Origin of the sequence: Photorhabdus sp. P32 (genome assembly GCF_038085095.1) — a bacterium.
Taxonomy (GTDB): domain Bacteria; phylum Pseudomonadota; class Gammaproteobacteria; order Enterobacterales; family Enterobacteriaceae; genus Photorhabdus; species Photorhabdus luminescens.
Genome location: NZ_JAZGJN010000264.1, coordinates 1 through 47,409, shown reverse-complemented (window position 1 = coordinate 47,409; position 47,409 = coordinate 1). Strand labels below are relative to the sequence as shown.

Here is a 47,409-nt window from a genome sequence, read left to right as displayed (position 1 = left end):
GTTCTTTTCATTGTGAAAAATATTCAGACCTATTTTCCCCACCAGGCCAATTTGATCATTCACAAATGAGATATTTTTAACATGTCTATAAGCTCTGTCTGGTGAGCGAAACTTAATTTAGAACAACATATCAGATAGAAAACCAGCACTTTGTCAATAATCTGTCGGCAATTGTGCCACAGCCTGTGGCAAAATTGCCGTGAGGTCACAATATTCAGATGATCAAAGGCAATGCCTATCCCGGCAGAACTCGGCTGTCAGCAACTTCAAGAACAGTTACCCGTACCTCAATCGGAACTGGTACAGCAAACCCTGAATGTTGAGGGGTATAAGGTTTATTCGTAGGTTGAACTATCACAGCCATCAACATAGGAGCATCAACACTATACCCAATGGATTTCAAGATGCATCGCGACGGCAAGGGAGCGAATCCCCGGGAGCATAGATAACTATGTGACCGGGGTGAGTGAGTGCAGCCAACAAAGAGGCAACTTGAAAGATGACGGGTATATAATCAATCCCTTAAATCTTGATACATTCATGCTATCTGCCTTTTATATTCCTTTAGGAAAATAATATGAAAACCAATCTCAGCAACATGATAACCGAAAGCCGCAATCCAGCCAGTGCCAACATTGATACTTTGCCAACCCTTGAAATGCTAAAATTGATTAACGATGAAGATAAAAAAGTCGCACTGGCGGTAGAACAAACTTTGCCGAAAATCGCTGAAACGGTAGACAAAATTACCGAAGCATTTCGTCAGGGAGGCCGTTTAATTTATATCGGCGCCGGTACATCGGGCCGGTTAGGGATTTTGGATGCCAGTGAATGCCCTCCAACTTATGGCGCCAAACCGGAACAAGTGGTTGGGTTAATTGCCGGAGGGCATCAGGCCATTCTACATGCAGTTGAGAATGCAGAAGATAACCAACAACTAGGCGCCAATGATCTTCAAGCGCTAAACTTTAACTCAAAAGATGTATTGGTTGGCATTGCCGCCAGCGGCCGCACACCTTATGTCTTGGGTGCAATGGCGTATGCGAAATCCGTTGGCGCCGCCGTTGCCTGCATTAGCTGTAACCCGGAAAGCCCGATGATACAAGCAGCCGATATCGCCATTACACCGATAGTTGGGCCGGAAATCGTCACAGGTTCATCACGAATGAAAGCAGGTACAGCACAAAAGCTAATTCTGAATATGCTGACCACCGGCGCCATGATCCGTACAGGTAAAGTTTATGGCAACCTGATGGTGGACATAGAAGCGACGAATGCCAAGCTGGTTGAAAGGCAGAAAAATATCGTTATGGCCGCCACAGAATGCAATCGTGAACAAGCTGAACAGGCCCTGGCAGAATGTAATGGACATTGTAAAACCGCCATTGTGATGATTCTGGCTGGAGTCAGTGTTCAACAAGCAAAGGTTTTACTGGAAAAACACCACGGTTTTATTCGACCGACGATCTCAGCCATTCGGTAACGACTGCCCTGCTGAGAAGGAGTAAGAAAATGGCTAAAATTAATCAGACAGTCATTGCCCAGATCCTTAAAGCTATCGGCAATGCAGATAATGTAGCACAATGTGGCAACTGTATGACCCGTCTGCGGCTAACGCTACGTGATAATACAAAAGTGGATCAAGTCGCGTTAAAACAGATCCCCAATGTGTTAGGTATTATCGAAAGCGCCGATCAGTTTCAGATTGTGCTTGGGCCGGGAAAAGCCCAAGCGGCGGCTGAAATAATGAATGAATTGCTAACTTCTTCTCCCCATACAGAACAATCAAAACCAAGCGACACTGATTTAACCAATATTGCTTCTGCTAATAAAAAGCAGCTTAAACAGAAGCAGGTGAGTGCAGTACACAAATTCCTGACCAAATTCGCTACCATTTTTACTCCACTGATCCCCGGTTTTATTGCCGTTGGTCTGCTTCTCGGCTTTGCTACTTTATTTGAACAAATAGCCATTCAGGGTGTTGAGCACCCTAATACTGTTTTGGTTGAAATCATCGGCTATATGAAAGTTTTCAGTAAAGGCATGTTCAGCTTTCTGAGTATTCTGATCGGTTATAACGCGCAAAAAGCATTTGGTGGATCAGGAATAAATGGCGCCATTATCGCTTCGCTGTTCGTCCTCAGTTATAACCCAGACGCCACCAGCGGTTTCTATTCCGGTATTTCTACTTTCTTTGGTTACAGTATCGATCCACGCGGCAATATTATCGGCGTTCTTATCGCCGCTATTCTGGGAGCATGGGTAGAACGACAAGTTCGTAAAATCATTCCAGATAACCTGGATATGATCCTCACTTCGGCTATTACTCTGCTAATCATGGGAGCCATTGCCTTTATTTTTATCATGCCACTAGGAAGTTATCTGTTTAGCGGTATGTCATGGTTGTTTCTTCATCTCAACGGCAATCCTTTTGGTACAGCAATATTAGCGGGGCTATTTTTACTCGCTGTCATGTTTGGTGTTCACCAAGGATTTGTGCCGGTCTATTTCGCTCTCATGGACGCACAAGGCTTTAATTCTCTGTTCCCAATCCTGGCAATGGCAGGCGGCGGACAAGTTGGCGCCGCGCTGGCGCTGTATGCCAAAGCGAAAAAAGATTCTCTGCTACGCACGCAGATAAAAGGCGCCATTATTCCAGGTTTCCTCGGCATTGGTGAACCCTTGATTTACGGTGTTACACTTCCACGGATTAAACCCTTTATCACCGCCTGTTTGGGCGGTGCCGCCGGAGGTTTCTTTATCGGTTTGGTGGCTTATTTGGGATTACCTGTTGGGCTGAATACAGTTTTTGGTCCATCTGGATTGGTAGCACTGCCACTGATGACCTCAAAAAGTGGTATTTTTGTCGGAATGGCAGTGTATGCCGCCGGGCTAGTGGTTGCTTATATCAGCGGCTTTGTAATGACTCTGCTATTTGGCAGTAAAAATGTCGATTTAACCTGATGATAGCGAATGACTCCCTTCATTCGCTATCAACTCACTTTTTCATTGACCTCACAAAAATAACGCGGTTTGTCACCCAGAATCGTTGCTCGGTGCATAATCCTGCGCTGAGGCAGATAATCCGCATTAGCATAGTGTTGAGTCACCCGGTTATCCCAAATAGCAATGTCATCCTCCTGCCAGCGCCAACGTACCTGAAACTCAGGTTTAGTAACATGAGCAAATAGAAAGTTCAAAATCGCTTCACTCTCTTTATCACTGAGACCAACAATCCGGGTGGTGAAGCCTTCATTAACAAACAGCGCTAAACGACCAGAAACAGGATGTGTTCTGACAACCGGATGTGACAAAGGCGGGTTCTTCTCTTTACCCGCTAACCAGCGCTGATGTAGCTCTTGAGAACTGCGATGCCGATGTTCAGGAAAAGATTTAGTGAAATCATGCTCCGCCTCAAGTCCTATCAACAATGTTTTGAAAGGCTCTGACAATGCTTCGAACGCAGCGATACCACTACACCACAGTGTATCTCCACCAAACGGCGGAACTTTTTTAGCAGCGAGAATCGCGCCCATCGGTGGTGTTTCAATGAAAGTCACATCCGTATGCCAGTTATCATTATCAGGCGGATTGTTGTCATGGGTATCTAAAACAATAATCTCCTCACTTTCTGGTGTATGAGGGTAAACCGGGTGAATATGTAAATCACCAAATTGACCGGCCAAATCACGTTGCTGTATTGGCGTAATAGGTTGATTACGAAAGAATAATACCTGATGCTTTAATAGCGCGTGATACAGTTGTTCAAACTGAATATCTGTCATCGGTTTAGTGAGATTGGTCTGTTCCACAAGTGCGCCAATATAAGGTCCTAATGGGATAATTTTCAGACGTTCATTCATGACGGTTTACTCCATGCCACGGCATTAAGTGACGTTGAATGGCCCGCAATCCTAACTCTAAGCCACATGCAATCAATGCAATAACAATGATACCCGCCACCACCATATCGGTTGCCAAAAACTCACCCGCCGATTGCACCATAAAGCCTAGCCCTTGTGTGGCGGCAATCAGTTCTGCGGCGACTAAAGTCGACCAACCAACACCAAGGCCGATACGCAGACCTGTCAATAGCTCCGGCAAAGCATTAGGAAAGATAACGTGTTTCAGCAATTGCCAGCGACTGGCGCCCAACGCCTGTGCTGCTCTTATTCGCACTTGCTCAACATTCTGTACTCCCATCACGGTAGACAAGGTAACCGGCGCGAAAATTGCTAGCCAGATCAGTAAAACCTTTGAGGTTTCTCCGATGCCAAACCAGATAACAATCAAGGGTAAATAAGCTAACGGTGGAACAGGTCGGTATAGTTCAATCAAAGGATCTATCACTGCCCGAATTTTTTCATTCAGCCCCATTGCTATTCCTACCGGAATAGCAATGGCTACCGCGGCTAATAAAGCCAGCAACATTCTGCTCAAACTAGCTGCCAAATGTTGCCATAACGTCGCCCCCATAAACCCTTGTTCACTCGCCGCAATCATTAGTTGATGTACCACCTGACCCGGCGCCGGTAATAATACGGATTCAATCAAGCCAAATGTTGTCACCAGCCACCAGATAAATAATAAAGTAACAACGGTAGCTAATCGCCATAGCACCCCAACAGGAATCGGTTTAAAACGTCTTTTACTATTTTTCAGCAGGGTCACTACTCCGATTTCCCGCTCTTGATAAAGGTTCATACCAAAACCCTCCGGTATCTGAACACGCGTTCCAGCACATATTCACGGCAGATAATAAAATTGGGATCAGATTTAATGCTGCGGCTACATTCCCCATCAGCAAATCGTTGACCAAAATCGAGGGTAATCCGTTCAACAATTCTTCCCGGCGAAGATTCCATTAAATACAGATCATTTGCCATAAATATGGCTTCCTCAATATCGTGAGTAATCAACAGACACTGTTTTTTACTGTCACGCCAGATAGTCAGCAGCAGCTCCTGCATCTGTTCTCTGGTATAAGCATCAAGCGCTGCAAACGGCTCATCCAGCAGTAATAGTTGAGGCTCCACCGCCAATGCACGCGCAATACCCACCCGCTGCCGCTGGCCGCCAGACAGTTGCCAAATATATTTATCTTCATGATCACTCAAACCAACCTGATGAATGATCTGCCGAGCGGTTTGCAATCGCTGTTTTTTAGGCACCCCGGCAAATTTCAGCCCTAAAGCCACGTTATCCCGCACATTCAACCACGGCATCAATCCTTCATGTTGAAACACCACACCACGTTCTACACCGGGGCCAGTTACTGGTTCACCGTTCAGCCAAATATCACCGGAGGAAGGCGTGAGAAAACCCGCAATCAGATTCAATAAGGTTGTTTTGCCACAACCGGATGGCCCAAGGATCACCACAAATTGCCCGGCTGTAATATCAAAACTAATATCACGAAGCACTTCTTTGTCCTGATATTTAGCCGTTAATCCACTAATCTGTAACATCGTTCCCTCCTGTCATGGTTGACGCAACAATCTCCCTGACAAATTTATCTGTTACATAATCCTGATAATTATCAGCAGCCTGTGAAACTTTACCTTGCTGTTGCAGAAATTTAGCCGTATCTCGAATCACTTTCGCCATTTCTGACCTTAATAAACTCAACTGTTGATCAGCGTTCAGATAACGATTGGTGAGTATCCATTGACTGATTTTGTCCTCCGATAAACCACTCAATCTCGACACCGCAGTAATATTCTCTTTACTTGCCAGCCATTTTTCAGGAGAAGTCAGATAGCGCTGATTTTCATCCAGTACACTTTTCACGAACATCGTGACCAATTCAGGATATTGTTCAGCAAAATCATTACGAACAACCCATACGTCCAGCGTTGGCGATCCCCATTGGGCAATTTGCGCTGCATCAGTCAGTACACGGCCTGTTGCCGCTAATTCATTCACGGCAGGTAACCAGACAAAAGCGCCATCAATATCACCACGCTTCCACGCGGCAACAATTGCTGGTGGTTGTAAGTTAATAATCTTGATTAGCTTTGGATCTATCTGCCAGTGATGCAATGCGGCTAACAGGCTGTAATGGGCAGTAGAAATGAAAGGAACAGCAATTCGCTTGCCGATAAGCTGAGAAGGTTCAGTGATTTTTTGATTAACAATTAGTGCTTCTGATTGCCCTAACCGGGAAGCAATGAGAAAAATTTTCACCGGCAATTTTTGGCTGGCGCCAACCGCTAACGGACTAGAACCCATATTGCCTATCTGCACATCACCAGAAGCTAACGCTCGTAGCACAGCAGAACCGCTGTCAAATTTCCGCCATTGAACATCAACCCCAGATTGCCGGGCAAAATCGCCGTTATACTGAGCAACTTTTGCCGGCTCTGGTGAAGTTTGATAAGCAATCGTTACTTGCTGGCTACTCGCCTGAACAGCAGGAACCAGCAGCAAAAGCACCAGAAAAAAAAGATAAACCACAAGAGCGGATCTACCCACTTAAACACCTCCAATGTCATAAAAAGACGAGGTACGTCAGAATAAGTGTTGTAGATATTTGCCAAAGTAAAAAAGAATAAAATAATATTTTCTATAACTAAAAACGCAATTAGCTGACTAAATTACCCAAGCCAAATCAGTGGCACACAAGTTGCCGTCAATATGCCCATTATAATATTGAAAATAAACCAAGCATTGCGACTACGGAGCAACGTCCCTATCAACGAACCAAAACCCGCCCACACCATGCCGCACAAGAAATTAATAAACATCACCGCAATACTGATCACGATGATGGAATAGAGGTAGTGATCACCGGCAATACTGTAGCTGCCAACAGCCCCCAACCCCATCAGCCAAGCTTTCGGATTCAAAAACTGCAATAACCAACCTTGATACCAGCGCACCGGCTTGATAATCGCGCTATCTTTGGTATCCAGACGCCGGTAACTGGCTGTTGCCGTTTTCCATGCTAACCACAGCAAATAGAGACTACCTGCGATTTTCATAACCGTGTGAATAGCAGGATAGATCAACAGCAATGTCGCTATTCCGAAAGCAGCCAGATATAAAATCGTCTGCATGCCCAGAACAACGCCAAAGAGCAATCCCAAAGAGCGGATAAAGCCGAAGTTAGCGCCTGATGAAGTCAGTAACATGTTGTTTGGACCCGGCGTAATGGCAGAAATAAACAAAAAAGTTGTTAATGAAAAAATCAGGCTTGCTGTCATGAAGAGTTACCTTTCATCCTGAATAATGGCGTTTCCCTTTCACAGAAAATATCAGTATGTTATTCACCATACAAGATAACTAATCAATTTAACTCGAAACCATTATGACTGATATCTTTCGTCCTCTAACCGGAGCCAGTAATCCGCATTTGCAGACACTACTCCCGCGTCTGGTGCGGCGGTATCCTGAACTGCAACCATATTGGCAACGACTTAATTTACCAGACAACGATTTTGTTGATCTGGCGTGGAGTGAAGATCCCGCCACCGCAGCACACAAGCCACGACTGATCCTGTTTCATGGTCTGGAAGGCAGTTTCCACAGCCCTTATGCCCACGGTTTGCTTCATATCTGCCAGGAAAAAGGCTGGCTTGGCGTTGTCATGCATTTTCGCGGATGCAGTGGTGAACCGAACCGCCAAAAACGTCTCTATCATTCTGGCGAAACCAGCGATGCCCGCTATTTTCTGAGCTGGTTAAAACAGACCTACGGTGATGCACCCACCTCAGCCGTAGGTTATTCAGTCGGCGGTAATATGCTGGCCTGCTATCTGGCAGAAGAAAAAACCAACGCCCAGATCAATGCTGCCGTCATTGTTTCCGCCCCTTTGATGCTGGAAGCCTGTTCCCTGCGGATAGAAAAAGGATTTTCTCAGGTTTATGAACGCTATTTACTGAATAGCTTGAAACGTAATGCCACCCGTAAATTGTTACGTTACCCCGATTCACTCCCTATCAATCTGTCTCAGGTAAAAAGATTGAAACATATTCGAGAATTTGATGAAATTGTGACCGCAAAAATCCACGGCTTTAAAAATGCAGCGGACTACTACCGCCAGTGCAGCGCTCTGCCGCGTCTGCCTGATATTACTGTGCCGCTGCTGATTATTCATGCTAAAGACGATCCCTTTATGGCGCCGGAAGTTGTCCCTGATCTCAAAATGTTACCTAAAAATATTGAATACCAAATGACAGAATATGGTGGACATGTCGGCTTTGTCAGTGGTTCGTTGAAGAAACCACAAATGTGGCTGGAACAACGCATCCCAAGTTGGCTGTCATCTCATCTGGAGCAACCACAATGATTATTCCGTGGCAACAACTGGAATCAGAAACTCTGCTAAATTTGATAGAGAGCTTTGTCCTGCGGGAAGGCACTGACTATGGCGAAGATGAAAAATCGCTGGAGCAGAAAGTCGCTGACATACGCCGTCAGTTGGAACGAGGAGATGTTATGCTGGTGTGGTCTGAACTGCATGAGAGCATCAATATTGTGCCAAAAGAAATGTTCCATCCTTAACATTATGGAGTTTACTGTATGTCTGCCAAACATCCGATTATTGCAATTACCGGCTCCAGTGGCGCCGGAACCACCACCACCAGTTTAGCTTTCCGTAAGATTTTCCAGCAACTTAACATCAGCGCAGCACAGATAGAAGGAGATAGTTTCCACCGTTACACCCGTCCTGAAATGGATGCCGCAATCCGTAAAGCCAAAGAGCAAGGCAGGCATATCAGTTACTTTGGGCCGGAAGCCAATGATTTTGGCATGCTGGAAAAAACCATGATTGACTATGGTGAAACCGGTGAAGGCCGCCGTCGCAAGTACCTTCATACCTATGACGACGCCGTCCCTTACAACCAGCTCCCCGGTACATTTACGCCGTGGGAATCTTTACCCAAGCAGACCGATGTGCTGTTTTATGAAGGTCTGCACGGCGGCGTTGTCACACCACAGCATAATGTCGCCAGTCATGTTGATCTGCTAGTGGGCGTCGTGCCGATTGTCAATCTTGAATGGATACAGAAACTTATCCGCGATACCGGAGAACGGGGGCATTCACAGGAAGCCGTGATGGATTCCGTCGTGCGTTCTATGGATGATTATATCAACTACATTACGCCACAATTCTCACGAACACATATCAACTTCCAACGTGTCCCTACCGTTGATACATCCAATCCATTTTCAGCTAAAGCCATTCCATCATTGGATGAAAGTTTCATTGTCATCCGCTTCCGTGATCTGACTCAAATTGATTTCCCATACTTGCTAGCAATGTTACAAGGCTCATTCGTTTCAAGCATTAATACCATCGTGGTCCCCGGCGGAAAAATGGGATTAGCAATGGAATTAATTATGACGCCATTAGTACAGCGACTGCTGGAAGGGGAAAAGATTTGTTAATCAACGCCTGAGATAAATTTAGAAAATCCGGCACTTAAAATTTGCATCTTATATTATTCAGTTAAAAAAACAGGTAACTGAAATATTAGTTACCTGTTGTTATTTTTTGATCAAGAAATAATTTATCAATCTATATCTTTAACTTCAAAACTGTGGGTAATTTCAACTGATTTCCCCAACATCAATGAAACAGAGCAATATTTTTCCGCAGACAACATGACAGCGCGTTCAACCGCTTTATCTGTTAAATCCTTACCCGTAACAATAAAATGCAGATTAATATGAGTAAACAAGCGTGGCGCCTCTTCACGACGTTGGGAAGTTAATTTTACTTCACAATCTCTTATGTCGTACCTGCCTTTCTGTAAAATAGAAACTACATCAATCGTACTGCAACCACCGGCTGCCATTAATACCATTTCCATTGGGCTCGGCGCTCTATCGCCAGCATTACCATCCATCATGATCTGATGACCAGAAGATGACTCCCCCAAAAGAGACAATCCTTCAACCCATTTTACCCGCGCTTGCATAAATACCTCTTAAGTCGTTCTTTGCATCCAAGCCTACTCTTTCAGTATTAAACTGGCAATCTAATGAGCAGTTTATTATGCTGAAACAATACAAGACAAGACAGAAGCCTTTTCCTGTGTTAAAAACAGAAGCGGGCCGGGTATATATAGGTTAAGCTCAATACGTAAGGTTCAAATTTCAGATAACCTATATAAAACCCTTATCTGTCGGTTTTTCAACAAACTAATATGTTAAGCTAGTGTCTTTATAAGCCAGCCTGACGAGAAACTTTTAGATTCTCGTGTTATTTAGGCAGCGATAACAACAGAGGATGAAGCGAATGGTTCTCGGCAAGCCACAAACAGACCCGACTCTTGAATGGTTTTTGTCACACTGCCATATTCATAAATATCCATCTAAAAGTACGCTTATTCATCAAGGCGAAAAAGCAGAGACGCTTTACTACATCGTAAAAGGCTCTGTTGCGGTTTTGATTAAAGATGAAGAAGGCAAAGAGATGATCCTCTCCTATTTAAATCAGGGGGATTTCATTGGCGAACTTGGATTATTTGAAGAGGGGCAAGAGCGTACAGCCTGGGTACGGGCCAAAAGCGCCTGTGAAGTGGCTGAAATCTCCTATAAAAAATTCCGTCAACTGATTCAGGTAAACCCGGATATTTTGATGCGTTTATCTGCCCAAATGGCAAACCGTTTGCAAACAACTTCTGAGAAAGTCGGTAATCTGGCTTTCCTGGATGTTACCGGCCGGATTGCCCAAACTTTATTGAATCTGGCGAAACAACCAGATGCAATGACCCACCCGGACGGAATGCAAATCAAAATCACGCGTCAGGAAATTGGTCAGATTGTTGGCTGTTCCCGCGAAACAGTTGGTCGTATTCTGAAAATGCTAGAAGATCAAAACTTGATCTCCGCACACGGTAAAACTATCGTTGTTTACGGTACACGCTAACGCTTGATTAATCAGCGCATAATCCTGCGCTGATTTCTCTTGTGCTTAATTACACCAACTGGCTAATTGTCTGCTCCAACCGTTCCATGCCCTGAGCAAGCTCTTCTTCACTGATAATCAACGAAGGCGTGAAACGCAGTACATCACCACCCGCACTCAACAACATTAAGCCATTTGCAGCCGCCAGTTGCAGAATATCTTTCGCTTTTCCCTGATATGGCGCTTTGAGTTCCGCGCCAATCAGCAGACCCTTTCCACGAATTTCACCAAATATCGAATATTTCTGATTGATATTATTCAGAAAATTCACCATCAAATTATGGCGTTTTTCAATGCCTTCCAGAACCGTTGGCGTATTAATAATATCAAAAGCAACATTTGCAACCGCACAAGCCAACGGATTACCGCCATAAGTTGTACCGTGAGTTCCCGGCGTCATCGCAGACGCAATATTCTCTGTCGTCAGCATAGCGCTGATGGGGAAGCCATTTCCCAATGCTTTTGCTGTGGTAATGATGTCCGGCGTAACATCATAATGCATATAAGAAAATAGCTTACCGGTACGTCCCATTCCACTTTGCACTTCATCAAACACCAACAACACCTGATGCTTATCACAAAGCTCACGCAACCCATGAATAAATGCCGGTGCTGCCGGTGTGACTCCCCCTTCTCCTTGAACCGGCTCCAATACAACAGCACAAGTATGGTCATCTATGACGGCCTTCACTGCATCTAAATCATTAAAAGGCACATGAATAATATCCGCGGGTTTTGGCCCAAAACCATCAGCATATTTTGGCTGACCACCCACGGAGACAGTAAATAAGGTGCGACCATGAAAACCCTGATGAAATGCGATAATTTTGGTTTTATAGGGACTGTGGCGCGTAATGGCATAGTGACGAGCCAGCTTAAATGCCGCTTCATTCGCCTCCGCTCCTGAGTTGGCAAAAAATACCCGCTCAGCAAAAGTCGCATCAATCAGTTTCTGCGCCAGAATCAAAGCAGGTTCATTGGTGAAAATATTACTGATATGCCAAAGTTTCTCCCCTTGCTGCTTCAAAACATCCACTAACGCAGGGTGACAATGGCCCAAAGCGACAACAGCAATTCCCCCTGCAAAATCAATATACTCTTTCCCTTGCTGATCCCATACGCGACTACCTTGCCCTTTCACCGGTATAAACTGCGCTGGTGAATAAATCGGCAACATAACTTGATCGTATGTGCTTCTATCTACTACGGTATGTCCCTTCATTTTCCCACCCGTTTTTTATATATACGCCATTCAGAAGTGAAATTATACTCACTGAATATGCATAAAAAATCAAAGATGGGCAAATGAAAAAGATGGATAAATGAAGAAATTATCGGTGTCTGGTTAATATCTCAGAAAGTTGCTCAGTAACTGGTGACCTTGTTCACTGAGAATACTTTCAGGATGGAACTGCACCCCTTCCAGCGGTAGCGTGCGATGACGAATGCCCATAATTTCATCGACGTTGCCATTATGCTGGCTCCATGCGGTGACTTCAAATGAGGCAGGTAATGTCTCTGCGGCAATCACCAACGAATGGTAACGAGTCGCAGTTAATGGCCGGTTAAGCCCTTTGAACACACCTTGCTGATTATGGTGAATAGCCGAGGTTTTTCCATGCATCACTTCCCTGGCTTTTACCACTCTGGCGCCAAACGCCTGCCCAATTGCCTGATGTCCAAGGCAAACACCAAGAATCGGCAATTTATCCGAAAAATGAGAAATCGCAGCCAGAGAAATTCCTGCTTCATTTGGGGTACAAGGGCCAGGGGAAATCACCAGATGAGTAGGCATCAATTTCTCAATATCTTCAAGTTGCAATTCATCATTGCGCTTAACTAAAACATCTGTACCCAATTCACAAAAATATTGATATAAGTTATATGTAAAAGAATCATAGTTATCTATTATTAGTAACATAGGAGTCTATCCTACTCATTTTTATCGCTGTATTTGTTGCCCTGCCACTCCTGCAATTTGTTTATCCTGCACAACTGGCTCCAGGTAAAACGGCCTCGCGACAACGGGGCGGCTATCATAGCACATCAATATTTGTAGCATAGTACAACAAAATCAATGGCTGCTTTTTCCTCAATCAACTTACTCTCATACCCGACAAAACATATGCTCTATTTTGATATTCAATAAGTAAAGGTAATTGTTATGAAGACAAAACTGATTATAGCATCTCTTTTTTTACTGTCCTTCCCCACGCTGGCTGTTACTAAAACTGCCAACATTTTCTTCCCGGAAAAAGGGGTGGTTTGTGATAAAAAAGGAAAATATTGCTCTGATCAACAAGGGCTATCGCTAAAATTAACCGAAAGGTATTTAGGGAAAAAAGCGGTAAGACACCTGAAAAAAGAGTTTGGTGATGGAAAAGATATTGACTTTTCATCTTACACTTTAAGTAATGGGGTACACTGTGAGAGTAAAGAGAAAAAATGTTACAAAGACAGATATTATCCACGAACCGAAGTAAATAAAGAATTTACTCAAAAGATGTATGAATAACGGCAAAACTGGCCTTCATTTAATGCAGGCCAGTTTATTAATCTGATGAGAGTTAACCGGAAGACCAGAAACTGCCACAGCCAAAGTAATAGGAAAAAATCAGGGAATAATCTCCGCAGACAGAATAACAACAGGTTTAACCGGTACATTCTGATATGGACCAACATTTTCCGTTTTGACTTGAGAAATTTTATCCACAACATCCATGCCTTTTACGACCTTACCAAATACTGCATAACCAAAGTCACGCTGACCATGATCAAGGAAAGCATTGTCTGCTACATTAATAAAAAATTGACTGGTAGCGCTGTCTTTATCGGCGGTACGTGCCATAGAGATAGTTCCACGTAAATTACGCAGCCCATTATCTGCCTCATTTTTAATAGCGGCTTTAGTCGCTTTCTGCTGCAAATCTTTGGTAAAACCGCCACCCTGCACCATAAATCCAGGGATTACCCGATGGAAGATTGTATTGTTGTAATAACCCTCATTGACGTATTCAATAAAGTTTTTCGTTGTAATTGGCGCTTTCTGGTTATTTAATTCCAGTTCAATATTACCCTCCGTTGTTGTCAGCTTCACATGGGTATCTCCCGCTGCCAAAGCCAGAGGCGCCATTGCGCTCAGAGAATATGCAGTTACAAGTGCTACTAAAATACGTTTAAACATTCTGGGTTCCTATATTATTAAGGTCAACAACACAAACTAAATCAATTCTAATAATCTCTTCAACATCGTGCTCAATATTTACCTACATTTACGCTATCAATCGACGGGTGCTTTGAAGAAAAATTTATCCTTTCAATAATAAGTTAGATTTTATTTCACAAACCGGATCGTCATCGATAACAAAATAGCAAGCTCGGTTCAACCCATCAGAAATATGTCATTATTTTTAATCCTGTCAACCAACAGTGGCTATCGGTATAATCCCCTTTGCCATATATTCAGTGCATTTCTCAGGGAGATAATCATTTTGACCATCAAAAACCACAACTATCATATGACCCGTTTTATCACGAGCGCACCTGATATTCACCATCTGCCTCAAGATATGGGCATTGAAGTCGCGTTTGCCGGTCGCTCAAATGCAGGTAAATCTAGCGCTCTGAATGCTCTGACGAAACAGAAAAGCCTCGCCCGCACCAGTAAAACGCCCGGTCGAACTCAATTAATCAATTTATTCGAGGTAGAAGAAGGTATTCGCCTGGTTGACTTACCAGGCTATGGCTATGCCGAAGTACCGGAAGAGATGAAACGCAAATGGCAAAAAGCATTAGGTGAATATCTGCAAAAACGTGAATGCCTGATCGGGCTGGTCGTGCTGATGGATATCCGTCACCCATTGAAAGATCTTGATCAACAGATGATCCAATGGGCAGTCGCCATGCAGGTACCGGTTATGGTGTTGTTGACTAAAGCCGACAAACTGGCATCGGGCGCCCGTAAAAGTCAACTGAATAAGGTTCGTGACGCCCTGCTGACGCTTAATGGGGATATTCAAGTGGAATATTTCTCGACCCCGAAAAAAATCGGTATCGATAAACTACAACAGAAACTGGATATATGGTTCAGCCAGAAAGCCGTTCAAATTGACAGCCATTGTTAATCCATCCTTTCTTTATTCTCTCACGTATTAAATTCAGATGAAAAAAATGCCCCAGTCAAAATTGACTGGGGCAGCTAATATTCAGCTAAATCCGATTACGTGAAGTAAAAGGTCTGAAAGATAGAACATCTTACCTCTGTACCCTACGCTGATAACTCTACCCTATTTTATGTATTAGAAAAAGCCTTTTTGTAATTTATTTTCATAAATTATCTCGATTCAGCTGAGAATTTTGCTCATTTTGACGCCATTAAATGTAGTTTAATTACATATTTATGCGATCTGGATCTAAATATGCATTACATGAACAACAAATCGGTATGAGTAAATACAAAAAATTTATTTAACTAATAATATTACTTAGTGAAAATAAAATAGCTGTTACACTCCCTCCCAATGGGCATGGTTTTTCGTATAAACGCCTTGTGGACTAAGAATAAATCCGATACGACCTTAACCAGGAGAATAATAATGAACCAACATGATAATGTTTCATTAGGTACAAGTAACAATAGTAACTCTCTATTAGAATGGGAAGAAAATGTCTATTGCAGCAATAACATAACCCTCGCATCCACCATCGGAGCAACCGCTATGTTATTGCAGAATGGCAGTGTAATTACCTGGGGACTGCCACATCTTGGTGGTCAAGTCCCACCCGACATTGCGGCATTACGGGATATCGTTAGCTTGAGTTCAACACAATATGCATTCGCGGCTTTACGAGCAGACCGCAGCGTGGTCGTTTGGGGAGATACAGTTAACGGCGGACAACTTCCTCCTGACATTGCTCAACTAAAGGATATCGTTAGCCTGAGCTCAACGGCTAGCGCTTTCTCAGCTCTACGAGTAAATGGTAGCGTAGTTGCCTGGGGACATGATCGTTATGGCGGTCAAGTGCCACCCGATATTGCCCAACTACAGGACATCATCAGTGTAACTTCAGCAGGTAATTCTTTCCTAGCTCTACGGGCAAACCGCAGCATAGTTGCCTGGGGGATTTTAACTGGAGTGCTCCCACCTGAAATTACCCAGCTACAGGATATCGTCAGCATACTTGGCAAAAGCGACTGGTACTCTACCTTCGCGGCCTTACGGGCAAACCGCAGTGTGGTTGCTTGGGGATACTCACTTTTTGGCGGTCAGGTTCCACCAGAAATTGCTCAATTACAAGATATCGTTAGCCTGAGTCAAACAGGCTTAGCATTCGCAGCCATACGGGCAAACCGCAACGTCGTTGCCTGGGGAAATGCAAGCAGGAGCGGCACGGTTCCTCCTGCCATTGCCCAACTACAGGATATTATTAGCTTGACCGCTTCAGGCGACACATTCATAGCTTTACGGACAAACCACAGTATTGTCGCCTGGGGAGACACACCAATCCCACCAGAAATTGCTGCATTAAACGATATAGTTAACCTCATCACAACAGGCTCAGCTTTCACAGCCCTGCGAACAAATCGTAGCGTGGTCACTTGGGGAATAATAGCGAGTGTTGAACGGGTCGAATATGATGCAGCCAAGGTACAGAATGTCATCAGCCTAAGTGCATCAAGTGATGCCTTTGCCGCCCTACGAGCAGACCGTAGCGTAGTCGCCTGGGGAGACATATACAATGGTGGAAAAATTCCACCCGAAATTGCAAACTTAAAAGACGTTATCAGCCTGACGTCAACGCCCCGTAGTTTTTCGGCCTTGCGAGCAAATGGCAAGAGAGTAGGCTGGGGGGGAGGAGATTTTGTAGCGCATGGTGAATATGACTAATGCATCATTGCACATGGCTCATAACCACTTAGCATGTTAGATCGTCAAAGAGAGGAAAGACTTAACATACTGCGTTGGCATCAGGAAAACCCAATGTCCCAACGCAGTTATTGATGTTCTTAACTGTATTAGCTCAGCCTATCGCTTATTAAGCTGGCATATCAGTGCGCCTGATCCCAATTGTCACCAATACCTACATCTACTTTAAGTGGAACATCAAGCACCATACTCTTCTCCATCAATTCACGAATTTTCTGTTCCGCATATTCAAGTTGTGACTCATGGACTTCGAATACCAGCTCATCGTGAACCTGCATAATCATACAAACTTTCGGCGCTTCACTGACAATCCAGTCATCCACCGCAATCATTGCTTTTTTGATGATATCCGCCGCCGTTCCCTGCATTGGCGCGTTAATAGCTTCACGCTCTGCTGCCTTACGGCGCATGGCATTGCGAGATTTGATATCTGGCAGATAAAGACGACGACCATCTAGCGTTTCAACGTAACCCTGCTCTTCCGCTTGCTTACGAGTACGCTCCATATACGCCAATACCCCCGGATAGCGCTCAAAATAGAGATCCATATAACGCTGAGCTTCACCGCGAGGAATACCTAACTGACGGGAAAGACCAAATGCACTCATACCATAGATCAAACCAAAGTTAATGGCCTTAGCACTACGGCGCTGCTCACTGGTTACCTGTTCCAGCGGCAAACCAAAGACTTCTGCCGCGGTTGCCCGGTGAATGTCTTGCCCTTCTGCAAATGCCTTCAACAACCCTTGATCCTGAGACAAATGAGCCATTATCCGCAACTCAATCTGAGAATAGTCAGCGGCCATAATCCGGTAACTTTCAGGAGCCACAAATGCCTGACGAATACGGCGGCCCTCTTCATTACGGACAGGAATATTTTGCAAATTAGGATCACGTGAAGAGAGACGTCCAGTTGCCGTTACCGCTTGGTGATAGGAAGTATGCACCCGTTTGGTCAGCGGGTGGACCATCTGCGGTAATTTATCGGTGTAAGTGGATTTCAATTTTGCCAACCCACGATGCTCTAAGATCACTTTCGGCAATGCATGAGTATCCGCCAGCTCTTCCAATACCTCTTCATTAGTGGATGGCGCACCATTTGGCGTTTTCTTTACCACCGGCAATTGCAATTTTTCAAACAATATCGTCTGTAACTGTTTTGGCGAAGCCAGATTGAAAACCTCACCTGCCAATTCATGTGCTTCTTTTTCCAACTCATCCAAACGGGCAGTGATCTCTTTTGAATGCTCAGCCAAAATATCTGCATCAATTAGCACACCTGTACGTTCCATACGGGAAAGCACCATGACCAGTGGCATTTCTGTTTTCAGGAACACCTTTTCTAGTGTCGGTTCTTTCTCCAATTGCGGCCACATCACCCGATGCAGCAACAAAGTGACATCTGCATCTTCCGCGGCGTACATTGCGGCTTGTTCTACCGGGATCTGATTAAAAGTGAGCTGATTTTTACCTTTACCAGCAATCTCTTCAAACGTCGTGGTCTTATGATTCAGATGACGTTCAGACAGGCTATCCATATCATGCCGCCCCATGCCTGCAACGCTGTTAAGTACGTAAGATTCCAGCATGGTATCGTAAGCAATGCCTTGCAGTTCAATGCCGTAACGCGCCAACACGCCACGATCAAACTTAATATTCTGACCAATTTTCAGCAGGTTACTATCTTCAAGCAGCGGTTTTAATGCAGCCAGCACAACTTCTCGGTCAAGTTGTTCCGGCGCGCCCAGATAGTCATGGCCTAGAGGTAGATAAGCCGCATCGCCGGCAGAAACTGCAAATGACATGCCCACCAGATTAGCAGTCAAAGTATCAAGGCTGTCAGTTTCGGTATCAAAAGCAAAAACTGGCGCTTTTTTCAGCTTCTCAATCCACTCATCAAAGCTTTTCTGATCAAGAATAGTCTGATAATTATCAGAAGAAAGCGTGGCCGCAACAGATTTATCTTCTGTCGGAGATGATTCATCATTGCCAGTAGATGCTGGTTTTTTGCCTTTCTCCGCCAGCCAATCGCCGTTTGCCACATCATTTAACCAGCGTTTGAATTCATAACGAGAAAACAACTGATGCAGTTTCTCCGTATCAGGCTCTTTGACTGACAAAGCAACACAGGTTTTATCCAACTCAACATCAGTTTTAATAGTTGCCAATTTATAAGAGAGATAAGCGACATCTTTATGCTGCACTATCTTATCCGCCAGCGTTTTCGCCCCACGGAAACTGAGCCCGGCAATTTTATCCAGATTGGCAAAGATATCATCCATGCCACCAATCCCTTGCAGTAATCCCAGTGCGGTTTTTTCTCCCACCCCAGGTACGCCAGGAATGTTGTCAGAAGAGTCTCCCATCAATGCCAGAAAATCGATAATCAGATTTGGCGGCACACCATACTTTTCAACGACCTCTTCCGGCCCCAAGATGGTGTTATTCATGGTATTGATCAGAGTGATATTTGGCGTTACCAATTGCGCCATATCTTTATCGCCAGTGCTGATAAGTACCGCACGCCCCTCTTTTTCCGCCTGTAACGCCAAAGTCCCGATAACATCATCAGCTTCTACTCCTGGCACCACCAGCAATGGTAACCCCATAGCTTCGACCATCTGATGTAGCGGCTCTATCTGAGTACGCAGATCATCCGGCATAGGAGGACGATGAGACTTATACTCAGCGAACAATTCATCACGAAAAGTTTTGCCTTTAGCATCAAATACCACCGCTACATGGCTGGGTTTGTACTGCATGACCAAGCTGCGTAGCATATTCAATACGCCATACATAGCTCCGGTCGGTTCACCTGCGCTATTTGTCAGCGGAGGAAAAGCATGATAAGCACGATAAAGGTATGAGGAGCCATCAACCAAAATCAGGGGATTGTCTGCTATCTGAGCCATAAATCTTCTTCATTATCTGTATCTGTTACGGGTGTGATAAGGAAATAGGATGCCACAGCAAGAAGTAGGAAACGAATTTTATGTGAATTTTCTTTACTGAAACCCGATTCAGATACTCACACCCTACCATAAATTCTGTGGATAACTTTGTGTATAGATATTACAAGTTCTATTTAGGCATTAACCGTTGATAAAAAAAACTTATTAACCTCAGGTAAAAAATCAATGACTTATAATCTTAGTCATTAAACTGTCATATTGCCTTATAGATCACAGAGTTGTGGATATAACCAAAGTTTGTCTTACAAAAAAGTCTTTCTGACATGCATTGTGCCAAAGGTTCTCACTCCGGCACATGCTTACATCATTCTATTTCAGTGCCATCAACATTACTTCTTATTTAACAGTAAGTTAACAACGTCTGAATAGGATTTCGCATAGTTATCAGCAGAAGCGGCATCAATACCGTCACTTTTCACCATATACTTGCCGTTAACAAACATTGCCGGTACACCTTGCAGTTGCAAATCCTGAGCGGCTTTTTGTTGCTTAACAACTAAGGATTTCACCACAAAACTACTCATGGCAGCATCATAATCCTCAGCCGTCACCCCGGCTTTGATAAAGGCATTGCGAATATCATTCGGAGTCTTAATAGCCAGTGTTTTCTGAATACCCTCAAACAGCACCGGAGTCACTTTGTCTTCAACACCCATTGCCATTGCCGCAGCCCAAGCAGTCGTCAATTCTTTACCCAGCGGCCCTAAAAAATCCACATGATAACGAACAAGTTTTGTCCCTTCCGGTAAATTCTGTTTCACCGTGTGAGGAACTTTAAAAATTTCTTCAAACTGATAACAATGGGGACAATAGAAAGAGAAGAATTCCAGCACCGGCGGTTGATCCGCCACCGGCGACTTCAATTCAACATACTGTTTTCCTTCGGTAAAATTGGCGGCAGATGCGCTAAATGCCATCACCATTCCGACTAAAGCTAACCACAACTTCTTCATAACTATCTCCATGATAAACATTAATACATCGGGTTAAGCTGCAAAGGTGATTCCTGCAACAGCTTAATTTGTTCAGAAAAAAGTGACGTCTGTTTTAACCAAAAATCGGTATCTGTCATCCAAGGAAATGCCCTGGGGAACGCAGGGTCCTGCCAACGTCTGGCAACCCATGCCAAATAATAGATCATCCGCATAGCACGCAATGGCTCTATTAATGACAACTCCTTCGGATCAAAATCTGCAAATTCACTATAGGCTTCCAACAGTGTATCTAACTGCAATAGCTGTTCCTGACGGGAACCATGAAGCAACATCCATAAATCCTGCATTGCCGGACCGTTACGCGCATCATCAAGGTCAACAAACCAAGCTTCGTCACGCCACAAGATATTACCCGGATGGCAGTCACCATGAAGCCTCAATATTTGCCAATCATCGCGCCAATTTGATGCTACGACATCGATCAAATCATCCAATACCGCCAAAAATTGTCTTTTCTGTCCCGCAGGAACCAACTCACATGTAGCCAAATATTGTCGTGGTTGATGTAGATATTCATTTAACCCAATAGTTGGACGAGAAGTGAATTTTTGCTGGCGACCAATCTGATGAATTCTCCCTAGCAAACGCCCTACATCTTCTAACTGAAAGAGATTATCGGATTCATACTGACGCCCTCCGATACTTGGAAAAACGGCAAAAAAGAAATCGTTAAAAGTCAGTAAAGTTTGCTCATTAAATACCAAAGGCGCCGCAACAGGTAAATCAGCCTGTTGTAGCGCCAAAGCAAAATTATGCTCTTCTTGAATCTGTTGCTGATCCCAACGTAGCGGCCGGTAAAATTTCACAACATAACGTTTACGATCTTCATCTATAAACTGATAAACCCGGTTCTCATAACTATTTAACTCTGTCAGACCGGAATCGATATACAACCCGGTCTGCACCAATGCATCCATAATCAAATCCGGTGTTAATTCCCGGAAATTAAAAGCAGATTGGTTTGTTAGCACATTCTATTCTCTTGATTAATCTGTAATAACGCCACGGCACGCAATAGCTCAGTTTGAAAATCCACTTAGTGATCCTTTTCATGCCAAGTGTAAAAATTCGATCACTTCATCGAACTAATGACATTTCATACCGAATTCCTTATCAATAAAGCCTATACAAATTAACAGGGATGAGCGCATAGAGAAAGAACTGCTCTGTCAATAAGCGTAAAGATGACTCTCTTATCAGCAAGTTATCTGGTGATCTTATTCTCAAAACGCTTAGTTAAGACTAAATAATCAATCTGAAAGAAGTATATTGACGGTAACAACCACCTCAGTTGGTAAATCGAATATTATGCAACCAAAAATAAGCGGCGCAATCCTTGCTGGAGGTCGTGCCACCCGTATGGGCGGCAATGATAAGGGGTTAACTTTTTTAAATAAAAAACCACTGTACCAACATATTGCGGATAAGCTATCTCCACAAGTAGATGAATTAATTATCAACGCTAACCGCAATCTGGATATTTACCGACAAAGTGGTTATCAAATTGTTCCAGATTTAACGCCAGATTTCTCTGGACCTCTTGCAGGAATGCTGGCATCCCTAAAATTAGCGAGTCACGATTGGGTTGTGTTTGTTCCTTGTGATGTACCAAATTTCCCTACTGATTTGGTCACTCGCTTATGGCAAGGAAAACAGCAAGCATTGGCAGCCTATGCAAATGGTAGCAACCAAGCTCACCCGACTATCGCTTTACTACACCGCAATCTGATTTCTCAATTAGAAAATTATCTGGCCGACGGTGATCGCAAATTAATACTGTTTATGCATAAGATCGGAGCAATAGCTGTTCAGTTTGATGACAATCCCATTGTCTTCACTAATCTGAATACACCGGAAGATTGCCAACATTGGGAGAATACACAGGAGATCAAAAAATGAGTACAAAACCGCTTCCGCTACTGGGCATTACAGCCTATAGCGGAACAGGAAAAACCACACTTCTCAAACAAGTCATTCCACTATTACGTCAACGGCAAATCCGGGTTGGTCTGATAAAACATACCCATCACGATATGGATGTGGATAAACCGGGCAAAGACAGTTATGAACTACGCAAAGCCGGTGCAGAACAAACTCTAGTCGCCAACCAACAACGCTGGGCATTAATGACAGAAACGCCAGATTCGATGAAAGTAGATCTGAACTATCTTGCCAGTCGTTTTGATCCAAATTCACTGGATTTGATTCTAGTGGAAGGTTTTAAAGATGAACCAATCAATAAGATCGCGCTATACCGCAACATTCTTAACCACCGATTAAGCGATCTTCTTGATCAACATGTGATTGCTGTTGCCAGTGATGAAAAATTGGAGACTATTCTGCCACAATTGAATATCAATCAACCTGAACAGGTGGCTGATTTTATTGTCGAATGGCTGAACATGGAGCTTTGGATCAAGACCTGACTACAGCACCGGCCACCAAGCGCCCTTGATGGAATGTTGCCTGACGGGCAGGCAAACGTGCCACGGCCTCAGCAGAACAACTAGCAGCCACCAAGACAAATTCAGCTTTATCACCTACCCGCGGCCAAATACGCTGCCCCTGCTCATTAAGCGGTAACACACCGCCAGTAGCAATCGCCATAGCACGGGAAAGATGAAATTCATCTGAGCCGCGGTACAATTGCGCGTACAAATTTGCCTTTTCCAACATATCACCCGTGCCAAACGGCGACCAGTGATCAATCACACTATCAGTACCAGTCATAATAAATACCCCGTTAGCCCTGAGTTGCGGCAACGGCATCATCAAGCTACCGATCGGCACTGTGGAAGCAATTGTGATTTGCTGCTCCGCCAAACGGGAAGCAGTTTCTGTTAGTTTCCCCTCATCCAACATAGTCAGAGCAAAAGCGTGGCTGATAGTCACTTTTCCACGCAAGGAGGATATTTTCTCCACCATATCAATCATGTAGTTGATAGCAGCAACACCCGCAGAGCTTACTTCGTGCAAATGAATATCTACACCAGCGTTATTATCGAGTGCAATCTGGAACATGGTATCCAGTGATTTTTCCATCGCAGCATCCACGCTAGTAGGGTCCAACCCACCAACGTACTGCACTCCCATTTGCATCGCTTCACGCATTAGCCCCCCCACTTTAGAGTGCAGCAAACCGTGCTGAGGAAAAGCAACGATTTCGCAACTGAAATCATCACGGTGATTCTCTAACGCACGCCTCAAATGCTCCAGACTCTTCAAACCACTAACCGGATCAATATTACAATGGCTACGGGCTACCGTACTGCCCTTGGATTGCAATAGAGCGATCAACCCCTCCGCTCGCTGCTGCGAGGTAGGTAGCAGCTTGGGGATCAGAGTTTGTTCCTGAGCGATCATATCCATAATGGTTTTACCCTGACGGGGTAATGGCGCCTGCCACGGACCACCGTAGAAAGTCTTATCTAGATGGATGTGCATATCACGGAAAGCAGGCAACAACAACTGCCCTTGCGCTTGATAACATGGCAAATGTGTATTAAGTGGCGCACCAACAGCATGGATCGAAGCGATCCGACCGTCTTTGATTTCTAATGTATATAATGCAGTACGTGTGCCAATTACGGTATCGTCATTATATTCAAACCCATCCTCCAATAGCACATCTCTTAGATAGTAATGGCTATCAGTAAGGGTAGTCTGCATCAATGATGTATTAGCCGCAGTGGTCGATGATACAGCCTGCACGATTCCTCCGGTCAAGGAAGCCGCCGCACAGGCGGTAGTGAATTTACCCGTTTGGCTGAGAAAAGCTCTTCGGCTTTGCTGTTGAGTTTTTTCCACATTTGAGCCCTTATTTGAATCCTCAAAAAAGCTCACTGAATGTGACTCTCTGAAGGATATTTTCCAGAATTTAAAACTACATATAAGCAGATTTTCAACAACATCACCGTATTATCATAGCCTACTCCCACAGAATCATTGTGTAAAAAGCAAGCATATTGTGATCTTTCGTCAGTTTTTACTAAAGAGTTGATAGAGCCTCTCCAATATCCATCGAGGTAAATCCCAGGCAAATCTTTAAACATCTATACCCTTCATCTTTCAAGCTGCTGCTTTGTTGGCTGCTTTCACTCACCCCAGTCACATAGTTATCTATGCTCCTGGGGATTCGTTCACTTGCCGCCTCGCTGCAACTCGAAATCTATTAGGTATATTACGTTGGTAGTTTGCTTACTCATATTGAACGATCAGCAAGCAATATGCGCTTCCGTGCATTTCATGCGCTTGTGTACGAATCCTTACACCTACCTCTGATGAGAGAGAGTGATATAAAGAAAGGCCGAATGAAATCGGCCTTTAGAAAAATGTTATCGATAGGGTTCAACAACATCACCTCATCGTTACAAACTCTTCCGCCGCAGTGGGATGAATTGCAACCGTGTTATCAAAATCTTTCTTCGTTGCCCCCATCTTCAATGCAACAGCAAAACCTTGCAGCATTTCATCCATTCCGAAGCCGATACCATGAATGCCAACAATCTTCTCTTCCGGCCCGGCACATACCAATTTCATCCGGCATGGCTGGCGATGTTGAGTGACAGCGGTATACATCGCGGTAAAAGAAGATTGATAAGTTTTCACCTGCTCTTCACCAAATTGCTCTTTCGCCTGAGGTTCTGTCAGCCCTACAGTGCCAATAGGCGGATGGCTGAATACGACGGTTGGAATATTGGTGTAGTCCAGATGTTCTTCCGGTTTATTGTTAAACAGGCGCTCAGACAAGCGACGGCCTGCTGCAACCGCAACGGGAGTTAATTCCACCGCACCGGTGTTATCACCTACTGCATAAATACCTTTCACATTCGTGTTCTGGTACTTATCAACTCTGATGTAACCTTTTTCATCCAACTCAACACCGGTGACAGACAGATTCAAGTTACCTGTTGCGGGTTCACGGCCAATAGCCCAGATTAGAGTATCAACGGTTTGCTGTTTACCGTTTTGTAGTTGCAAGGTCAGGCTACCATCCGCATTTTTACTTACTGATTTTGGCACCGATTCTGTATGCAAAGTAGGCCCTTCGGTATTGATAATGTCCAAGAGTGTTTCAACAATCATCGGATCAAAAGAGCGCAACGGTGCATGTTGACGCACAAATAGATGGGTTTCACTACCAAGTGCATGCAATACACCGGCAATTTCCACGGCAATATAGCCTGCGCCAACAACCGCCACCCGTTTTGGCATCTCTTCCAATGCAAAAAAACCATCAGAATCAATACCATATTCTGATCCTGGTATATCAGGCCGCACAGGACGGCCACCTGTCGCAATCAGAATATGATCTGCGGTGATTTTTTCACCATCCACTTCAACAGTATGCGCATCAACAAAACGGGCAAACCCTTGGATCACATCAACGTTATTGTTACCCAAGCCACGTTCATAAGACTGGTGGATACGATCGATATAAGCAGTGCGACTAGCAATCAGAGTCTTCCAGTTAAAGTGGTTGACTGTCGTATCAAAGCCATAATCTGGCCCATATTGGTGAATAGATTCTGCAATTTGCGCCGCATGCCACATCACTTTCTTCGGCACACAGCCCACATTGACGCAAGTTCCACCCAGTGCTTTAGCTTCAATCAGGGCGCATTTCTGCCCGTACATAGCCGCACGGTTAATTGATGCTATGCCACCACTGCCACCACCAATTGCTATATAGTCGTAATGTTTGCTCATTCTGGATTGTTTCCATCTAATCAGTTCAAGGGAGTTAATACCCAAAGCCTATTATGGCAAAAAATATCAAGCAGGCATGATGGTTCTGGCTCTCGCTGCCATTGTTAAAAGCTATTCTGGAACAACCCATTTAACCACAGTGTGACCAATGCCTTCCGGCACCAGAACCTGATGTAACCACGGCAACACCGATTTCATCTGCTGTTCCAGTTTCCAAGGCGGGTTAATCACGATCATGCCAGAAGCAGTCATTCCTCGTTGATCGCTATCAGGCCGGACAGCCAACTCAATTTGTAGAATACGGCGAATGCCCGTTGCTTCCAGCTCTTTAACCAGTCGTTTGACGTGCTGGCGTAATACCACCGGATACCACAACGCATAAACACCGGTTGCAAAACGTTTATAACCTTCCTGAATTGCTTGTATAACAGCCTGATAATCCGATTTCAGTTCATAAGGTGGATCAATAAGAATAAATCCGCGGCGACTCAGTGGCGGCAATTGTGATTTTAATTGCTGATAACCATCTTCACGCACAACTCTAGCACGGTTATCACGGGAGAATTCATTACGTATTAAGGGAAAGTCGCTCGGATGCAGTTCTGTCAGACTGAACTTATCATCCTGCCGTAACAAATGGCGGGCAATTAAAGGCGATCCTGGGTAATAACGTAGGTGGCTACCTTTATTCAATGCAGCTACTGCACTCATATAAGCGTTTAATTCCTGCGGCAAATCTTCACGCTGCCAGACGCGGGCAATCCCTTCCAGATATTCACCAGTACGTTCAGCATGTTCACTACCAAGTTGATAGCGGCCCGCACCGGCATGTGTATCCAGATAGAGAAAAGGTTTTTCTTTTTCTTTGAGAGATTCAATGATCAAGCTTTGTACCGTGTGTTTCAGCACATCAGCATGATTACCGGCATGAAAACTGTGACGATAACTTAACATTAAGTTCAGACCCCAGAGCAGAGAATAGGTTGATTGTCAGATGGAGTGCCTGACAACTAGAAACCCATCCCAGTAGATGAGACAGATGGTAAGGCTCTATTATAGCCCTATTAATGATAAAAATGGCAGACTGCTGAACTTCCTCCCCTGAAAGCTCTGTGATATTAATTAAAATTTAGGATAAGTAGAAAATTCTGTCCGAATGCAATGTGATATTTAAGCAAGTGATGCTATCTATATTTTCACTGATAATCATAAGTAATACTTACGAACAACCAATAAGTAAAAGTTACGAAATTAAAAAAGAGATTAAACGATCACTTAGATATACAAGTCCTTATGTTGGTGTTTACCAAATCACTAATCAGAAACAAGGCTAAAAAATGTTAACACTTACTATGAAAAAATAATCAAAAGGAAAGATAGTAAAAGTGATATAAGAATTACCTGAACAATTAAGTAATATCGTTAAATAGTACGTGTAAAAAATTAAAGGGGAAGGAAGAAAAAAATCAAAAAAGCTGAAAGAAGTTGAAGACAGTTATTAAAAATCTTCAACTTAAAATAGAGAAAAATTAAGCTTTTCAGCCAATGAAGAGATATTTCATTGGCTGAATGATTATATTACCTATCAGGCAACAATAGGTGCACGCCAATCATCTGCGCCGGAAGTCCCTGCGGTTGTATGTTCCCAATTAATCTTACGATAAGACAAAGAAACACGAACCAACTGAGTAAATTCAGCTTTTGTTGGGTCCTGACAATGAGGCATATTGCAATCAATGTCGATAATAGTGGCATCTTCCAACTGCGTCGTGAAGAAATGCTCTTGTTTCCCTTCAACAGAAGTGCGATACCATTTCAATACTACACTCGTCAGCATTTCACCCGAAGCCAATGCGTTATAAAGCAATGGAACAGATTTATTTAATGCAACTGTAAAACGGAATGGTTTATGAGCACGCTGACCTGAAGGCTGACCTGATTGAGGGTCAGTCGGTACGGTAACGACGTGATCAAATGCTTGAACCAGCATTTCATCTTCATGGCCCTGTACGTAAATATTACCCACTGATTCAGCAGTGAATGAACCCGCAGTAATATTGCCCTGTGTTTTTCCGGTGATGGAAATATAACATGGAGTTGGCATAAAAATATCCTTTATAGAGATTGAGTCAACATTAAGGCAACGTTCATATTAATTTCAATAGTGATTATTTCATCTTGGGAAAGATCACTTATAACTACATTGAACGCCAAAACGATAATAAATACCAACCAGCTCGTTTCAAAATAAAATCTAAATTGCAAAATTTTTAACCCATCACTAACAAATAAAAATATTATAATTAATGCCGTTTTGAAAAAATGGCTTTAGAATTAGCTTTATTTACAGCACAATTAACTGCCAACACGCATTTAATTTAAAGAAAAAATTATATATCTATATGAAATATAACAACTTTAACAACTCAAACCTAAATTATATTTTGGTCAATTAAAAATTGAGAACTAGATCAAAAAAACAAACCAATCCGCCCAGTTAATAACAAAACTAATATTTTCAATCTGAAAGTAATTCTAAGATGTAAACAAAAATACATCTAGAAATACTTTGTTACATAATGAAACAAAAAATCATTTCTATGCCATATTCTATACCTACATAGAGTACTTTAATTAAGAAATAGATCAATAAAGCGTCAAAGCGTAACTTATTGCCAAATAAAATAAAACCATCAAAAGGTTGAATAGACAGGTATATTCACATATATTTTAGCTTTACAATAAAAAAACAAAATGAGACACTCTGCCTTGCAGAGCGCTCTATATTGATGCTATTGCTCGATGAGTAAGAATATTCTGAATTTCGAATTTATCTATATGCTCACAGAAAGTCAGCTTACTATCCAATTCAATGCAGTGAATCTCCCGTTTCTCAATCTGGGAGAATTTTATGTTCTCCATCACATATAGGTAGGTATCAAGGGCAACTCTCTCATCAATATTGTTATCAGATAATTCCTAATTGCCTAATTGTATTACCCAAAGGATTTTAATATGAGTAAAAATAGTTCAGGTAGCGTAGCGCCAAAAGAAAGGATTAATATCAAATACGTTCCGAATACCGGTGATCAAGTAGCCGAAATTGAATTACCCCTTAACCTGCTTATTGTTGGTGATCTCAAAGGAACAAAAGAAGATACGCCAATTGAAGAACGGCAAACTGTTTCTGTGCATAAGAATAACTTTAATGCCGTGATGAATGAAGCCAATATCAATCTCACCTTTAGTGTCCCCAATCGTCTCAATGATAATAGCGGAGATGACCTGCCAATTAACCTAGAAATAAAATCGCTCAATGACTTCTCACCCGATAACGTCGCGAAGAAAGTACCTGAATTAAATAAACTTTTAGAACTGCGTGAGGCGCTTGTCGCACTAAAAGGGCCATTAGGAAATATTCCGGCATTCCGCACCCGCTTACAGGAATTATTGGGTGATGAAAAAGTCCGCGAACAACTTCTAAAAGAGCTTGAAATCGTCAATCAAAAGTAATTGACTAAAAAGGAGTTTTTAACATGTCCTTGCATGAAGAGAGCAGTACAACATTAACCCCAGGGTCCACTACCTCTTTGCTTGACGAGATTATGTCTCAGGCAAGAATGACGCCGGAAAATGATGGCTACCATATCGCAAAACAGGGTGTTGCCGCTTTTATCAGCAGCATTTTGGATACCGGTACTAGCGAAGAACCTGTCAACAAACTTGTCGTTGATAGAATGATTGTTGAGCTTGATAAGACACTCAGCGCTCAAGTCGATGAAATTATGCATGCCAAAGAGTTCCAGGAACTGGAATCATCATGGCGTTCACTGAAATTGCTGGTTGATCGCACCGATTTCCGTGAAAACATCAAAATCAACATCATCCATGCGACCAAAGAAGAGTTACTGGAAGATTTCGAATTTTCACCAGAAATCATCCAATCAGGTTTATACAAACACGTTTACTCAACAGGTTATGGTCAGTTTGGCGGCGAACCGGTTGCTGCGGTCATCGGTAACTATGCATTCAGCAATAGCTCACCCGATATCAAACTGATGCAATACGTCAGCGCGGTTGGCGCAATGGCTCACGCGCCATTCCTCTCTTCCGTTGCGCCTGATTTCTTTGGTATCAGCAGTTTTACCGAGTTACCCGCGATTAAGGATCTGAAATCTGTCTTCGAAGGTCCGGCACACACTAAATGGCGTTCGCTGCGTGAATCGGAGGATGCGCGTTATCTCGGTCTGACAGCGCCACGCTTCCTGTTGCGTCTACCTTATTCAACCGTCGAAAACCCAATTAAAAACTTTAACTATCAGGAAGATGTCAGCAAAGATCACGAACATTTCCTATGGGGTAATACCGCTTATCTGCTGGCAACTTGTTTAACTGACAGCTTCGCCAAATATCGCTGGTGTCCGAACATTATCGGCCCGCAAAGCGGAGGTACTGTCAGCGATCTACCGGTTCATCTGTTCGAAGCAATGGGTCAGATCCAAGCCAAGATCCCAACAGAAGTTTTGGTTACCGATCGTCGTGAATTCGAATTGGCGGAAGAGGGCTTTATCACCCTGACGATGCGTAAAGGCAGTGACAACGCCGCGTTCTTCTCTGCCAACTCAGTCCAGAAGCCAAAAGTTTTCCCCAATACTCGAGAAGGGAAAATGGCTGAAACCAACTACAAACTGGGTACTCAACTGCCCTATATGTTCATCATCAACCGCCTTGCGCACTACATCAAAGTGCTACAGCGCGAGCAGATTGGTTCCTGGAAAGAACGTCAGGATTTGGAGCGTGAACTGAACACTTGGCTGAAACAGTACATTGCTGATCAGGAAAATCCACCAACAGATGTCCGTAGTCGTCGCCCCCTGCGTTCTGCCCAAATTCAGGTTTTGGATGTGGAAGGAGATCCAGGTTGGTATCAAGTGGCAATGCAAGTTCGCCCTCATTTTAAATATATGGGAGCCAGCTTTGAGTTGTCACTAGTAGGGCGTTTGGATAAGGAGTAATGAATCATGGCTGCGCTGTACAGTTGGAATAGAGAAGGCTCTGCCAGCTTGTTCGAGCGTATTCAGGGGAAGAGCTCCGGTTCTTCCCGCCAATCAAGAATGCGTGAGCTACTCAACTCCATAAAACGGCACCTGAATCATGTTCTTAATACACATCCAGGCGCCTGTCAGAGTGCGGCTGATCTTGGCGTCATTGATCTCAATGACGCCACAACCACGGCAACTGACTTTAAACAAAGTATTGAACAGGCAATAGAGCACTGCATCAGAAATTATGAACCGAGAATATCGTCAGTCACTGTCAATGCAATCCACGATGATAGTGATCCGCTGTTGTTACGTTTTCACATCAGCGCCCAGGTATCCCTGGATGATATTCATGACGTTGTTGAATTTAACATTCAACTGGATAACAACCGGCGTTATTGCCTAGAGAGGACTCAATAAAATGTCACTTGAAAAATATTTTAGAGAGGAATTGGATTACATTAGGCAATTGGGGCGACAAGCCGCAATTGAACATCCTCACCTCGCCTCATTTTTGTCTGAACAAGGCTCTGACCCGGATGTTGAGCGTCTGCTAGAAGGATTTGCCTTTCTCGCGGGTAACTTGCGGGCAAAAATTGATGATGAATTCCCTGAACTCACTCATGGATTGTTGCACATGTTATGGCCAAATTACCTACGGCCAACGCCTAGCATGACCATTATCCAATATAACCCTGAAGATAGCGCCACCACGCAAGCTACACAAATTAAGCGCGGAACTCAAATCAAGAGCCGTCCACTGGCGGATGATAGCGAAGATGATGAGAATGAAGATACTTACTTAAGCAAGACTAATACTCAAAAAACAGAGCAAGGCCATCGCTGTACTTTCACCTTATGCCGCGATGTTTGGCTGTTTCCAATGTCTATCCGGGACATTTCGGTCAATAACAGTAACGAACAAGGTGTCATCGGTCTGAATTTCACCTCAAAAACAGAACTTAACTTACAGGAACTACAACTTGATAAGCTGCGTTTTTATCTAAGCGGCGATGATTATAGCAGTACACAACTCTATTTTTGGCTCAGTTACTACCTTGAGGATGCAAAACTTGTCGTAGGCGATACCACGATTCCATTACCGGATTTCGACTTCGTTCCAGTAGGTTTTAATCGGGAAGACGCCCTATTGCCTTACCCGAAAAATGCCTATATGGGTTATCGCGTCTTACAAGAGTACTTCTGTTTTTCTGAAGGTTTTTTATTTTTCGATGTTACGGGTTTTCCTAAGTTACCGACAAATCTTAAAGCCACAGATTTCACACTGAATCTCTATTTCTCAGAAGCGCTGCCGCCAGAAATCAAAATCCGTCAGGATACTTTTCGGCTGCATTGTGTTCCGGCAATCAATCTCTTTCCAATGGACGGTGAAGTTATTCAGCTAAATGGCGGTCAGTCTGAATATCCATTAAAAGCGAGTTACAGCCATCCTGATCGCTACGATATTTTCTCCATTGATAAAGTAGAAAGCTGGCTAGTTGGGCCTGATGGTAAACCTAAACAAAGCCATGATGGTAGGCGGTCTTATGTGCCATTTGAAAGTTTTCATCATCAAATCGAACACGAAAGCGAACTGAATACTCGCTATTTTCGTATCAGAATCAAGGAGTCCCCATTTCGCAAAGGGCTTGAACACTACATCTCTTTTGTCCGTGGTGATGAATCTCAACTGCTATTAAGTGAGGAAAATGTCTCTATTCGACTGACTTGCACCAACCGTGAACTACCACTGCAACTACGGGTAGGTGATATTAATTACGCTTTAGAGGGAAACCCGTCACTTGCGCCATTCCGCAACATAACCCGTCCGTCTGTTCCACTTTATCCACTGATGAGCGGTAAATTCCACTGGTCACTCATTTCTAATATGTCACTGAATTATATGACATTACTGGATAAAGACGCACTGAAACAGGTATTGCGTACTTATGATCTTCCTAGTCTGTATAACCGGCAGTCATCACGATCATCACAAAAACGGCTGGATGCAATCGAACGGATTGAAACAAAACCAATAGATCGTCTATTTAAAGGGCTACCGGTACGCGGACTAGAATCAACATTGTATATCCGACAACAGGCTTTCAGCTCTGAAGGTGAGCTCTATCTGTTTTGTAACATACTGTCACGCTTCTTTGCCTTATATGCCAGCGTTAACTCCTTCCACATGTTGAAGGTGATCAATTTAGATAATCAGGAATGTTATCAATGGCCGGAACAGACAGGTCAACATGCGTTGATGTAACGAGTGAAAACTCGTCAGAAAATCAAACACTAGATGTATCAAGGTATAACTTTTATCAATTGGTCGAATTACTCAACCAATTGGCGGTAGCGTGGGAAAAAACCGGGCAAACTAACCGCCCAGACCGTGAAGCAATTCGATTTAAATCCAGTGCCAGCTTGGCTTTTCCAACTAGAGATGTTGTCTCTGTAAGGCGTTCTAAGGAGGGGCGTTTCCAAGTGGAAATCTCCTTTCTTGGACTGCATGGCAGCCAATCGCCTATGCCAGGTTATTACCTTGATTCGTTGGCATGGGAAGAAGCTCAAGATGAAAACCAACTGACTAATTTTCTTAATGTTTTTAATCACCGTTCAATTGTCATGCTTCATCAGATCTGGCGGAAATACCGTTATTACATCTGTTTTGACAAAAACGGACAAGACGATTTTTCTCAACGTATGTTCGCTCTGGTGGGGCTTGGCAGCGATGTTAACCGTTCTCATTTAAATATCAATCACAGCAAAATGCTAGCCTATGCCGGCCTGTTAGCTAGCCCCGGTCGATCGCCAGAAGTGATATGCAGCCTGGTTTCACACTGTTTTGATCTACCGGACGTTACGGTACATGGCTGGCAGATCAGAAAAATCGCTATCGAGCCATCGCAACAAAATCGCTTGGGTGGAATGCTGAAAATAAAGGGTCGGAAACCAAAGATTGAACAGTCTGTAATAGGAAAAAATTTTTTCCTCGGTTCATGGGTAAGAAGCTGCAATAGTAAATTCACATTATGCATCAACAATCTCTCCCGTGAACATTTCTTGTCATTTCTCCCGGACGGCAAGAATTTCCTGCCACTAGTGATGTTTCTCTGTTTTGTCCTGCGTGATCAATTGGCCTGGGATTTGCGTCTTGGCTTGGCTGAAAACCAGGCAGGCGGCATGGTACTTGGTACGAAACTAAACAATAACCTGGGGTGGACCAGCTTTCTCGGCGAGCCGGAAAAGAAACCCTTTATCACGATTTCAGTGAGTGGATAAAGACGATGGAAAAACAACAGCCAACTCTCTCATTACGAGTGATCAACAGCGATCAACTGGAAAGCGGCAAAGCGGCTAGCTGCCTATTCTCTACTCAAGGCGGCACAGTCGGCAGCAGTGAGAGCCATCTTTGGTCCGTTCAAGATCAAAAGGGTAATATCAATCCGTCACAATTTACTATCCAGTGGCGTGATGGCGCATTCTGCTTACAAATGATCGCTGGCCCCCTGTTTGTGAATCAGTCACCCCTGACTTCTGGCGCTGATTTCATCCGCCTGCAACAAGCGGATGAAATCACTATCGGTAAACTCGTCATCAAAAGCTATATCAGTTTTTCCGACGCAGATCGGACTGATCCCATGACAGTACCACCGGAATCACTGGTCTCCAGCTACAGCAATCCACTGGACGCCATGATGGAGAAAGATCCCGTTCAGGATACCGATTTCACCGATCATAGTCTTTTAGCAACCACGATCAAGCATGATTTCAGCCATGATCCGCTCAAGGTTCTCGATAGCGAAAATCTGACCACACTGAGCCAGACACCAGTGGATAACGAGGTAGACCGCAGTCTGCAACAAGGCCGTTCCCAGGCCCCATTATTTTTCTCTTCCCTCTTAGATAACAGAGGCAATGCTATGGATCAGGATTTTGTTGATTTACCCGGTATCTCTTCGCCTTTTAATGAACAGTTTCAGGACATGGAACAGCAACATGTTGCTATCACCCCTCTGATGCGAGGGTTGAACACACAATTGCCTTTGCATAACAGCCAACAGGCAAACGACTTTCTGGAAGAAATGGGTAAAACCATGAAAGCGGCCATTGAAGGTTTGCTGGTATTACAGAGTACACAACATGGGCTGCGAGATAAACAATTGCGACCTATTGAAGATAATCCGCTACGACTGAACATGGATTACAACACCACTATGCAAGTGATGTTTGCGGATCAAAAAAGTCCAGTACATCTCTCTGCCCCCTCCGCTGTCGCTGAAAGCTTACATAACTTGCAATTACACTACCAGGCTAACCGGATTGCGATCACTGCCGCCTTGAACATCATGCTGGATGCTTTCTCACCGGAACATCTACTGAGTCGTTTCTCCCAGTACCGCCGCAGTAATGAGACGCAGGAAAAAGATGCAACCTGGGCATGGGAAATGTACACCAGTTACTACCGAGAACTGGCTTCCAGTCGCCAGCAAGGGTTCGAAAAACTGTTCGGTGAAGTCTATGAACAAGCTTATGACCGTGCTCTGCGTCAAGGTCTAGAGGATAGCCAGTAATGAAGCGCTCCGGCAGTAATATCTCATGGTCCGGTAGTTATACCGTATGGTTTGTCTTGCTGGCAGCGCTAATGTTAAGCGGTTGTAACGGCGCATGGCAGGCAACGAAGAAAGTCGGACAGGTAGTCTGGGACCCATCAACTCCTGTTGGTCAACCTGCGAACTTACCTTCTACCGTCGCGATCACTTTGCTGGCAGAACCTGATATCAACCCTAATAAAAATGGAGAAGCCACTCCGGTTGAAATGCATCTGCTCTATCTCAGTGAAGATTCCCGTCTACTTGCTGCTGATTATGACCAACTGGCGAGTGACAAGCTGGATAAAGCGCTGGGAAAAAATTATATCGACCATCAGGATTACACCTTATTGCCGGGGCAATACAAACCACTGACAGTCATCCCGCTGGAAAAAAATAGCCGTTACATCGGCGTTATCGTTCGCTATGCCGATATTAATCAATCCGAATGGAAAAAGGTCATCCGTGTGAAAGACACAGGACAGCAATACAACATTCTGGTGCACATCAGAGCGAACGAAGTTGAACTTAGAAAAGAGGAACAATAACTATGCCAGGTAAGAATCGGGTGATTTGGCGCGAAGGATTATTCATCAAGCCACAACACTTTCAGCAACAACAAAAACATAATGACTATTTAGCTCACAGTCGCTTGACGTCCTTAACCAGCTATAGTTATGGCTTCAGTTCCTTGACACTCGACGCAGACCTTCTCGCTCTGGGGCGCATCGGTATCATCGAGGCCAGCGGTATCATGCCAGATGGCACAGTGTTCTCAATTCCTCATCAGGATGCGACTCCTCAACCACTTGATGTTGTGAATATTCATGAGAACAACAGTAAAGATATCTATCTGGCACTGCCAATAGCCAACGATATTCTCAACGAAATCTCTCATTCAGAATCCAATCATGCAGGAGCTGTGCGCTACCGTGAACATATGGAAGATATCCGTGACCTGCATACAGATGGCGGTGATATCAGCCAAGTCATGCTGGCACAACTGACGCCGATTTTGAAACAAGGTTCAGAAGATCTCAGCGCTTTTTCCGTACTACCGCTATGCCAGATAAGAGAAAAGCTTCCTACCGGAACTATCATGCTGAATGACGATTTCGTACCAACCTGTACATCCATCAGGGTCTCCACTCAATTAAAAAATTATATGGATGAAGTGGATAGGGCGATGACAGAACGAGGTAGATCACTCGCTAACCAGATTGGTTCTCCCGGACAGCAAGGAGTCGCTGATGTTGCTGAATTTATGATGCTCCAACTAGTTAACCGAGTTCAGCCGTGGTTTACCCACTACGCAGGACAAGCCATTTTACATCCACAAGATTTTTTCATTCAGTTGATCCAAACCTGTGGTGAACTGAGAACATTCACTCATGAATCCCGTCAGGTCGGCAATGTGCCGATTTACAAACACGACAATCTGACTGAAACATTCGAGGAAGTCATGGTCATCATGCGCGAAGCAATGGGCGTTGTGCTGACCCCGCGAGCGATTCCGATTAAGCTACAAACTCAAGCCAATGGTATCCGGGTAGCGCACGTCCATGACCGTAATGTCTTAACGAACGCGGAATTTATTCTGGCAATCCGCGCACAGGTTCCACATGATCAATTACTCCGCCAGTTTGCTAAACAGACTAAAGTGACATCGGCTGAAAGGATCCGCGAAATGGTCAGCATCCAGTTACCTGCCGTCGCGCTCGTTGCACTTCCCTCAGCCCCACGTCAGTTGCCTTACCATGCTGGTTACACCTATTTCCGGCTTGATCAACAAGGCGACGCATGGAAAGACATTCTAAAAGGTAACTCCATCGCCTTTCACGTTTCGGGAGAATTCCCAGGATTAGACATGCAATTCTGGGCGGTTAGGAATGGGAGCGCCTAATGAAAACCGAAGCCATGAATGATAACGCCATTCTGATGCAGACGGAAATGGATACGACGCCACATCGTCAGTATCAGTTACCGCTGCGCGGAGAAAGCTTAAACCCAATGATCGATGCCGCCACACCGTTGCTTGGTATGGTCATGCGTCTAAAAGATATGGGCGATCAGCCATTGCCGGACCAACTTTATCAACAAGTCGTTACTGATATCCAGGCAATCGAACAACTTCTACAAACCAAAGGTTATGAACCAGGCGCGATTGTCTCTTTCCGCTATATGCTCTGTACCTTCATTGATGAAACCGCACTGGGGCATGGCTGGAACAGTCAGAACGGCTGGTTGCAACAATCACTGTTGGTTCAATTCCACAACGAAACCTGGGGTGGTGAAAAAGTCTTTCTGCTGCTGGATCGTTTGATGGGCGAATCTCAGCGCTATCAACATCTGCTGGAGTTTATCTATCTCTGCTTTTGCCTTGGCTACCGTGGTCGCTATAAAGTTGCTTCGCAGAAAAGTGATGATTTTGAGCGTTTATTCCGTCGATTACACCAACAACTGCATGCACTACGGGGCGAAGCTCCCCCCATCATTCTCCACAGTAACGCCAATGAGCGTGGTGATCGCTATCGCTTAGGTAAGCGTCTGACCATCAAACACCTGTTTTGGAGCGGAACTGCACTGCTCGCCGTAATTTATGGCTTCTACGCTATCCGTCTGCATAACCAAACCCAGAACATCTTACAACAGCTAAATAACTTACTGAGCTAGGAAAGAACCGATGATTCAGATTGATCTACCTACATTAGTTAATCGCTTAAATCCGATGACTCGGCACGCTCTAGAAGCAGCAGCAGCGCAGTGTGTCAGCCAGCAACAACCTGAGATCACTGTTTCTCAGTTACTACTGCAAATGATCAACACGCCTCTTAGTGATGTCAGAGCGATCTTCAATCAAGCAGAAGTGGATAGTGATCTACTGAAAGAACAACTTGATCAGATGATCCCTCACCATCAAGCAATGGTTCAGGCTTATCCTAACTTCTCTCCAATGCTGGTGGAGTGGTTACAGGATAGCTGGCTGTTAGCATCGACTGAGATGCAACATCAGGAATTACGCAGCGGCGTCATGCTGATGACCTTGCTGTTCAGCCCGTTACGCTACCTGACGCCACAATCGGCACGTCTTTTATCGGGAATAAACCGCGAATTGTTACGTCAGAATTTTGCCCAATGGACAGCGGGTTCTGCCGAACAACCAGTTATGGAAAGCGATAAAAACGGGCAAGGCAAAGCTACCGCCAGCAGTGATAGCCTGCTCGCTCGTTTTACTCAAAATATGACAGAACAAGCTCGTCAGGGAAAACTCGATCCTGTTCTATGCCGTGATAGAGAAATCGACCTGATGATCGATATTCTCTGCCGTCGCCGTAAAAATAACCCGATTGTGGTGGGTGAAGCAGGCGTCGGTAAAAGTGCGCTTATTGAAGGGTTGGCTCTGCGCATTATCGACAACCGAGTACCGGAAAAACTGCGTAACAGTGAATTGATGACGTTGGATCTGGGGGCATTACAGGCGGGTGCAGCGGTAAAAGGTGAATTTGAAAAACGTTTCAAAGGCATTATGAATGAAATAAATCAGTCATCCGTACCGATTATTCTATTCATCGATGAAGCTCATACCCTGATTGGCGCAGGTAATCAACAAGGCGGACTGGATATCTCCAACCTACTAAAACCTGCTCTGGCACGTGGTGAGTTGAAAACAATCGCTGCAACCACTTGGGGCGAATACAAAAAATATTTCGAAAAAGATGCGGCCCTCTCCCGCCGTTTTCAACTCGTTAAAGTGGCCGAACCGACTGCGGAAGAAGCCATCATTATTATGCGTGGCCTGCGGGCAATCTATGAACACTCTCATGGCGTATTAATCGATGATGAAGCGCTAAAAGCCTCCGCGGTATTAAGCGATCGTTACCTCTCTGGACGCCAGTTACCAGACAAAGCTATTGATGTGCTGGATACCGCTTGTGCCCGAGTCGCCATCAACTTGACTTCACCTCCGCGCCAAATTTCTGCCCTGAAAAACCAACTGCATCAGCAGCAAATGGAATCAGACGTGCTGGCAAGGGAACAGCGTATGGGACTCAATCAGCACATTGATAGACTGGATGAACTGCGGCAACAACAGCAAGAAACCACGGAGAAATTGGCTGAACTAGAAGCCAGTTGGCAGCAACAACAGCAATTGGTTCAACAAATTATTGAACTACGCCGTCAGCTATTAACCGACGAAACAGAATTAACCAACCAAGCAGAAAAAAGCGAAACATCGGCAGAGATAACAACTGAAGAGTTGATTGCACAATTGGCTGAACTTAATGAGCAGTTGGAACAATTACAGCAACAACAAACGCTCGTTTCTCCTCATGTAGATAAGAACCAGATTGCGGCGGTTATCGCTGAATGGACTGGCGTACCACTTAATCGCCTGTCACAAAGTGAACTCTCCGTGGTGACTGAACTGCCAACTCATTTGGGACAAAGCATAAAAGGACAAGATCTTGCTATCAAATGCCTGCATCAACATTTGTTGACTGCCAGAGCCGACCTGCGCCGTCCCGGTCGTCCATTGGGCGCCTTCTTGTTGGTAGGACCAAGTGGTGTTGGTAAAACCGAAACCGTTTTACAGATTGCGGAATTAATGTTTGGTGGACGCCAATATCTGACCACTATCAATATGTCGGAATTTCAGGAAAAACACACGGTTTCCCGCCTGATTGGTTCCCCTCCAGGCTATGTTGGATATGGGGAAGGTGGTGTACTCACCGAAGCTATTCGCCAGAAACCTTATTCCGTCGTCCTGCTTGATGAAGTGGAAAAAGCCCATCCTGATGTACTGAACCTGTTCTACCAAGCTTTCGATAAAGGTGAGTTAGCCGATGGGGAAGGCCGAGTTATTGACTGTAAAAATGTGGTCTTCTTTTTAACCTCCAACCTGGGCTATCAAACTATCGTCGATAATGCCGATAAACCAGAAGAGATGAATGACCTGCTTTATCCTGAACTGGCGGCTTTCTTCAAACCAGCATTACTAGCGCGAATGGAAGTAGTTCCTTATCTACCGTTGGGATACGACACCCTGAAAACCATTATTCAGGGCAAACTGGCGCGCCTCGATAGCCTATTGCGTCAACGCTTCAATGCCGAAGTTACCCTTAGTGATGATGTGGTTGAAGAGATACTGCAACGAGCAACCCGGGCTGAAAATGGCGCCCGCATGCTGGAATCGATCATTGATGGCGCTTTATTGCCGCCGTTATCTCTGCTGTTGTTGCAAAAAATGGCTGCCAGCAAGCAGATCAGCACCATCCAGCTAACCGTTAACGACCATCAATTCAACGCGGTGGTTGAGGAGATACCATGAAACAACGGCTGAAAAGCGCATTAGCGTTACTGGAAAATGACTCTATCGAGCAACTGGTTCATCACTTTCTCCAGGTGAATCACCAACGCCAGCGTTTTGACGCCTTGCTGGTCTCTCTGCTTAACGTGAATGAAAACCGTCTGGAATGCTACCGGCTGCCAGCGCCAAACCAAATAAGCGCGCTGCAACTGGATGTCAATATCGGTGATATCAACCATCCACTGGTACAAATATTGTATAAAGGTACCCCCACAACTTGGGGCTCACTCAATCAAGGGGTACGAATAGACAATAGAAACTTTCGCCTCTTCGTCGAAGAACTGCCTAATCACTGCGGCCTACATGCTATCCCGTTGTTTAATTGCAACGGGCAAGCGTGTGGCGTGATTGCTATTTTCGCCAAAGATGTCCATCGTTTTGCTGACGATAGCAACATGTTTTACATCTACTGCCATGTCATGCAACACCGATTGAAAAAATTGCAGGAACTGGAACAACTGCGCACACAATTGCGCCAGATCCGCCAAGTTTTTCAGACACAACGCCAGAAAGAAAAACAGCTTGATGAGCTGCTGGCTTCGTTAAGCACCACCGCAGAAAACAAAACATCCGCCAGTGTCTCTCACGATTACAGCAAAATCGACAATTTACCTCAGGCACTCGAAGAGTTCGAATGTGCAGTACTGATACAACGCCAACATATTTATGGCAATAACACCAAACAAATTGCCGCAAGCTTGGGTATTGCGCCCCGTACACTGACTTACAAACTGGCGAAATACAGGTGTAAATTATGAGTTTTCTGTTACTGGTCAGTTCATTAATCGCCTCTCTGACAGGCAAACCGGATATTCAGCCAGCTCAGGAAACCACAACAGCACCTTCACTACCTGCTTTGTTGCAATGCCGGGCAGAATCGTCACCGTTGGTCAGACTCGATTGCTATGACCGTCTATTGGATAAACTGGATAATATTGCCGTTATCCCGTTAGAAAAAACTGGCCCTGTCTGGAAACAGGCAATGGAACAGGAGATGAAACGCACTGACCATTCAACCGGTTTTATCACCACCCAATCTGAAAGCATACCGACTCGCGTCATACTGACCACACCCGCGATTGGTGTTCCACCACCACGTCCAGTACTGATGCTGAGTTGTATCGATAACATTACCCGAATACAAATTGCCCTGGCTAAACCCCAAGATAATGGCACTGTGATGATTTCGACGGAAATCACCCAATTCAGTGCTGACTGGTTCTTACGCGAAAACGGCTACCTGCTGGAATCCAGCCGTGGACTACCGGGCATTGAAGAACTAAAACGACTGATGACAGGAAAAACCCTGACCATCAAAACCAGCAACGGAAACCGTATGACATTCAACATTTCTCAACTGGAACAGGCGGTGAAACCCTTACGCTCCGCCTGTCGCTGGTGATCCCAATGGATATCAGGAAACAATTTGACTGGCAGGGTCTCCTGCTGACACCTCTATCGGATGAGCTCATCAGCCGGGAGCTAGATGAAAACGAACCCGCCTGGGAATATATTGACGGGGAGATGGTTAAGCTGGGATCACTGGCCCATTCCAGCATTAATATTGAAGAGATCCAGCGTCAGGCGCTGCAATTATTCAGCGAAAAAAGCAAAGATTTCAGACTGATGGCGCATTTATTGCGGACACTGCAACACGGCAGTAATCCCGCTGAACTCATCCTGGCAATGGAGCTATTAGCCGATTACATCCAACATTACTGGCAGACAGCCTGGCCACAAAAACCATTGCTCAAGCGCCGCCTGGCACAACAGGTGATTAAACGTTTTGACTCTGCGCAACCCGGCTTCTGCGAACAGGCGGATGAGACTCAGCGAGAAGAGGCACAGGGCGCACTGGCTCATCTGGCGCAATGCTGGCATACCGATGAACCAGCACTGGCTAAAGAGATCGACCAGTTACGCCCCCGCTATGCCCGTAAACCTGAGCCAAAACCGGCTGCCGCGCCGGCTGAATCGACAGAAACGACGGCACAATCCGCAAACACTTCAGCATCGACATCCCCCCCCATACCGGATGTCACCGTAGACAGTTCCAGTGAAAAAGCCTGGAAACAGACGCTCTTGACCGTGGCCGACCTGATATGTGAACGCCAGTCTGATTCCCCTGTGGGTTACCGTCTGCGTCGTTATGCAATCTGGTACACACTGACCACGGCGCCGATGGCGAACGGCGCAGGCAAAACACCGCTGGCGCCGACGTCGGCAGACCGTACCGCAGAGTATCTGGCGAAACTCCCGGCGGCGGATAAATCCCTGCTGCAACAGATAGAACAGAGTCTGACACTGGCCCCTTACTGGCTTGACGGGCACGCTCTCGCGGCTCAGGCCGCCGAGAAACTGGGTTACCACGCCGTGGCTGACGCTATTCGCGATGAACTCCGGGCCTTTCTTGACCGTCTGCCGGTTTTACAGCGCCTGTCTTTCTCCGATATGAGCCCGTTTATCTCAGACGCCACGCTGAACTGGCTGCATCCCCCGGCGGCGGCGACCGTCAACAACGGCGCCGCTCAGGAGCAGGACGCTATCTGGCACTGTTTTCAGCAACACGGACTGGAAGCCGCGCTCAACGCCGCGGAGCAACATCAGCAACACCTGACCGAACCCCGGGATCACTTCTACAGTCAACTGCTGACGGCCCAGTTACTTGAGCAGGCGGGAATGAATGCGCTGGCGCAACAACATTACCGGCATCTGCTCCAGGCAGGGCAACACCTGTCGCTCTCCCATTGGGAACCCAGCCTGCTGGCGGTACTGGCAGAAAAAGCCGCGATGACCGCCCCCTCAACGGCCACGACGGCAAACAGGAGCGTTAACCCATGAACTGGCTTTCTCTGCTGCTAAAAAATATCAAAAAACCGGCGATGCCGCGTCTGCCGCCACTGAAAGCCGCCGCCTCGCTGATATTGGCCCTCCTGCCCTGTATCGCCCTCATCTGGGTATGGTGGTGGGGACCCGGCTGGCAGTTTAAACAGACTCACCCGCTGGAAACCCTGTCTGCCCGCTGGCTGGCGACGGTTATCCTCCTCCTGCTGGCCCTGAGCGTTGTCGGCATGAAAATCTGGCGCCGTCTGCGCCAGCTTGAAAAACTCAAACTGGACGTGGAACTGAAAACCGTCGATCCGGTACAGGCCGATATCGCCCGTCAGGACAGTTATCTCCATCACTGGAAAGCCCAGCTGCAACGCCATCTGGGGACCTGGGATTATCTCTACCAGCGCCCCTGGTACCTGGTGATGGGGAACACCGGCAGCGGCAAAACCGCCCTGATTCAGGAAGGTTACCGGCTGACTGACATTGCCGCGCCGGACGCCCTGACCGGGGAAGAGGCGCTGCATCTGCGCTGCTGGCTGGGGGAGAAAGCCGTCATCATTGACCCGGACGGCTTCCTTATCGACCAGATATCGCCGCCGGACACCAGTAAACCCCAGCTCCCCGGCCGCCTGTGGCAGGCGCTGCTCGCCTGGCTGACCGAAAACCGTCAGCGCCAGCCCCTTAACGGCATTATTCTGACCGTGGATACTCACCGCTTACTGACCGACGACAAAGAACAGCGGGAACGGGTTATTGCCGCGCTTCACCTGCGCCTACAGGATCTGCGCTTAACCCTGCATCATCATCTGCCTTTCTATCTGGTGCTGACCAAACTCGATCGGCTGCACGGTTTCAGCGCCGCCTTTCAGTCGCTGGACAGACCACAGCGCGCACAGATCCTGGGCGTCACCTTCAGCCTGAATGCGCAGGATGAGCAAAGCTGGCGCACTGAACTGGCGCAGTTCTGGCGCCAGTGGATGCAACAGCTCAACGCGGCCATGCCGGACATGATGCTCAACAACGTGGACGGCAGTCAGCGCAGCCCGCTGTTCAGTTTCACCCGCCAGATACAGGGGCTGCACAGCTATCTGGTCCCGTTGCTGGAGGGCATTCTCTACAACGGCGGCCCGGCACAGCCCGGCCTGCGAGGCGTTTATCTCACCTCGTCTAAACAAATCGGCCAGATGGATGACATGTTTACCCAGTCTGCCGCGGCGCAGTATCACCTGGGGCCGCAGGCCTTTCCCACCTGGCCGGCGGCGGATACCGTCCCCTACTTCACCCACGCGCTGTTTGAAGAGGTCCTGCTGGCCGAACCGAATCTGGCGGCGGAAAACCGCCTGTGGTTAAGCCGCAACCGCCGCAAACTCCTGACCTTTGCCACGACGGGCGCCGGGGTATTGCTGGCCCTGTGGACCGGCTGGCACCACGACTATCAGAAAAACTACCGGGCAGGGGACGAGGTGCTGACGCAGGCCAGAACCTTCCTGTCGGTTCCGCCGCCCAAAGGCGAAGACCGTAACGGGAATTTACAGCTGCCCCTGCTCAATCCTATCCGCGAGGCGACGCTGGCCTACGGGGATTACCATCATAAAGGGCTGCTGGCGGATATGGGGCTCTATCAGGGCGCGGATATCGGCCCGTATGTGGAAAACACCTACCTGCAACTGCTGTCTCAGCGCTTCCTGCCCGCCTTAATGAACGGCCTGCTGGACGACCTGAACCGGGCGCCGAAAGGCAGCGAAGAAAAACTGGCCGTCCTGCGCATCATGCGGATGCTGGAAGACGGCAGCGGCCGCAATAAAGCGCTGGTCGAGCAATATATGCGGACGCGCTGGAGTCGGGCCTTTAACGGTCAGCGGCCGTTACAGGCGCAGTTACTGACTCACCTGGACTATGCCCTGGACCACACCGACTGGCGGGCCGCGCGGGAGGCGGGCGATCAGGCCGCCATCAGCAGCTTTGCGCCTTTCAAACTGCCGCTCATGCAGGCCGAGAAAGAACTGAGTCAGCTCTCTATTTATCAGCGCGTCTATCAGAACCTGCGCATTAAAGCGCAGGATTCGCTGCCGCCGCCCCTTAACCTGCGCGACCAGATCGGCCCGAGCTTTGACAGCCTCTTTATTGCCAATAATGACAGGCAACTGATTATCCCGCAGTTCCTGACGATAAACGGCCTGAACAACTACTTCGTCAAACAGGACGACCAGCTGATCGACCTCACGGTCATGGACAGCTGGGTCCTGAACCTGTCGCACAACGTGCAGTACAGCGACACCGACCGCCAAGAAATCCAGCGACAAATCACCGAGCAGTACCTGGGGGACTACACGGCCACCTGGCGCGGGGCCATGAACAATCTGGATATTCGTGATTTTACCGATATCCCGCAGGCCATCAGCGCCATTGAACAGGTCATCAGCGGCGAACAGCCCATCAGCCGCGCCCTGCAAATCCTCAGCGACAACACCCGTCTGCCGGTGATTAACGAGACGCTGCCGGCCAAAGAACAGCAGCAGTTACGTGATGCCCCGGATTACCGCCTGTTGGTGCGTATTAACCGGGAATTCGCGCCGGAAACCGCGGTGCTGGTGGAATACGGCGACAAAAACAGCACATTACAGGAGGTTTACCAGAAACTGGTGGCGCTGCATCGTTACCTGCTGGCCATTCAGAACGCGCCGGTACCGGGTAAAGCCGCCCTGAACGCCGTTCAGCAGCGGCTTGAACAGAATAACAGCGACCCGATTTTCGACGTGCAGCAACTGGCGAAAAACCTGCCGGCGCCGCTCAACCGCTGGGTCGGCGAACTGGCCGAACAGACCTGGCGGGTGGTGATGATGGAAGCCGTCAGTTCGCTGGAAATCGAATGGAGCGACACCGTGGTCAGACAGTACCAGACCTACCTGGCCGGGCGTTATCCGTTCAACCCGGAAGCCACCCAGGATGTGCCGCTCAGTGAGTTCGAGCGGTTCTTCCGCCCCGGCGGCACGCTGGATGCCTTCTATCAGCAGAACCTGAAACCGTTTGTGGAAAACAACCTGACCCACAGCG

At 45.7% G+C, this 47,409-nt stretch carries 43 protein-coding genes; 25 read left to right on the top strand and 18 right to left on the bottom strand.

What is annotated here, in order from left to right; genetic code table 11:
- Positions 1-235: 235 nt before the first annotated feature.
- Positions 236-364, bottom strand: a complete 129-nt coding sequence (locus V2H77_RS12390) for a hypothetical protein (protein WP_341499028.1) — start codon at positions 362-364, stop codon at positions 236-238.
- A gap of 213 nt (positions 365-577) precedes the next feature.
- On the opposite strand from V2H77_RS12390, the gene murQ reads away from it, so the two are divergent.
- Both murQ and murP read left to right on the top strand, forming a co-directional pair.
- Positions 578-1,483 carry an N-acetylmuramic acid 6-phosphate etherase gene (gene murQ, locus V2H77_RS12385; RefSeq protein WP_341499027.1) on the top strand — a complete coding sequence of 302 codons (906 nt, stop codon included), beginning with the start codon at positions 578-580 and terminating at the stop codon, positions 1,481-1,483.
- A 29-nt stretch (positions 1,484-1,512) separates the two neighbouring features.
- Positions 1,513-2,964, top strand: coding sequence for a PTS N-acetylmuramic acid transporter subunit IIBC (gene murP / locus V2H77_RS12380; protein ID WP_341499026.1), 1,452 nt, complete (start codon positions 1,513-1,515; stop codon positions 2,962-2,964).
- Between the two features lie 29 nt (positions 2,965-2,993).
- Here the strand turns inward: murP and tauD are convergent, their stop codons facing one another.
- The 5 genes from tauD to V2H77_RS12355 all read right to left on the bottom strand — a co-directional run bounded on the left by tauD (position 2,994) and on the right by V2H77_RS12355 (position 7,205).
- Complete coding sequence (gene tauD, locus V2H77_RS12375) at positions 2,994-3,863, bottom strand: taurine dioxygenase (protein ID WP_341499025.1); 870 nt, start codon at positions 3,861-3,863, stop codon at positions 2,994-2,996.
- Positions 3,856-4,704 (bottom strand): taurine ABC transporter permease TauC, encoded by an 849-nt coding sequence (gene tauC, locus V2H77_RS12370; RefSeq protein ID WP_341499024.1) that lies wholly within the window; start codon positions 4,702-4,704, stop codon positions 3,856-3,858. Before tauC ends, tauD begins: the two co-directional genes overlap by 8 nt.
- Entirely contained in the window at positions 4,701-5,468 is a 768-nt protein-coding gene (tauB, locus tag V2H77_RS12365) for a taurine ABC transporter ATP-binding subunit (RefSeq protein WP_341499023.1), read from the bottom strand. Before tauB ends, tauC begins: the two co-directional genes overlap by 4 nt.
- Entirely contained in the window at positions 5,455-6,474 is a 1,020-nt protein-coding gene (gene tauA, locus V2H77_RS12360) for a taurine ABC transporter substrate-binding protein (protein ID WP_445935488.1), read from the bottom strand. The genes tauB and tauA overlap by 14 nt, the downstream gene beginning before the upstream one ends.
- A 122-nt stretch (positions 6,475-6,596) precedes the next feature.
- Positions 6,597-7,205 (bottom strand): LysE family translocator, encoded by a 609-nt coding sequence (locus V2H77_RS12355; RefSeq protein WP_341499022.1) that lies wholly within the window; start codon positions 7,203-7,205, stop codon positions 6,597-6,599.
- A 104-nt stretch (positions 7,206-7,309) separates the two neighbouring features.
- Between V2H77_RS12355 and V2H77_RS12350 the strand changes: the two genes are divergently transcribed.
- From V2H77_RS12350 to V2H77_RS12340, 3 genes are read left to right on the top strand one after another with little or no spacing between them, the layout of a single operon-like run.
- A complete protein-coding gene (locus V2H77_RS12350; protein WP_341499021.1) occupies positions 7,310-8,290 on the top strand; it encodes a hydrolase in 981 nt (326 codons plus the stop codon).
- Positions 8,287-8,505, top strand: a complete 219-nt coding sequence (locus V2H77_RS12345; RefSeq protein ID WP_341499020.1) for a YheU family protein — start codon at positions 8,287-8,289, stop codon at positions 8,503-8,505. Before V2H77_RS12350 ends, V2H77_RS12345 begins: the two co-directional genes overlap by 4 nt.
- 18 nt (positions 8,506-8,523) lie before the next feature.
- On the top strand, positions 8,524-9,393 hold the full coding sequence (locus tag V2H77_RS12340; protein ID WP_049584136.1) for a phosphoribulokinase: 870 nt from the start codon (positions 8,524-8,526) through the stop codon (positions 9,391-9,393).
- Between the two features lie 125 nt (positions 9,394-9,518).
- Here V2H77_RS12340 and V2H77_RS12335 read toward each other — a convergent pair whose 3' ends face one another.
- Positions 9,519-9,926, bottom strand: a complete 408-nt coding sequence (locus V2H77_RS12335) for an OsmC family protein (protein WP_265380606.1) — start codon at positions 9,924-9,926, stop codon at positions 9,519-9,521.
- Between the two features lie 320 nt (positions 9,927-10,246).
- Here V2H77_RS12335 and crp point away from each other — a divergent pair, with 320 nt between their 5' ends.
- Positions 10,247-10,879, top strand: a complete 633-nt coding sequence (gene crp, locus V2H77_RS12330) for a cAMP-activated global transcriptional regulator CRP (RefSeq protein WP_010848517.1) — start codon at positions 10,247-10,249, stop codon at positions 10,877-10,879.
- 49 nt (positions 10,880-10,928) lie between these two features.
- On the opposite strand, the gene argD is transcribed toward crp, so the two are convergent.
- Entirely contained in the window at positions 10,929-12,140 is a 1,212-nt protein-coding gene (argD, locus tag V2H77_RS12325) for a bifunctional acetylornithine/succinyldiaminopimelate transaminase (RefSeq protein WP_341499019.1), read from the bottom strand.
- A gap of 123 nt (positions 12,141-12,263) precedes the next feature.
- Positions 12,264-12,839 (bottom strand): aminodeoxychorismate synthase component II, encoded by a 576-nt coding sequence (locus V2H77_RS12320; protein ID WP_341499018.1) that lies wholly within the window; start codon positions 12,837-12,839, stop codon positions 12,264-12,266.
- Between the two features lie 243 nt (positions 12,840-13,082).
- On the opposite strand from V2H77_RS12320, the gene V2H77_RS12315 reads away from it, so the two are divergent.
- Positions 13,083-13,433 carry a YcgJ family protein gene (locus V2H77_RS12315; protein ID WP_341499017.1) on the top strand — a complete coding sequence of 117 codons (351 nt, stop codon included), beginning with the start codon at positions 13,083-13,085 and terminating at the stop codon, positions 13,431-13,433.
- Positions 13,434-13,532: 99 nt separating this feature from the next.
- On the opposite strand, the gene ppiA is transcribed toward V2H77_RS12315, so the two are convergent.
- Positions 13,533-14,102: a peptidylprolyl isomerase A gene (ppiA, locus tag V2H77_RS12310; protein ID WP_088373477.1), complete on the bottom strand. Its 570-nt coding sequence runs from the start codon at positions 14,100-14,102 to the stop codon at positions 13,533-13,535.
- A 307-nt stretch (positions 14,103-14,409) separates the two neighbouring features.
- Here ppiA and yihA point away from each other — a divergent pair, with 307 nt between their 5' ends.
- A complete protein-coding gene (gene yihA, locus V2H77_RS12305) occupies positions 14,410-15,042 on the top strand; it encodes a ribosome biogenesis GTP-binding protein YihA/YsxC (protein WP_265380610.1) in 633 nt (210 codons plus the stop codon).
- A gap of 81 nt (positions 15,043-15,123) precedes the next feature.
- Here the strand turns inward: yihA and V2H77_RS23650 are convergent, their stop codons facing one another.
- On the bottom strand, positions 15,124-15,171 hold the full coding sequence (locus V2H77_RS23650; RefSeq protein WP_438361642.1) for a hypothetical protein: 48 nt from the start codon (positions 15,169-15,171) through the stop codon (positions 15,124-15,126).
- Positions 15,172-15,513: 342 nt separating this feature from the next.
- Here V2H77_RS23650 and V2H77_RS12300 point away from each other — a divergent pair, with 342 nt between their 5' ends.
- Positions 15,514-16,806: a hypothetical protein gene (locus V2H77_RS12300; protein ID WP_341499016.1), complete on the top strand. Its 1,293-nt coding sequence runs from the start codon at positions 15,514-15,516 to the stop codon at positions 16,804-16,806.
- Positions 16,807-16,967: 161 nt separating this feature from the next.
- Here V2H77_RS12300 and polA read toward each other — a convergent pair whose 3' ends face one another.
- The 3 genes from polA to V2H77_RS12285 all read right to left on the bottom strand — a co-directional run bounded on the left by polA (position 16,968) and on the right by V2H77_RS12285 (position 21,783).
- Entirely contained in the window at positions 16,968-19,757 is a 2,790-nt protein-coding gene (polA, locus tag V2H77_RS12295) for a DNA polymerase I (protein WP_341499015.1), read from the bottom strand.
- A gap of 389 nt (positions 19,758-20,146) precedes the next feature.
- Positions 20,147-20,770, bottom strand: a complete 624-nt coding sequence (gene dsbA, locus V2H77_RS12290; protein WP_341499014.1) for a thiol:disulfide interchange protein DsbA — start codon at positions 20,768-20,770, stop codon at positions 20,147-20,149.
- 20 nt (positions 20,771-20,790) lie between these two features.
- Positions 20,791-21,783 (bottom strand): serine/threonine protein kinase, encoded by a 993-nt coding sequence (locus V2H77_RS12285; RefSeq protein ID WP_341499013.1) that lies wholly within the window; start codon positions 21,781-21,783, stop codon positions 20,791-20,793.
- A 337-nt stretch (positions 21,784-22,120) separates the two neighbouring features.
- On the opposite strand from V2H77_RS12285, the gene mobA reads away from it, so the two are divergent.
- Both mobA and mobB read left to right on the top strand, forming a co-directional pair.
- On the top strand, positions 22,121-22,711 hold the full coding sequence (gene mobA / locus V2H77_RS12280; RefSeq protein ID WP_341499030.1) for a molybdenum cofactor guanylyltransferase MobA: 591 nt from the start codon (positions 22,121-22,123) through the stop codon (positions 22,709-22,711).
- Entirely contained in the window at positions 22,708-23,238 is a 531-nt protein-coding gene (mobB, locus tag V2H77_RS12275) for a molybdopterin-guanine dinucleotide biosynthesis protein MobB (RefSeq protein ID WP_341499012.1), read from the top strand. Before mobA ends, mobB begins: the two co-directional genes overlap by 4 nt.
- Here mobB and V2H77_RS12270 read toward each other — a convergent pair.
- The 4 genes from V2H77_RS12270 to V2H77_RS12255 form a co-directional block, all read right to left on the bottom strand.
- Complete coding sequence (locus tag V2H77_RS12270; protein ID WP_341499011.1) at positions 23,228-24,619, bottom strand: amidohydrolase family protein; 1,392 nt, start codon at positions 24,617-24,619, stop codon at positions 23,228-23,230. The two genes, mobB and V2H77_RS12270, sit on opposite strands and share 11 nt — an antisense overlap.
- Before the next feature lie 549 nt (positions 24,620-25,168).
- Entirely contained in the window at positions 25,169-26,521 is a 1,353-nt protein-coding gene (gene gorA / locus V2H77_RS12265) for a glutathione-disulfide reductase (protein ID WP_341499010.1), read from the bottom strand.
- Positions 26,522-26,632: 111 nt separating this feature from the next.
- A complete protein-coding gene (locus V2H77_RS12260) occupies positions 26,633-27,475 on the bottom strand; it encodes a 23S rRNA (adenine(2030)-N(6))-methyltransferase RlmJ (RefSeq protein ID WP_341499009.1) in 843 nt (280 codons plus the stop codon).
- A gap of 631 nt (positions 27,476-28,106) precedes the next feature.
- On the bottom strand, positions 28,107-28,625 hold the full coding sequence (locus V2H77_RS12255; RefSeq protein WP_036780207.1) for an Hcp family type VI secretion system effector: 519 nt from the start codon (positions 28,623-28,625) through the stop codon (positions 28,107-28,109).
- A 911-nt stretch (positions 28,626-29,536) separates the two neighbouring features.
- Between V2H77_RS12255 and tssB the strand changes: the two genes are divergently transcribed.
- From tssB to tssM, 14 genes are all read left to right on the top strand, one after another.
- Positions 29,537-30,034, top strand: a complete 498-nt coding sequence (gene tssB / locus V2H77_RS12250; RefSeq protein ID WP_049584120.1) for a type VI secretion system contractile sheath small subunit — start codon at positions 29,537-29,539, stop codon at positions 30,032-30,034.
- A 23-nt stretch (positions 30,035-30,057) separates the two neighbouring features.
- Complete coding sequence (gene tssC, locus V2H77_RS12245) at positions 30,058-31,536, top strand: type VI secretion system contractile sheath large subunit (RefSeq protein WP_049584119.1); 1,479 nt, start codon at positions 30,058-30,060, stop codon at positions 31,534-31,536.
- A gap of 6 nt (positions 31,537-31,542) precedes the next feature.
- Positions 31,543-31,983 carry a type VI secretion system baseplate subunit TssE gene (gene tssE / locus V2H77_RS12240; protein WP_139656228.1) on the top strand — a complete coding sequence of 147 codons (441 nt, stop codon included), beginning with the start codon at positions 31,543-31,545 and terminating at the stop codon, positions 31,981-31,983.
- A gap of 1 nt (position 31,984) precedes the next feature.
- Positions 31,985-33,829, top strand: coding sequence for a type VI secretion system baseplate subunit TssF (tssF, locus tag V2H77_RS12235; RefSeq protein WP_341499008.1), 1,845 nt, complete (start codon positions 31,985-31,987; stop codon positions 33,827-33,829).
- On the top strand, positions 33,793-34,845 hold the full coding sequence (gene tssG, locus V2H77_RS12230) for a type VI secretion system baseplate subunit TssG (protein ID WP_341499007.1): 1,053 nt from the start codon (positions 33,793-33,795) through the stop codon (positions 34,843-34,845). The genes tssF and tssG overlap by 37 nt, the downstream gene beginning before the upstream one ends.
- Positions 34,846-34,850: 5 nt before the next feature.
- Positions 34,851-36,137, top strand: a complete 1,287-nt coding sequence (gene tagH / locus V2H77_RS12225) for a type VI secretion system-associated FHA domain protein TagH (protein ID WP_341499006.1) — start codon at positions 34,851-34,853, stop codon at positions 36,135-36,137.
- Positions 36,137-36,703 (top strand): type VI secretion system lipoprotein TssJ, encoded by a 567-nt coding sequence (tssJ, locus tag V2H77_RS12220; protein WP_341499005.1) that lies wholly within the window; start codon positions 36,137-36,139, stop codon positions 36,701-36,703. The genes tagH and tssJ overlap by 1 nt, the downstream gene beginning before the upstream one ends.
- A 2-nt stretch (positions 36,704-36,705) precedes the next feature.
- On the top strand, positions 36,706-38,058 hold the full coding sequence (gene tssK / locus V2H77_RS12215) for a type VI secretion system baseplate subunit TssK (RefSeq protein ID WP_341499004.1): 1,353 nt from the start codon (positions 36,706-36,708) through the stop codon (positions 38,056-38,058).
- On the top strand, positions 38,058-38,828 hold the full coding sequence (gene icmH, locus V2H77_RS12210; RefSeq protein WP_445935487.1) for a type IVB secretion system protein IcmH/DotU: 771 nt from the start codon (positions 38,058-38,060) through the stop codon (positions 38,826-38,828). The genes tssK and icmH overlap by 1 nt, the downstream gene beginning before the upstream one ends.
- A gap of 10 nt (positions 38,829-38,838) precedes the next feature.
- Positions 38,839-41,484 (top strand): type VI secretion system ATPase TssH, encoded by a 2,646-nt coding sequence (gene tssH, locus V2H77_RS12205; protein WP_341499003.1) that lies wholly within the window; start codon positions 38,839-38,841, stop codon positions 41,482-41,484.
- Positions 41,481-42,281 (top strand): helix-turn-helix domain-containing protein, encoded by an 801-nt coding sequence (locus V2H77_RS12200; protein WP_341499002.1) that lies wholly within the window; start codon positions 41,481-41,483, stop codon positions 42,279-42,281. The genes tssH and V2H77_RS12200 overlap by 4 nt, the downstream gene beginning before the upstream one ends.
- Positions 42,278-42,925, top strand: coding sequence for a type VI secretion system-associated protein VasI (gene vasI / locus V2H77_RS12195; RefSeq protein ID WP_341499001.1), 648 nt, complete (start codon positions 42,278-42,280; stop codon positions 42,923-42,925). The genes V2H77_RS12200 and vasI overlap by 4 nt, the downstream gene beginning before the upstream one ends.
- Positions 42,926-42,930: 5 nt before the next feature.
- Positions 42,931-44,364 (top strand): type VI secretion system protein TssA, encoded by a 1,434-nt coding sequence (gene tssA / locus V2H77_RS12190; RefSeq protein WP_341499000.1) that lies wholly within the window; start codon positions 42,931-42,933, stop codon positions 44,362-44,364.
- On the top strand, positions 44,361-47,409 hold a 3,049-nt coding region (tssM, locus tag V2H77_RS12185; protein WP_341498999.1), incomplete at its 3' end, for a type VI secretion system membrane subunit TssM. The genes tssA and tssM, both read left to right, overlap by 4 nt.

Excerpts from the sequence above, each read along its gene's own strand:
- dsbA (WP_341499014.1), bottom strand. The coding sequence starts at position 20,770 with ATGAAGAAGTTGTGGTTAGCTTTAGTCGGAATGGTGATGGCATTTAGC.
- tssJ (WP_341499005.1), top strand. The coding sequence starts at position 36,137 with ATGAAGCGCTCCGGCAGTAATATCTCATGGTCCGGTAGTTATACCGTA.
- tauB (WP_341499023.1), bottom strand. The coding sequence starts at position 5,468 with ATGTTACAGATTAGTGGATTAACGGCTAAATATCAGGACAAAGAAGTG.
- ppiA (WP_088373477.1), bottom strand. The coding sequence starts at position 14,102 with ATGTTTAAACGTATTTTAGTAGCACTTGTAACTGCATATTCTCTGAGC.
- mobB (WP_341499012.1), top strand. The coding sequence starts at position 22,708 with ATGAGTACAAAACCGCTTCCGCTACTGGGCATTACAGCCTATAGCGGA.
- tagH (WP_341499006.1), top strand. The coding sequence starts at position 34,851 with ATGGAAAAACAACAGCCAACTCTCTCATTACGAGTGATCAACAGCGAT.
- murQ (WP_341499027.1), top strand. The coding sequence starts at position 578 with ATGAAAACCAATCTCAGCAACATGATAACCGAAAGCCGCAATCCAGCC.
- tssF (WP_341499008.1), top strand. The coding sequence starts at position 31,985 with ATGTCACTTGAAAAATATTTTAGAGAGGAATTGGATTACATTAGGCAA.
- tauD (WP_341499025.1), bottom strand. The coding sequence starts at position 3,863 with ATGAATGAACGTCTGAAAATTATCCCATTAGGACCTTATATTGGCGCA.
- tssH (WP_341499003.1), top strand. The coding sequence starts at position 38,839 with ATGATTCAGATTGATCTACCTACATTAGTTAATCGCTTAAATCCGATG.
- tssA (WP_341499000.1), top strand. The coding sequence starts at position 42,931 with ATGGATATCAGGAAACAATTTGACTGGCAGGGTCTCCTGCTGACACCT.
- V2H77_RS12390 (WP_341499028.1), bottom strand. The coding sequence starts at position 364 with ATGGCTGTGATAGTTCAACCTACGAATAAACCTTATACCCCTCAACAT.
- gorA (WP_341499010.1), bottom strand. The coding sequence starts at position 26,521 with ATGAGCAAACATTACGACTATATAGCAATTGGTGGTGGCAGTGGTGGC.
- V2H77_RS12355 (WP_341499022.1), bottom strand. The coding sequence starts at position 7,205 with ATGACAGCAAGCCTGATTTTTTCATTAACAACTTTTTTGTTTATTTCT.
- mobA (WP_341499030.1), top strand. The coding sequence starts at position 22,121 with ATGCAACCAAAAATAAGCGGCGCAATCCTTGCTGGAGGTCGTGCCACC.
- V2H77_RS12335 (WP_265380606.1), bottom strand. The coding sequence starts at position 9,926 with ATGCAAGCGCGGGTAAAATGGGTTGAAGGATTGTCTCTTTTGGGGGAG.
- V2H77_RS12200 (WP_341499002.1), top strand. The coding sequence starts at position 41,481 with ATGAAACAACGGCTGAAAAGCGCATTAGCGTTACTGGAAAATGACTCT.
- tssK (WP_341499004.1), top strand. The coding sequence starts at position 36,706 with ATGCCAGGTAAGAATCGGGTGATTTGGCGCGAAGGATTATTCATCAAG.
- V2H77_RS12350 (WP_341499021.1), top strand. The coding sequence starts at position 7,310 with ATGACTGATATCTTTCGTCCTCTAACCGGAGCCAGTAATCCGCATTTG.
- polA (WP_341499015.1), bottom strand. The coding sequence starts at position 19,757 with ATGGCTCAGATAGCAGACAATCCCCTGATTTTGGTTGATGGCTCCTCA.
- tssG (WP_341499007.1), top strand. The coding sequence starts at position 33,793 with ATGGCCGGAACAGACAGGTCAACATGCGTTGATGTAACGAGTGAAAAC.
- V2H77_RS12320 (WP_341499018.1), bottom strand. The coding sequence starts at position 12,839 with ATGTTACTAATAATAGATAACTATGATTCTTTTACATATAACTTATAT.
- V2H77_RS12255 (WP_036780207.1), bottom strand. The coding sequence starts at position 28,625 with ATGCCAACTCCATGTTATATTTCCATCACCGGAAAAACACAGGGCAAT.
- V2H77_RS12315 (WP_341499017.1), top strand. The coding sequence starts at position 13,083 with ATGAAGACAAAACTGATTATAGCATCTCTTTTTTTACTGTCCTTCCCC.
- tssE (WP_139656228.1), top strand. The coding sequence starts at position 31,543 with ATGGCTGCGCTGTACAGTTGGAATAGAGAAGGCTCTGCCAGCTTGTTC.
- murP (WP_341499026.1), top strand. The coding sequence starts at position 1,513 with ATGGCTAAAATTAATCAGACAGTCATTGCCCAGATCCTTAAAGCTATC.
- argD (WP_341499019.1), bottom strand. The coding sequence starts at position 12,140 with ATGAAGGGACATACCGTAGTAGATAGAAGCACATACGATCAAGTTATG.
- vasI (WP_341499001.1), top strand. The coding sequence starts at position 42,278 with ATGAGTTTTCTGTTACTGGTCAGTTCATTAATCGCCTCTCTGACAGGC.
- V2H77_RS12260 (WP_341499009.1), bottom strand. The coding sequence starts at position 27,475 with ATGTTAAGTTATCGTCACAGTTTTCATGCCGGTAATCATGCTGATGTG.
- icmH (WP_445935487.1), top strand. The coding sequence starts at position 38,058 with ATGAAAACCGAAGCCATGAATGATAACGCCATTCTGATGCAGACGGAA.
- V2H77_RS12300 (WP_341499016.1), top strand. The coding sequence starts at position 15,514 with ATGAACCAACATGATAATGTTTCATTAGGTACAAGTAACAATAGTAAC.
- V2H77_RS12345 (WP_341499020.1), top strand. The coding sequence starts at position 8,287 with ATGATTATTCCGTGGCAACAACTGGAATCAGAAACTCTGCTAAATTTG.
- V2H77_RS12340 (WP_049584136.1), top strand. The coding sequence starts at position 8,524 with ATGTCTGCCAAACATCCGATTATTGCAATTACCGGCTCCAGTGGCGCC.
- crp (WP_010848517.1), top strand. The coding sequence starts at position 10,247 with ATGGTTCTCGGCAAGCCACAAACAGACCCGACTCTTGAATGGTTTTTG.
- tauC (WP_341499024.1), bottom strand. The coding sequence starts at position 4,704 with ATGAACCTTTATCAAGAGCGGGAAATCGGAGTAGTGACCCTGCTGAAA.
- tssB (WP_049584120.1), top strand. The coding sequence starts at position 29,537 with ATGAGTAAAAATAGTTCAGGTAGCGTAGCGCCAAAAGAAAGGATTAAT.
- tssC (WP_049584119.1), top strand. The coding sequence starts at position 30,058 with ATGTCCTTGCATGAAGAGAGCAGTACAACATTAACCCCAGGGTCCACT.